Source organism: Sulfolobales archaeon (assembly GCA_038897115.1).
In the GTDB taxonomy this organism is placed as follows: domain Archaea; phylum Thermoproteota; class Thermoprotei_A; order Sulfolobales; family AG1; genus AG1.
Map to the genome: position 1 here is coordinate 1 of JAWAXC010000004.1, position 54722 is coordinate 54722.

Sequence of the window (54722 nt, forward strand, 5' to 3'; positions counted from 1 at the left end):
TATGGGATCCTCAGGCTGGATCTTCACAACAGCGATCCGACTCCTGCGAGAAGCAAGCTTAGCCACCAGGTTAAAGGGGTTATCAAACGGTAGCCACTCAATATACACACCTAAATATCTAAACCCTTTCATTTTAAACTCAACAAGAGCAGAGCTAGGGGTTATCAGCTTTAAAACCCCACCCTCCTCTAAACAAGATCTTACATAGCTCCTCATCACCCTCCTACCAACCCAAGATCCAAATGAGTACCACAGACCCAAGGTGATAGCTAATATAATGAAAACCTCAACCACATCCAACTAGAGTCCCGCCCATCCCTAGAAAATATTATGGCTGGGCACCAATATTACTTAGCCATAGACCCGAGGTTTAGAATAAACACCATATAGATCTACAAAAGTGTCTAGCTAAGCTGGTAATTCCTTTCCCTTTGTCTCTTGCAGGAATATTATAGCTATTATTGATATTATAGAATATGCGGCCATGATAGCTGATAGCCAGAACCAGTTCTCATAATACCTCCCCCCTATAAGGAGTGTGAGTATTATTGGTGATAGCCCACCAGCAAATATTGTTGTCATCTGGAATGCCGTGCCTATAGCTGTGGCTCTAACCCTCGTTGGGAATAGCTCTGAATAATACGCCGTCTGGGGTGCGAAGGATATGGCGTGTATGATTCCATAGATTCCAAGTGCTATAGAGGCTATTAATATGTCGTGGGGGCTTCTAAGGATTATTATTGGGAAGAGTAGCGAGTATATTAGTATAGCTATATTGCCTAGTAATAAAGTCGTTCTCCTCCCAATAATATCTGCTATGAGACCTCCCAGAGGCTCTGTAACCGCTTCGAATAAAGCTGCTATAGTCACTGCTATAGCTGCCTCCGCCTTCGAATACCCTATACCTGTGAGATATATGAGGCTATATGTTGCGTAGACGTAGAAGAGGGCATTCTGGGCTGCTTTCGCAGCCATTAAATGCAATATCTTCCTCCAATATCTCCTCACAGCCTCGGATATAGGGTTTCTCGAGATATCCCCCCTTCTCAGTATCTGTTGGAATAGCGGGGATTCAAGGACATAGTATCTGATCACACCACCTATAACGGCTACAGCAGCACCTATATAGAAAAGGATCTTCCAGCTCTGCTGAATAAATAATGCCTCACCATATAGATTGATCAGAAATGCGCTCAAGGCCGTTCCCATGAGAAGCCCTATGGGAACCCCGATCTGTATAAAGCTCCCCCAGAAAGCCCTATACCTAGAATCATGATATAACTCCGATATAAAGGCGCTCGCAGCACCCCACTCGCCTCCCAGAGCTATGCCCTGGAAGAATCTTAGAATAGATACAATGGCTATGCCAAGATATCCAATAGAATCATAGCCAGGGACCAATGCTATCCCAAGAGTAGCTACACCCATAATAATCAGATCTATTACTAGAGAAACCTTCCTCCCGAGCTTATCGCTTATATAGCCAATAACCATCGCCCCAGTAGCACGGGCTACAAAACCCAGCCAATATGTTATCAGAGATATAAGTGCTGCTAACTCCCTAGGAACGTCTCTTGGGAAAAAATAATATGGGAAGACCAAAGCTGCAACAGTTCCATATACAAAAAAGTCGTACCACTCAAGCGTAATACCTATATTAGCTATAACAAGAGCTCTGGATCTGCTTCTCTTTATCTCCAGCATAACTTGATCTATAGAAACATCTCTAACAGGGTTCCTCTTCCCACCATATTTGTTATTTCCAGATCTTCCAAATAAATTTCCGAACATATTTATCACTCATCTATATATAAGGTTACTAATATTTAAGTATTTCTACATAGAATCTTTAGCTTAAGCTACGAATACTAGAAAATATATCTATAGATCTACGTTAAATAATCCAAAAAGATAATAAGTTTTTACTTAACAATATTTAAGCATTCTATGTATATGTCATTTGGTGAGTATATGGGTCAGATAGTCAATGGGATCGATGTTGATAGGCTTAGGCAATTGCTTAAAGAGGCTGAGAAGAATAAGGATCTTATCGCAAGTATCTCTAAATATAGTGCTAGGGTTAGGTGGCTGGGATCTGGGTTCAATTTCAAGGCATATATAAGGGATCATTCCTTCGCTGTGTCAGAGCCTCAGGATGTTGGTGGGGTTGATGCTGGTCCAAGGGCTATAGAATATGTTCTAGGAGCTCTAGGTGCTTGTTATGCTACTGGTTTTGTTCTTAATGCTACTAAGAGGGGTGTTAGGATTAGAAACCTAGAGATAGCCCTAGAGGGTGAGATAGACAACATACTAGTATTCCTAGGACTATCAAACCAAGGACACCCAGGATATAGAAGAATAGTGGCAAAAGCCTATATAGACGCAGAAGCAGACGAAAAAACAATAAAAGAAATATGGGAAGAAACAGTAAAAACATCACCAGTAGGAAACACACTAACAAGACAAGTAGAAATAATACCTGAGGCGAAGGTGGTTAAGGGCTGAACAAGGCTAGAATCGATTTTTTATAAGATCCCCATATCATCTTCGCCTTGATAACAGGTATTTGAAATCAACAAATATTTTATATTTATATTTATATTTGTGTCTAAGGATCCCTGAAAAATAATAGTGTATATAGTAAGTATCTTCATAGGTGGCTCTATGAGACTTTCAGATGTGGGGGAGAAGGGGTTTATATCTAGATCTATGGGGATCCTTGCCGATATATGGATCTCTGGAGGGCTTGCTCCAGGTGATGATGCATCCTCATACTATCTAGCTGGTTTATGGCTTCTACTCAAGATCGATGGGTTTTCTGCCCACAGCTCTAAATATCCATGGAATCGATGGGGGGATCTTGGGTGGAAGGCTGCTACATCATGTGCAAGCGATATAGTTGCTAAAGGGGGTACCCCATATGCATATCTAATCTCGCTTGGGGCGCCAGCGAGCTTTTCCCTAGAAGATATGCTCGAGCTTGTAAACGGCTTTAAAGAGGCTTTAAAACTATATGGAGGGGTCTTCGCCGGGGGGGATACTAACTCCTCTAAGGAGGATATATGGGTTGATGTTGCATGTATAGGCTCTACAAATACAGATCCGATACCCAGGGGCGGGCAACCTGGAGACTGGATTCTGATTACAGGTAGATTTGGCTATTCAGGCCTAGCTAGGATCTATTATGAGAGGTTTTTGAAAGGGGAGATAGGGGTTGGGGATATCCCGGAGGAGGTTATAAGGGCTACATCAAGGCCTGTGGCGAGGGTTGGGGCTGAGCGTGTTTTGAGGAGATATAGGAGGTGTATAAGAGGGGCTGTAGATGTTTCTGATAGCCTTGCAGAGTCTCTATATCTGATCTCAGAGTTCTCTGGCTATGAAATCGAGCTCCACGAAATACCAGTAGATCCGAGGGCTACGGAGATTGCTAGGGATATAAGAGCAGATCTAATAGATATAGTTTTCAATGGTGGGGAGGAGTATGAGCTCGTATTATCTGTTGAGGAATCCTGTGTAGAACCTATTATCCAGGATATGAGGAGGGTGGGAATAGAGATCTCCTACTACGGGGTTATCACAGGGAATAGAGGGTTGGGGGTTCTATATAAGGGGCTCAAGATCTCTAGGGAGGGTTATCAGCATTTCATATCAATATAGCTATATAACTACCTTTGACAGCATTCTAGGCATATCAGGATCTAATAGCCTTGATATAGATATATAATATGAGAGGAGCTGGTAGAATGCTGCAGCGATAATAGATATGGATGCCGACCTTAACGGTGGGGTGGAAACTATCTCAAAGGATCTTCCCCTCACATCATCCCCAACATCTATCGATGCTACTATATATATAGGGGCTCCCGAGCCCTCTAGATCTTTTTGCAGCTTCGCAGCATGATCTAGATCCTCTTCAGAGAATACATTACAATATATAGGGGTCTTTTTACCCATAATAGCCTTAGGCCCATGTCTAGCCTCGCTAATCTGGATAGCCTCTGCATGAACACCAGCAGCCTCCTTCAGCTTCAGAGCAGCCTCCCTAGCAATTGCATATCCCACACCCCCTCCAAGGGCGAAGGCGCTTCCATATCTATAGACATCAGCAGCAATTCTTCTCGATATGGGTTCAAGCATTGATATAGATGATAGCAGGGTTCTCGGTACCACCCCAAGATCCTCTATCCCCTCTCCACCCCCCAGCTTTGAAACCTCAGAGGCGATCATAAGTAGAGCATATATCTGGGCGGTGAAAGTCTTGGTAGCTGTTATAGCCTCCTCCCTCCCCGCCATTATATATATAACATAATCTGAGATCCTTGCTAAAGGACTCTCAGGATTATTGGTGACACCCACTATAGATGCCCCAGCCTCCCTAGCTCTTCTAGCCGCTTCAAGGGTATCACTTGTATATCCACTCTGGCTAATAGCTATGACCACATCTCCTTTAGATACAGCTTTACTATAATATGGATATTCCCCAGAGCTAACGGGGATCGAGACCCTCTTAGCGTGATTAGCCAATGCATAGTGAAACACGAGGCCAGCATTATATGAGGATCCGCTTCCAACGATATAGATCTTATCAGAGGAGTAGATCCTCTGGGCTGTTTGGATAACCCTTTCCCCTAGATTCTCCCAGAGCCTCTTCAGAATAGATGGCTCCTCATGGATCTCTTTAATCATATAGTGGGGAGACCCTCCCACATCGATTAAGGGACCCCTTAAAAGCTCTAAGGGAATCACCATAGCTTATTCCCTTCCACCCTAATTTACAATTAAAAGACCCTTAAACTCCGAGACAGCGAGGAGATCAGCTATATAATGGTTGCCGACCTCCTCTCCACCCTAGAGGGCGAAGGCTTCCGGTTCTAATGATTTTCTATTTTAAATGAGATCTAATGGTATTGATGCTATGGGAATACTCTGTGATCCAGACCTTAGATGGCTCTATAGAGCATATGCCCTTAGAAAGGAGTTTCTCAAAGAATCTTCTAGTGGATGGTGTTAGATCCATTTCGAGCACCCTATCTAGAGGGACTAAGGCTGCTTCTAAAGCATCACTACTTGGGCTGAGCCTCTCCATGGAAATGGGTTCCACAAGCACATCTATTATTACATATCTCGTTGCGAGCTCACCGTTTTCATTCATAACAAATAGATCTGTTAGATCTATTATACCAAGGGGCTTTCCTATAACCCCTGTCTCCTCCTCAAGCTCCCTAACAGCCGCTTCTAAAATACCTTCCCCAGGCTCTACATGCCCTCCTGGGAGGCTCCACTTATTAGCTGATGGAGGGTTTCTACGCTTAACAAGCAGAACCTTTCCATCCTTTATAACAACCGCCCCAACCCCAACCCTTATCGATGCTACCAAACAACACACCAAAAGAATGTATGCAATAATCAGGATATATTACGTTGCCTTGCTATAAATCCACATAGCTATATATGGCCTGTAGAAGCAGCCCTCTTCTCCCTCAGCTTCTTAGCCAGCTCCTCAGCTATTTGATCAATAGTCTTACCCCTAACATCAATACCCTCCTTAATCGCTGCCGCAACAATAGCGTTGCTTGTGTCAACCTCTACAGCCGTTTGAGCCTGTATAGAGGGTTGCTGAACAGCCTGGGCTCTCGAGTGCTCCCCCTGGATCTCCTTCTTAATATTTTCCTTTATATTCTCCTCAGATATAGCAGAAGAAGCCTTTCTAAACTCCCTAACAGCCTCTCCAATAGCCCTAGCAAATTGAGGGAGCTTGGAGGGACCCAATACTAGGATAAGCACGATCAGCCCTAGCAGAAGCATTGTATCTATCGTTGGCATATCTCTACCCCCTATCCCAAGGAATTTTAGGCTAAAGAGGTATATATATGGATACTCAGCTCATCTCTAATCTAAAATAGCTATATATCTAACCATGAAGATCATAGTTAACTATGCTAAAAATCTCTATCAATTGGCTAAACAATATATTTATTTCCTCGAAAAACAAGCTAGGATCTCATAATATTTTATATTAGTTGGCTTATTATTGGGGACAGAAATATCTTTGATGGTCTTTGGGAGTTTTTATATGGGTTCGCTGTTAATATCCTTCAGGGCTATTAGGTAGGCTGATATATAGGCTCCGAAGACTGTAGGTTTATTGATGGGCTCGGGGTGCGCGAGGGTGGCTGAACCGCCGTAGCCCGCCCCGAGCTGTGCCGTGATGAGCCCGAGGGTGGTCATAAAAGACCGCTCTCGGATGGACGGCATCCATATCTCATATATATCGAAATCTTGATCCTATTAAATATATTGCTAATAGTTGTCATGAGAAATTCATCAGCGCCTCTATAGTCCTGCTGTGAGGCTATTCTCCCCACTACAGCCCTATCAACGCTATATCCATGCTCGCTTTCAATGAGATCCAGTATTTTGGATGCTGTAGCACTATCCCCCTCATAGATCTTTAGCTGGAGAGATGCTATTAGATATACAGCAGATAATATTTTCCCAGATATATCCTCTGAAACCCCGGAGATGATGTTTCTAAGTTTCTCGCTAAAACCACTATAAGTAGATCTCCATCCTTTCAAGAGATCCTCTGATATACATTCAAGAGGATCTTTTTGACAATTCTTTAGAGCATCTATGAAGGATAGCAACGTAGACCTAGGAGATCTCCTGAGCCTTGAGAGGATCTCTAGAACCTTTGATCTCTCACCCAAATAATTTGCCAAAGCCTTCTCCGCTTCCCCTATCACCCTCTCATAGGTTATTGAGAGGAGTTCTCCAACAAATCTACATGCATCATCATCAGAGTTAAATATAACTACTAGATCACCTAGAAGAACCTCTCTACCATCCCTCGACCTCAGATCCCATGGACTCTTCTCGATCATTGTTTGAGCTCCCCTACCGAATCTCCTTCTCTCCCTACATGAAATCTTAACCCTGCTGCCATCAGCTATCTCAACAACACAGCTAGTATACAGCCTTCCAGCTGATTTAACCGAGACCTCTCTATACATGCTAGACACCTAAGATCTTATCTATATCTATCTCAGGATTTCTACCCTTCAGAGTATCATATGCCTTTCTGAGCCACTCAAACTCAGGCTTATCCATGAAGCCCACTAGAGCTATTAGATCATATGTTCCTAGCCTCCCCTCTTTTTCAACTAGGCTTAGAGTGTGATTTAGAAGACCCCCGAAACCCCTTATAAACTCTTTATATGAGGATGATATATGGTCTAGCATCTCCTTTGGAGCAGCTGCGATAACATGTACAGATTGTATATTCCTTGTCACAAGGTCTATTGAAAGCCTGTATAGAAGAGATCTCATAGCTGATAAGGGGTTCTTAAACACTGTTGGGTGAGCCCCTATTATAGATGTGAGACCATAGTATCTAATCCCTAGATCTCTATCCTCAGACACAGCTCTGAAAACCTCTTTCGCCGAGGCTAGAAAGTATCTAGATATGTATGCGAGCGCATCCCTCTCCTCTATATAGCCGAGCTCTTCTGAGTATCCTGTGAGCTCTTTAACAAAGCCCTCTGTAACGATGACCGTTGGTATGCCCTTTCTATTAGCAGCTTTTATGGCTGAATAGCTGTTAACAGCCTCTGGTGCGGGAGCTTCCTCACCTGGAACTAATGAGATCAATAGAGAGTTCGATGGATCTATCTCACTTGTAAGTGTTATAAGCAGTGCTAGTGGGCTTGATAGATTAGCTATCACAAGTCTGTTGGAGGACCACCCAACACCGTGGATCTTTAAGAGAAGGCTTAGCCTATCCCTATACTCTCTAAAGTACTCTGGCCAAAGTCTGCTTCTAAGCCTTCTAAGCATAATCATTCCATCGGAAATTAACTCGCTATCTCCTAGGGTGATGTTTAGAACATAGATCCCTCTTGGAGAGATCTGCTGAAGCGGGAAGTCTACACTAAGATCAACCAATAGTATCGAGGCATCCTCTCTAGGCCTTTCAATAGCTGGGAGCTCTACAAGCTCCTCCATAGAGAGGGAATAGCTTATCCTAGAACCACATATATTACATCTAGCCTCAAAACCCATTGGATGTCCTTTCTCACATTTCGGCAACCCTTATCATCTCCTCCTCCTCATTATAAACAACATTTCTAGCGCTCCTACTATATATCCTAGCATATATCTCTGAAGCGCTCGGTGTGAACGGAAGATCCTCTATACTAACCCCTCCCCTCCCCCTAATCATATTATCTATAATAGCCCTTGCCAGCCTGTACTGGGATAAAACTAGGATCTTAGCCTCATCCTCCCTCACAGATACCATATAATTCCATAGAATATCTCTTGCCATAATAGATATTGAAACTATATTCGATATAGAGTTTCTCGAAACCTCAACCTCCCTCTTGATCCTCTGTAGCTCGCTAGCCAGCTTAGGCGATCTAAGCTCTATACCCTTAACAGCTGCTGTTTCGAGTCTCTCGAGAAGGCTCTCCACCTTCTTAACCCTCTCAAGATCCTTTATCGCCCACTCTAGTGCTGAGAGTAGAAGTTTTCTTAGCTCCTCAATGTTTTTCTCAAGCTCCACAGCCCCTCCAACGCCTCTGCAGGAATCGCTCAGCATGTTAGAGATCTCTTTGAGCCTAGCTAGATCCCCGCCTCTTAAGACCCCCTCAAGCCTAGATATAGCCTCTAGAAGATTTGGACAGGCAGATCCTAGCCTTGAACCTACATTCTCCTGCAGAGATCTCCAGAGACCCCCTAGAAGCTCTATAGCATCTATATAGCTACCGCTATTCATAAGAGACACTGGATTCATATGCTGTGGAGGTGGAGAAGCGATCTCCTCTCCTAAGAGTCTATTTATACTCCCAACACTTTTAACATATAGCTCATAGAGAGAAGTGATAGAGGATCTAAGCCTAGCTATATATTCGGAGTAGTAGTTTAGAAGATACTCAAGACCATCAGATCTCGGAAGCTCTGATACCTCAGGTAGAAGAGGCTCCCTAACACCAGCCCCTCTCAATATATAGTTGCATTTCTTGCAAGCAGAGTCTAGCTTTAGGATCTCCTCAGCTACCTTCCCCACAATCCTAGCCGGCATATCCCTGATCCTCGGTAGATATGTGGTTCTAATCCTCGATAGAGTCTCGTCTATCACAGGCTTCTTGGATATAGATAGCTTAGCACTAGCATCTCTAAGCACCACTCTGATCTCCTCCAGCTCTCTCGCCTCACCGCTAAAATCTATATTAGGGGCTCTGGAGGAAACCAGCTTTAGCATTGATGATAGATAGGAGTATCCCTTCTCACCCTCCGATATAGCCTCTCTAAGAGATTCTCTAGACATTTCAAAAGACTCAAGCCTTATAAGGACAGCCTCCTTAGCCGAGAAAAGGGCCCCCAGGACAACCGCCCCTAGGAATAGATATTCCAGGCTCTTGGGATCCTCCTGAAAGCCCGTTCTATACCCCCCTATATTGGTTGGTGAGAGAGATAGTAGGAGGATCGAGAACACACCTACAGAGGTTATAGATGCTATTAGAGGTCTCATAACCCTTCTAACAAACTCTCTACCCTCGATCTGTGGGAGGCGCTCATAGATCCTTAGAACCGCTCTAGTAGCTATTGCTGAGAACACAAACGATATTGATAGAGATAGAAGCGGGACTATGAGGGTTAGAACACCTCCCCCGCTGAGATATGTATAGACATCATACCATCTATTGCTAATAATATCTGGTGGGATACCTGATACAAAGATGTTGAGGCTGGGTATAGGCTTCCTAATATTCTCAGCAAGATATGCTAGTTTAGAGAATAGGATAGGAAGATCCCTGCTACCTCTGAGAGCATTCTCGAGAATCACTAGCGGGAGGGATGTGGCTATGAACGAATAGGCCGTGGGGATCATACCACTAGCACCCCTTATCAAGAACGGCATTACAAGGAGCACCGGGGCTAGGTAGAAATAGTCTGTCAGGAGCATCGCTGACGCCAAGGCTGCGGAGGAGACGGCAAGCGGCTCGAAGATCCCGCTTAACATGTTCAGAGCAAGGATAGCTAGTATTGTTGCCATAGAGAGCCATATAGCCTGCCAATTAATATTAGAGGCAGAGGGGCTTGGAGGAAGCACGAATCCTAGGAATTGCCATGCTATTGAGAAGAAGACTATGAGGGCTAAAAATGTATCTGAATAACCCGGCACCCTAAACGATATGATCCCAAGAATCAGCGATACTATAAGGGGGATAACAGGCGCGCCCGGTAGAAATGGGATAGTATTCATAAATATATAGGAAGCTATTATTATCAGGATCGATGATATAATAGAATCTGTTAGCCTCCTAACCCTCGGCACCCTCTCCCTAGAAATCCCCCACACCCAGAGATATTATGTAGGGGATAAGATATTCAAATAATATCCCATAACTAATCATAATATAGATCTTTGATCAACATACGCTGAACTATTTAATAATACATAGTTACACCCTAGAAGAAGCTATCCTCACCCTACCCGGCAACCTCCTAGCTATCTCATCAACATCTATAGCCTCGACAACCTCCCGCCTAACCCTGCCACTTTCAACCCATCTTCTATGAATATATTCAGCCGCCTCTCTCCTCCCAACATCGCCCGGTATCAATATGCTCCAGATAACAGCTCTTGAGGAGACAAGCTCGGGAGGCCCCACTATTATCCTGGGTATCGTCTCTTCGATAGGCTGGATTCCTATTGCAAGTTCTAGAGGCACCCCACGGATCCAGCCCCTCTCACCATAGATCATAAAGGATCCCTTCTCAAGATACTGCCCTGGGGGAGGCGATTTACTGACCTGCGAGCCCTTTACATAGAAAACATCTATAGATCCATAACCGGCTTGCCAGGCTCTGCTATAGCATGCAGCTATCCTAGCAGCCTCCTCTATAGATCTATTTGTATATTCCTTATCTGTGAAGAGGATCACAGCAGATCCTCCCTGGATATCTGCATGTAGGAAGATATAGTCATCCCTCAGATACTTCTTGACAATCCTCTCATTTTGATCAGCATCCATACCCCCTATAGCTAGCAGGCCCTCCGAGGTTATGATCCAGTGGTATCTCTCAAACCACTCCCTCCTCCTAAGGCTCCTAATAGCTTCAACAGCCCTTCTCCTCTCGATCTCAGCATATATCCTCCTAGCCTCCTCCTCAAGCCTAGCAACCTCCTCAGACCCCCTCGAGATCCTCTTCTCAAGCTCCGCAACTTTCTTCCTAATCTGTATATAGTTCTCCATAAAGGATAGCCTGGGATCAAATCTATATTTCAAACCCCCAACCTCGATCTCAAGTGTATCCCCTCTAACACGGATCACATCGTCTGGGGCTTCTGCACAGCTACCTAACCTCTTCCTAACACATTCGAATAGCTCTTCTAATTGCTGGTAGTTCTGATTCACATACTCTAGGATCTTCTCCATAGTCTTAAGCCTCTCGCTAGCCTCCGCTATCTGGGATCTCAGCTTCTCAATACCCTTCTCAATTCTCAAGAGCTCCGGGGGCTTTTCCTTCTTCATTAGAGCTTTGGCATGGGCGTAGAATAGATCTATAGCCTCGTTGAAGCTTGAGAGCCTCTTGAATGTATATCCAGCTGAGATCAGGTGCCTCGGCTCGAATGGATAGAAGCCGTATGGAGATCCACTATGATCTAAGATAATACCTGGGTTAGGCGATTTCTTAACATCCTCTATGAAGCCGATAACACCCTCTATAATCTCTCTAACAGAGGTAACACCAAGATCAGCTGGTCTAGCGTCCTTCCTAATCCCCAGCCTATAGATGATCTCTTCAGCCACATCCGGAGGTATGTTGGCACCAGTTATAATTCCTCTCACAATATCATAACCCCTCATCACCCCTTCAACCAACTTCGAAGGATCTTGCGTACATATGCTTGGCAGGCTGGGAGGATATTGATATCTACCCCCGATCCTCACCTCTCTATCCCTAGCAACAAGCCTTCTATTCAGAGCCTTAACTATTCCATCGCTATCAACCAGGGCGATCAACCCCCTAGGGATCAACTCGACAATCAGCCTATACTCCTCCCCACCCCTAGCAACAATAATCTCTACTATCCTCTCACAAGGCTTTTGGAATACCCCTTTTACAGCCATATCCCTCAGATATTTTCTAAATAACATAGCCACATGGCCTAGCTCTTCACCCCTCTTCTCAATAGATCTACTGGTTATGTAGATAGCCTCTTCGGGGGCTATAACGAGGTTTAGCGGTTCCCCCGAGGATCTTCTGATCCTGAGGATCATCTGATCCTCATCGCCATATACATTATCTATATACCCACGTGCAATGCCCCCAGCATTCTCTTGCATCCACACAGCTATGTCTACCCATGTCATCGACTTCTTCATTCCAACCCAACTAAATAGATCTCCAAAGAAATATAATATCCAGAGAAGAAGCTCCAATCTTAAGGCAATAGAGATCCCTTGATAAGGTGTGAAGCATATAGTAGCCAGGGTGGTCTTGAGGATAGAACCTCCTAGGGTGCTCCCTCCCTATATCTTGAATAGCCTGTTCCCAGCTATAGCTAGTTTTATAAAAACATCTACCTCGATTATAGATAGGAGCCTGGCCCTTCAACACCTTCTAAGCAGGGAGGTGAGCTATAGGAACACCATGGGATGGTGAATCTTCACATGAAGATCAAGATCTCTCTAAGGGGCTTCTACAGTCTATTTTTCCTAAGACTCCTCATAGGATTTGCAACAGGTATTTCATATTCGATATATAGGCTATACTATAGAGAGCCACATATGCTGAGCTTTGCAATAAGCACAGCCTTTATGCTAGTGGGGCTAGCGATCTTCCATCTCATATATATAGCATTTTCGAAGCCCCCAAGGGAGAGGGCAACACGCTATATATTAACCCAGATCGCTGCCCACTATATAGGCTCTATGATCCTTATAGTATAATTACTAAACCCATGCAACAAGACCTTAAGAATAAGATAAGGGATAGATATTTGTGATAAGGCACTATAGCTCAAACCCTACTCCAAGGAAACCCTGGCTCTTCAGGTGAGAGGAGCTTATCTATATCTTCTACTCCTCTGACTCCCTAGATCTGCTTCTGCTAGGATTGTTGCTAGCTTTGTCTTTATCTCCGGTAGCTTTGATTTCAAAGCATCCATATATTCCTGCTCCAGCTGGATCTGTGATAGAACCTCTTTACCCTGGCTAGTTACAGAGAGCTTTTTACCCTGGCTAGATTCTAGAAGACCTACATATAGCATCGAGATTATATCTTCTCTCAACTCTTTCGAAGTAGGTATACCAGCTATCTCTAGAAACCTATACCCTAGATCCACACCTGCCGAGCTCAGCTCCTTTATAACATAGGAGAGTCCCTTCTCACTAACACTTCCAAGCTCTGATATTAGGTAGAGAACCTTCATAGCCCTCTTATTATTCTTAACGCTCTCAAGCACTATCACAGGCTTCGTTACTATTTTAAGCTCCTTGCTCTTAGTCTGTTGCGACAAAACACAACACCAAATAATAAAATATCATTAGGGGTATATGAGCTTCTAACCATCACCAGCCGAAACAGCCTAGATCATAGGCTTCGAATTCATTATAACTGAGGGTCTCATTCTATGAAGTGGAGGAAATTTAGATCGCTGATATTAAATAATGAACCATATGGTTAAACATGGGTAAAACATACATGGGCAGAAACCTTGTTTATGGTGTTTTAGAGCTGGTTTTAGCCCTTTTAGGCTATTATGCTAATACGTCTCTATAAACCCCGGATCTAATAAGAATAACTATGGGCTCGGGGTGCTCGAGGGGAGCTCTGTTCCCATAGCCCATCCGAGGGAGAGTGTGAGGAACCCGAGGATGATTTAAACAACCACTCTCAGGTGAACGGCTGGTCAACCTCTAAGGAGCCTTGCTTCTTGCCGTAATCTTGCAACCTCCTCTCTCAGTCCTCTTAGTGATAGCTCTAGAAGTCTATTCTCTATCTTTCTACACATCTCGCTCTCCCTGGCCTCTATGTGTCTTTTGAGCATGGGCTCGACTCTCACTATATCCTCTAGAGATTCGGCTCCTCTGGATATGAGTTCGAACCACTCTATAATCTGCCTCTTAGCCCTCTCCAATATATCATGTCCTATCCTTACCCCCTCATGTGGAAAGGCCACCATCTCTGGCTTGATGGATATCAGCTTCTCTAGTGATGAGAGGTACTGCTGATATCTAAATGGCGGGGGTGTTGTTGGATATAGCAGATCCTCAGCAACTATATATATCCCTGCCGCGTCCCCTACAAAGAGCACACCTAGATCCTCTGAGTATATGGATAGATGATGGGAGGCATGACCAGGCGTGTGTATTATTTTCAGCTTTAGACTTCCAATAGAAATTTCTGATAAGTCCTGAAGCTCTCTAACATCTAGACCCGATGCTTCTTCGGGCTTGCCATAGATATCCCCAACATCCCCTAGAAGCTCTCTAGATGCCTGCCAAAGCCTGCTAGGATCAATAACATGTTTATAGCCAATAGGATGAACCATAATAGAGGCTCTACCCCCTAGCATCCTAGCAAGAGATGCAGCCCCTCCCCCATGGTCTAGATGCACATGTGTGAGGAGTATAGCCTCTACATCCCCTGGGGAGAAGCCAAGCTCTATAATGCTGTTGAAAAGCCTCTCAGCAGAGCTCCTAGGCCCAGGATCTATAACGGCGACCCTCCTCTCAGGATCCACTACAATATATGTTTGGATATGCTGCTCACATCCAGAAGGCCCAGTCTCTATCGAGTATATATCTCTGGCAATCCTATGCCACGCCAAGAAAAACTCCTAGAATAAAATCGCTGAGCAGAATAATAAAAACAAGAACAACCAGCCTAGCCCTTCTAATAGCATCTATATAGCACTTCCATAATCATCGAGGGCAGCTATTGTGCTCATCTCTAAATTCACTATAGAAGATCCATGTCTCCTCTATCTCTATGAGTGTCTACTCACCAGACATGCTAAACCAGCCTCAACAACGATCCTCCTTAGCATCCCCAGCATGTGATCCAATGCTCTCAACAACCAGAAGTGATCATGAATATTTAAATTCATCATTAATTCGGAGCTCTTCGATTATAAGCTAGAAATATAGCTTGCTATGTATAGCACACATCTATTAGAAGAATGCGTTTCTATAGCTAATGGGGGATCGTCTGCGGAACATCTTTTAACGTTATAAGGCTCTCTGAAAATCCCTCTTGGGAAAATCCTGTTGAGGGTTGTGGAGGCATTGATCTTAGTGCTGGCGTTGTTATATATTGTAGCCTCGATATACTATATATCTAATGATTATATAAGGAGGCTAGGTTCTGCTACAAGCGATAATATTCCAAATCTAAGTAATCTACCTAGAAATATAAGTGGCCAGGATCTATACCTCGTATATAGGGTAAAGGGGTATGTAAACATGAATGGCAGTATTATCAACGTAAATAATACACAGATGAGCCTCAACGCAAGATATATAGAGGCTCCTATACCAATCAACGCCACGGGTAACCAAACAGCTGTTAATTCCACAGCTGAGGAGAAATACTACTCAGTAACAGCTAACTCAGATCCTCTGATAATATGGGCTCTGAGGAACCTCATAATGCTCACATACAATATAACAGATACCAACTTCTCCATAGCCCAGGGCTGGAGGGCGAATAGCCCCAGCGATATCTTTGGAAACCTATCGCTCTTCAGAAAAACAGGTAGTGGGGAGCTGAGGGGAGGCTCCAACATATCTATTAAATATACCGAATATACATTTAATAGCGATAAGGGTATGGTTATAATATGGATCGACAGTGAGAGGGGTATCCCGCTACTATGTAGAATCAACACATCATGGGCAAATCTTGAGATAAGGCTTTCATACGCATCATAGATGAAACCGTTTCATTGAAATGTAATTTAGATTATTATTATATGGCTCCATATGGTTCATACTATATCGTAGATATAGTCGTGAATCTCTAGAGCTATCTCGGGGAGCTCTCCCCTTCTAATAGCCTCTATAATCTTCTCCCTCGATGGGTTGCCATTCTCATCCCTATATATAGGCTCTCCCTTTTCATCTACATAGTATATAGCACCTAGTATATCCCTAGCCGTTTTTGGATCTTTATCCGCTACTGAGAAGAGCACCCTAGCTGGATGCTGTATATATAGTGGGCAGAGTATATGTCTCCTCAGTATATCCATGATAAGGGGTGCTTTTGATCTATCGAATCTAGGGGCATATGCCTTGATCTTTCTGAGTATAGCGTTTCTATCATCTATACCAAGGATCTTTGAGATCCTCTCTGCAGCCTCTTCATAGCTAATCCTACTAATATAGTCTGGATACCTCCCATATGTATCGGATAGAACCTTCTTCACCTCTACAGCCCTTTTCAAAAGCTGCTCCACTTCCTTGGGATCGGCTCCCCTGATTATCTCGACAACCACATTAGCATCTAGCCTCGGAGGATATGCAAGCGCCTGGGCAACCCTATCCACAGCTTGCTCCCTCTCATCAGGGGGCAGATATCTATCTGCTAGAATCGATGCTATGAGCCTTATAGCTGCTATCCTATCGAAATCCTCGAAGAACTCTCTAGTCCATTCATTATGGGCCTCCCACACCTTCTCAAAAATCTCCCTAGAGAGCCTAGTGCCAGCCTTAACCTCGAACCAATCCCTAGCTGGGAGAACACCGTCTCTGGTTAGAGCTGGCATCTTTATCCACCCATCCTTGGTCACCCTAGCCCCTCTATTGAATAGTGTCCAGATCCATGTGATGAATATCCTATATGTAGCAACATCATTCATAAACCTCACACATCTCCCGGGGAATAGCTTATAGTCATCTATGGCAGCTGCTAGGTTCCCATTGAGTACTTGGAAGCCGTAGTTGGCTGCCATATAGAATGCATGCTGAACATTCTCAATAGTTATCTCGCCCTCCGGTATATCGTATAGAGCCTCCCAGAGATCTCTACCTAGCACCTTATAGAGCTTTTCAGGAGCATCTAGATCCTCCTTAGCTATTACCATAGGTGTTATCTCGCCATTCTCATCCATAAGCCCGAGCCTTGCGAAGAGTAGCTTCTCGTCCCTTGTAAGACCGCTAGTCACGGTAGGAGCTACGGGCTTTCCATCTATATATACCCACTCCTCCTTAGCGTTAACCGCATCTTGAAGCTTCTCAACAGGGATCTTGAGGGGCCATGTACCAGCCTCCACATACCTTTTATCGGGGCTGGCAACCCAGCTCTGTCTATAGAGGTCATAGAGTCTCCCCTCAAACCTACCCTCAAGGATCTCCCTCAGGGTTGGTCTCTTCATAGGCTTCTTATCCGTAACAAATATCAATCCTATGAGCCTCTCTCTAAGCTTATCAAGAACCATTGCCCTTAGAGTCACTGGGTTATGCCTAGCCCTTCCATATGGGTCTGAGTCTTGGTATAGCATGACAGCAGCCATACCACCTATAGCCCCGCTATTTGTGAGCTCACCCCTCTCGTTAAGCCCTGAGAGGAGCATCATAATAGCGTTATATCTCTGATAGGCCATCATATGAGGCGATACCATGCCCATTAAAGCGTTATTCTGAGGATCTGGTAGAACCCTCTCATCCTTCCACATCTCTATCAGAGATGCTGTATAGTCCCACCTACCCACGTTAAGCCCTATCAACCAGTATCTCCACATCCACAGCACTATAGGGAGATATCTCCCCAGCGAGGCTTCCTCATATAATGCCTTAAACTTAATTATAGCACCAGGTCTCTCGGCCCCCAAAGCCTGCTCGAGCCTCCAAAACAGCTTAGCAATTATAAAGGCCTCGAGGGGTGATTGTATCTTTGGCACGTAGAAATAGATCCTCCTACCCATTTTTCTAAGGGATTCATAGTTATTAACAACATGGATCACAGCATCTACGATGAAGGAATATGCCGGTGCTCCATTAACTCTAACATGCTGTGTAACCAGGTGGATCCCTGGGATTCTGTGGAAGCTCACAGGCCACCTCTCAATAGGCTTTTCAATCCTATATCTCCTCTCCACACCCCTTTTAATAGCGATTGCCTCGAAGATCTCACCAGATAGTATCCTCCTCTCATTATCCCTCGAAGCCCACAATCCTATTGGCTCGCTAGGGGGAACCCCGTAGGGTCTATAGTCAGGGGGTGCTGCATCCTCATTATCAGGGCCCATTATTGAGGGGACATCAGCATTGATCTGCTTTATAGCCATGTCCAGAGGATGCCACGGACCCGTTAGCTCTAGCCCAGGATTTCTAAGGGGGTGCACCTCGGGGGGTATCGGCTCGGGCTCGTTGAGCCTCCACGCCGGCTTCCTACCTAGGAAATTGTTTATAAGCCCCTCCACGATCTCTCTATAGGTTAGGATCCTCCCATCAACAGGATCCTCGAATTTATCCTCCCACCTAGGAAAGCTATATTTCTCCCTAACACTAGCCCTCGAATCCAGGATCCTCCTACGCTGTCTAAGAGCCTCCCTTACAAGGGGCCCGAGCTCCATATGCAGAGATCCTATGAGGGTCTTTACATCCACAAGCCTGCCATTTATAACCCTTGGCTCCAATAGATGCTGAAATCTCAGAGCCTCCTCACTAAATGTCACAAATACCTCGAATCCTATACTGCCACCCAAAGCGGATTAAGCATTAAGGCAATATATTCTTAAAATATACAGAGGATGTATAGAGGCTTATTAATAGCGTTTCCCCTCTAGAGTGTGAGAGTCATATTTAACGCTATTAAACCCATAGGATTTGGTGATTGCATGAGCGGCGAGCAGAGCATAGATAGATCTGTGTTTTTCAAGGATAGAGTGAGGGTTTTAGATCCAGAGGAGGTAGGGGGCTTCAGATCCCTCTTACATGTTATGAGCGAGACAGCATATCAGGGTAGGAAGCTGGGGGAGGTCTTCATGATTATAGAGAGGATGCTGAGGGATCCTGAGGTCACGATCTATATGGGCCTCGCCGGATCTATGGCTACTGCTGGGATGTGGGGTATAGTTAGGTGGATGATCGAGAGGAGATATATAGATGTACTTGTATCCACAGGGGCTAATGTCTCAGAAGACATCTATGCTGGTATGGGCTTCCCCTATGGCAGAGGTTCTCCCTGTGTTGATGATAGCCTTCTACTCAAATATAGGATCGATAGGTTCTACGATGTATATGCAGATGAGTATCTATATAGGGAGATGGAGAAGCTGATTAAGGAGTTTATAAGGGATCTGCCTAAGGACTATATATACTCATCAGCAGAATTCCTATATCTACTAGGTGCTAGGCTATCAAAGCTCGGAATAGCATCTATAGCAACATCAGCATATAAGAGCTCGGTGCCGATATTCGTTCCAGCTATAGTGGATTCAGGCTATGGAATAGCATCTCTACTAGCCCTCAGACAATATGGGAAGAGGATCATCATAGACCAGTTTAAGGACTTCGAACAGATGGTCGAGATAGCCCTTAGATCCAGGGCTACAGGGGTTATATATATAGGAGGGGGGGTTCCAACAGATATTACACAGCTAGTAGCAGTTGCAAAAGCCTTGATAGAGGAGATGGAGAGAGGAACTGAGGTTTCGAGACCTCATAAATATGCTGTCAAGATAACCACAGATCTTCCACAGTGGGGTGGGCTCAGCGGTGCAACACTTGAGGAGGCTGTGAGCTGGGGAAAGGTTGAGGCTAGGAACTCATCGATGGTGAATGTAGATGCTACAATAGCTCTTCCTCTAATAGCAGCTGGGATCAAAGAAGCTGGGATCTCTAGGAAGGGTGTGGATCTTAGATGGGTTTTCGAGGGAGTAGCTAGGTATGAGGATAAGATCTAGTGGGGAGCTTGAGACCTTCCTATCAAGCCATAATATATATAGATATAGATATATCGATGGACCCATGATTGCTAGGTATCATGTAGAGCAAATATTAGATGCTATGAAAAGGGGGGCTCGATATATAGAGACAACCCTGGATCTTGGGTTGAGCAGAGCGCAGATAGAGATCAGGGATGGGAAAATCGCCATAGGGGATCTAGAGGTCGATATAAGGGAGTTAGATGAGATAGTTGAAGAGGGTTTTCTCTACAAGCTAATAGGGGGATCTATTGTTAGGATGGATATGTTTAGAGATGGTAATTACTATAAGCTAAAGCCTGTTGCAATCGATAAGGCGCCGACGATTGAGATAAATGGTGTGCAGATGCATAGAACAATAGGAGCAGATCCTTGGAGCGATGCTAGAGAGAAAGTGAGAACCCTTGGAAGAGTTAGAGGGCTAAGGGTTCTCGAGATAGGCACTGGCCTCGGCTACACAGCATCTCGTCTAATCCTCTCAGGCGCCCTAGAGGTTATCTCGATAGAGAAGGATCTAAACGTTCTCCAGCTAGCATCGGCAAATCCCTGGTCAAAGATGCTGGAGATCCCTAGGATCAGAATAGTTGTTGGGGACGCATATACCCTTATAAAGGATCTCTGTAGCGAGTGCTTCGAAAGAATATTACATGATCCGCCGAGGATAAGCATAGCTGAGGAGCTATATAGCTCTGAATTCTATAGAGAACTCTATAGGGTTTTAAGAAGCGGTGGAAAACTATTCCACTACACAGGCGAACCTGGGAAACACTCTAATATAAGCTATTTAAAGGGTATCAAAAGAAGGTTAGAAGAAGCAGGCTTCTACAAGGTATTATGGGTTGATAATGCGAAGGGTTTCTTAGCATTGAAGCCTTAGCATTGCTTACTAAACAGCCAACACCCCCTCTATAGCCTCGATCCAGGCAATATTTATATGGCGCCGGGGGCGGGATTCGAACCCGCGCGGGGTTTCCCCCACCGGCTTTCTGGTGGGGGTCTCCAGGCCGGCCCCTTAGGCCGCTCGGGCACCCCGGCTCCTCTATAGATATTGCGATGGGATTTTTATCCTTGTTCCCTCTTCCTGATCTGGATTATATCTCCAAGCGTTAGATCTGTAGATACCTGCCTCTGAGTCTTACCCTCCTCTAGCTCCTGATCTACTGATGGAACCACTAGCTGTATCTTTAACACATTCTCAATCCTCCTGGCCAGATCTATTGGTGGGACTAGCCTCCCACTCTCTATTCTCTTAACAATATTCTCGCTCTCCCTTATCATATTAGCTAGATCCTTTGTCGACAGACCCATAGCCTCCCTAGCACTCCTTATCCTCTCGCTATAGTCCTTAACAATCTCATACCTCTCAATCCTCTCCCTCTTCTGCCTCAGCTGATGCGAAGAACCAGCACTTAGCTGTGGCTTCTGCACAGACATCTGTATTCTAGCCCTATCATCCTGCCTAGCCCTTGAAGCCCTGCCCATTGTATATCTAGCATAGCAGCTTGGACATAGCCTCATAATAGCACCCTCTATCTTAACCTCAACAGATGCCCTCAAAGGGATCTCCTTACCACACATCTCACATGTTACATTTCTCACACTCGTTCACAACCACCGAATAATATATTAGTTCATAGACATAAATTACCATGCTGATCCCCCTTGGATCTGATTATATAGCAGAAGAATAGGGATGCATAAGCTTACAAAAGCCTTACCCCTCTATGATGGGGAGGAGGTCAGAGTATCCCTAGTAATAGAGCTTAACAATATTCTTATAAGTTCCACTGCATTAATTAAGATAGAAGCTGATTGCCATGACAATAGAGATCCCTGTTGAGTGGAGGAAGTTCAGATATAGAGGTAAGACCCTCGAGGAACTCCTAGAGATGCCCATGGATGAGCTTATAAACCTACTCCCTGCAAGGGCTAGGAGAAGCCTTAGAAGAGGCTTTACCGAGCCTCAGAAGAAGCTTATAGAGAAGATTATGAAGGCTAGGAAGCTGGCTGAGTCTGGTAAGAAGGTTGTAATCAAAACCCATGTAAGAGATCTAATAATACTCCCATATATGGTGGGCCTCACATTCGCTGTATACAATGGGAAGGAGTATGTAACATTCACAGTTACACCAGAGATGATAGGTCACTACCTAGGAGAATATTCGATAACAACTAAGAAGGTTGAACATGGAGAACCAGGGCTGAAGGCTACTAGGAGCAGCCTCTTCGTAGCAATGAAGTAAACATAGATTGTAAAATTTACATATCCAGAAATCTAGAGCCTTTTACCTCTCCAGCCCTACGATTGCATAGGCTGGTGTATATTCGTTGAGGAAGCCCAATGTTGCTAGGCCATGCAGGGCTGTAGCTATAGTTAGCGGTGGCCCCGATAGCTTCTGCTATCTAGTTAGATGGCTCTCCATGGGGTGCGATGCCCATGTGCTCTCATTTAACTATGGCCAGAAAGGCTCTAAGGAGCTCAACGTGGCTAGAAGGCTTGTCGAAAACCTCATACCTATAGCTCGTGAGAAGGGGTGGGGTAAGGTTGTAGAGCATAGGGTAGTTGATATTACTTTTATGAGGGATCTGTGGAAGGGTAGCCAGCTAACCGATGAAGCTGTTGAGGTTGAAGAGAGCTATGCCCCAAGTGTTGTTGTACCTATAAGGAATGTGGTGATGCTCTCAATAGCAGTTGCATATGCATATACCGTGAAATCCCTATCTAATGAGAATGTATATGTGATATATGGAGCCCAGTACAACGATATAAGGCCTAGGGAAGACACATGGGAACCCCTATACCCAGACTGCTCACCCGAGTGTATAGAGGTTCTCCAAACAGCTTTTGGAATATGTCATTTCAGAGGTGAGAGGGGGGTCGAGATATGGAGCCCAAGTAGGGAGGGGCTTAGGAAACACGAGAATCTAAAGAGCTGTTACAACCTAGTAGGGGATCTCATATACGAAACCTGGAGCTGCTACCTAAGTGGGGAATATCACTGCGGTAAATGCGAGAGCTGTTTAAATAGGGCTAGAGCCTTTAAAGAGGCCGGGATCCCTGATAAAACGATCTATAGGGTTAAACCTGAGATATAATATAATAGGAAGGAGTATATGGCTGAAACAACAAATAGCTATAGGATCGACATCTATAGGCTGGATAGAAGCCTTCTCGAAAATATTCCAAGAGATCCTGGGCTATATATTATCATATTATCCCTTGAGAGAGATATATGCATAGAGATAGGAGCTCTAGGAATGGTATCTATAGAGCCAGGGATCTATGGGTACATAGGATCTGCCAGAGGCAGGGGAGGCCTTAGATCTAGAATAGCTCGCCACATAGCTAAAGATAAGAAGATACGATGGCATATAGACCATTTAACATCTCGAAGAGATGTTAGGATACTTTCCATAATATATATTAGATCTAAGGAGGATCTAGAGGATGCCATAGCCGATATTGTTAGATCTGCTATTTGTTGGATCCCGAGTATACAGGGCTTTGGATCTACTGATAAACGTAGCTACACACATCTCTTCAGATGCACCTGCTTCATTAACGAATGCATGTGGAGTCTTTTAAAAGCTCTAGCTGAGAATAAGTTGAAACCCAGCTTAATAGTAGTTGGTAATATCTCGCTTACAAGGTAGCATGATTCTTTATATTACCATGCTGCTCCATCTAATAAAGAGATCGGTGCTAGCCTAAGACGTGTGGTATCTCTTATAGCCTTAGATCATCTATCTTTCTATGCTTTAGATACCCTTTTTAATCAGCATCCTCCTAACTATTATCAAAGATAGCATTCCAATTGTATAGAGGATCGCTATACCAGTTATTGATATCATAAATGCCTCGCCAATCTCTACATCGATATATACACTACCTGTAGCACCTCTCCTAAGGATCTCAACTGGGTAGGAGAGTGGGTTTAGAGCTATCACCCCCCTTACCTCTGGCGGTGCATATCTCTGAGGTATTATACCTGAGATCAGTGGTAGTGTGAATTGGAAGAAGGAGGTTAATATCCATGGTCTCCTCAGCTTTATCACAGCCGGTGCGTATAGCAATGCTATTCCAGCAGCCACTATATCCGAGAGTATATAGCCTATAGCTGTGAGAGCTGGATCAAGAGGTGCTGGGTTTGCCCCTAGTATTGGGAAAACCGTTATAAGTATGATTCCAAGTGATGCTAGGGACCACAGCATAGAGACTATTATCGGTGAGAGCGTGTGGATAGCTAGGGGTATGTTGCTCATCAATATATTCTCTAGAACACCATTCCTCTTCTCCCTATCCAGCATATGCCCAACTATCCATAGCTTATCAGATATCATGGAGAATACCACTATACTCCAACATATATCTTTAACCATGATAGGGTCTCTAAGTATTGATGGGTTTTGAGAGGCTATCGCTAGCACTAACCCCAAAACCCATATTGGGCTTGATACCATCTCAACCCAAGGATCTACTCCTCTGAAGTTTATGAGAACCCCTCTCCAGAGATCTGCTGAGAAGCCCCTCAGAACTGTGCTACGCAGTGATACCACCTCTAACCCCCCTCGAGAATCTTCTATATAGAATAGATCCTATGGATCCATATGCAAGGGTTATTATAAGAAGCCCAGGCACCCCGCCCAAAGCTTGTGACTGGGATTCGCTTGATATCAATCCTCTGAGGGCCTCGGCTATGTGGTATGTTGGAAGCGATAGTGGTAGTAGCCTTAGCAACTCGGGGAGGACTATAAGTGGGTAGAGGGCTCCTGAGAATGTGAATATAAATGCCTGTGAGAGGTTCAGTATCACGGGCGATCCTAGCCTAGCAACTGCTATTGATAAGAGGAATCCGAGAATAAATAGCGGGATCATTCCAATAGATATAATAGCTATGCTCTCTATAGCAGCGATCACCCCATATCTAGAGAGAGCTATATATATTGCCGGGGCTGCTGTGGCCATAAAGATAGAGAGTCCGAAGATCATCATTGGAATAGCCGTTGCTACGAGGACAGAGGATAGGCTTATAGGTGCTGCTAGGAGGGCTTCGAGCCTCCCGCTGAGCATCGATGAATATGTATACTGCCCCATCGCTGACAAGATCATCATTGAGAGCACAACGATAGAGGATCCCACGGCTCTATAGGCAAGGAGATCTATATTGGATGTGGCTGGGAGAGATCCAGGCGATCCTCCAAATGCGGAGCCCACTATATATAGAAAGCCTGTGAAAACGTAGGTGAGGATGATTATAGCAGTTATAGACCATAGATCCCTTATTATGAACTCCTTAACCTCGGCCTCCAGCACTGCTAGAACAGGGCTTAATCTAGATCTTTGTGGAATTGCCTACCACCTCTACAAAGACGTCCTCAAGACTCGGCTCCCTAACCCTTATAGATGCTATTCTAAGGCCCAGAGATCTTGCTTCTGAGAGTGCTTTCTCGATTGAGGAGGCTATATCCTCTGAGGATCTTGTTCTAAGCACTGCTATCTCTCCATCGTTCCTCATAACCTCGAAACCCTCTATCCTAAGACTATCAGGTGGATCTAAAATCTCTATCTCGATATATCTCTGTCCACCATATCTCCTCCTAAGATCCTCTGGAGATCCTGAGGCTACTATCTTCCCACCCATTATCACAGCTATATCGTTGCATAGGATCTCGGCTTCCCACATATTATGGGTTGTGATCATTATGCTTCTACCCTCCCTAGCAAGTCTCCTAAGGATCTCCCTAATCCTCCTAGAAGACACTGGGTCAAGACCTATAGTAGGTTCATCAAGAATAACCACGCTGGGATCGTGGATCAGGGCTTTTGCTAGTGCGAGCCTAGCCCTCATACCAAGGCTATACTCCTCATAAAGCCTATGCCTCGAATCCCCCAGATCTACTAGGTCTAGAAGCTCCTCAGCCCTTCTCTTTGCATCAAACCTGCTGAGGCCATAGAGCATCCCATAGTATATTAGATTCTCCAACCCCGTGAGCCTAGCATAGAAGCCCCGATCAGCAGATAACACAACCCCGAGAACCTCCCTAACCCTTTTAGACTCTCTAGTAACGGAGAAACCCTCAACATAGGCATCACCACCATCTGGGAGCAAGATAGTTGCGAGGATCTTTACAGTAGTTGTCTTACCAGCACCATTAGGCCCGAGAAGACCAAAGATAGACCCTTTTGCAACAGAAAAGCTAACACCCCTAAGAGCATCTACAAAGATCTTCTCACCTCTAAAGACACCCCTCCTCCTCTTAGTAACATATCTCTTCACAAGACCCCTAGCATCAACCGCTAACATCTCTAAACAATACCTTCTAATCCTATTGCCCAAGCCCCTTATTAAAGGCTATATTTAAGGCATCTAGATCTCTCAGAACTACTAGTTACAACTGAAAGCCCCGCCCCCTTAGGACGGGGATAGCGATATGCTTTAAGCTTTGATGCTAGCACTATGGCTAGATGATGAGGTAATGATGTTCATGACAGCAAGGCCCCCAGATGATCATGGATGGGGGCTGGCATCAATAGCTCCGAGTCCCCGAGAGGGGATAGGGGTAATTGGCTGGAGACCTGGCCCAGAGCTAAACCAGGCGAGAGATCAGTGATCTACTATAGAATTGAAAGGCTACAACACATAATGCTAAGAGTCCATAAGGAACCGATAAATGGGTAAAAAGGTGAAGAGAATTTTAATTGCAAATATATGCAATCTACATAGCTATTGTTATATTTCCTGTCTTGCCTGTGGGTTTTCTGCTTATTTTTAGGTCATATAAATTCCTCACGTATATAACTTGGGCTCGTTCTCAGCTAGCTACAACCTACCCCACTTCCTGTAAGAACTTAATTTTAAGATTTTCTTAATTTCTGATAATACTCCATGATTATAGAGGAGATTTCAGCTACTTTTAATGAACCGTATATTTTCGTTGATAAATTTAATAGTTTTTTAGCTATTTCTAAAACTTCTTCAACATCCCTGTCTTTTATTGTGATATTTAACTCGTAATCGGCTTTTTTCCTCATCACAAATAATTTGCCATACATGTTTCCTAGATGTATATCTACTCTACTAATAACGCTTTTAATAAGTGAATGAGTGAGACCTGATGTGGAGACGCGTTCGAATTGATTTAGTAATGGTGTATTCACTAGCTTACTTCTGACTAGCTCCCTCATGGTTAAAAACGTGGCATAATATGTTCTACTTATTGCTGTTCTTAATACTGCTTCTTTAATGTGATAGTATCTCTGATCTGCATAGAGTTGCTCCGAAAGTTTTAAGAAGTCCTTAGGGTCGAGAGGCAATCATATTGCCCTCGTAAAGAATATATCCACGTATTTTAGAACGTCTTCCCCCAATGTGGATCTAAGGTGGTTCACCGTGCCCTCCCAGATCTTCAGCATCTCATCAATATCTTTAACGTTTATATATACTTCTATAAATGGTCTCGGCTCATAGTATCCCTCCTCGCCTAAATCGTAGACATCAAATAGGTATCTGGCTACAGCAACACCTATGATCCTCAAATAGAGGTCTATATATGCTGTGATACGGATACATAGAGGTATAAGATTCTCGGCAAGAGACTTGAAAGCGTTGGTTATGTGTATCATATTATTGCTTGTTAACGACATTAAAGAGGCTCTCAGTATATAAATTTGAAGAAGTTCTATACCTAGTTCCGGTTTATCCAATAGCAACCCCTGTTCTAGAAACACATATTTCGAGGTATTATCTGGGAGGTATTGAATACCTGTTATATATGGTAGGGAGGTGTAGTTGAAAGCTCTGTACGTCTCCATGCAATTCCCCCGCCAGCTCAATTCAAGCAAAGTACTTTCTTATGGACTCTAAGATCTTATCTATATCTTCTATAAACTTTAGTACTAAGTGAAAGTCTACCTCACGTTTAATTACTTGAACATATATTCTCTTCTGAGGAGCATTAACATCAGGATTTATAATTATGTGAAACCACCTATAGAAACTCTCTTTCGATATAGGCTCCTCTTCATTACTAAAAGAAATAGAGAAGGGTTTTAACACCTCATCACCTATTCTCAACCCTATACCAAGTTTTTCACGAAGCTTGGTAACGAAGTTGTCTATGTCTAGCGGCTGTGGTTCAAAGCTTACTTCATAATAATGACATATCTTATCTAGTGGATAGCCATGTCTACTAAACGATTGCCCTACAGCCTTCAGCGCCTCTACCACATCACCAACAACTCCCTCAAAGGCTAATAGAAACTTTACATCATCCCAGCTAATTCTAACGGATTTATATGAAGCAAGAGGTCTTCTTGGAGGCCCTAAAGCTATCTCAACTCCTGGGGCTATAGACACTTTTGGAGGGGGTGCCATTGCTTCAGCAAACCCTGCATCACGTAAAATCTTCCTCAATGTAGCTTCTGGGATATTAAGCCAGAAGAACATTGCTACAGAAGCATGATACTCAGTGGTTAGTGCTGACATTAAGCCCGCCTCCTCTATATAATCAAGTTGAACTAATTTAAAAGCTCTTATAAAAACTCATCACATTTCTATTCTTTGCAATCCCCATAAGACGGAAGAAAGATAACGCTGTATTTTTCATTTTCAACTTCTTTGTTATTTTATGTAAGAATTTTTGAGGTAGTTTCATGCAGCTTACGATATTGCTATTGTAACACTATAAGCAAGATCTTATCTATAGCGTGGCTTAGAAGTGATCAGATATTCTGGTTTCATCGGGTTTTAAGCCCTTCACCTCATCACCCCCTATCTAGCTTCCATACCCGTTCTTCGGGAGCTTATCTCACTTGGGCTAATATGAAGCCTTATCGAGTGCGTCTCTCTCACAACAGCTCATCGAGATCATAGTAGCACCCTCAATAATTATTCAATTCATAACAGATGAACCTATAGGTATTAGGTTATAATGTAGATGAATTAATAAATATATGGTATCCGCGTATCTAACAATCCTAGGAGGGCTAAGCAAAAATTGATATCAATAAGCCACAAATATACATAAGTATTAAAGTAGTAGTTGAGGGTAGCGATAATTCTATTGTTGCTTCGCTTAACTGTGATCTCGGATCTATTTTGGATCAATTTGTAGCTTTAGGATCATCACACATAGATCACTGAATTCTCTCTCCTCCTTAGCTAGATCTTCGAGCTTATATTCGTATACATGTTCATCTTTATATGTGAGGTTCTCATAGATCTTCACAGTCCCCTTGAGTCCCTTGGAAACTAGATATCTAGCTACTCTCTGAGGACCGTCTCGATATGGTTCTGGGAAAACCACTATCTCTCTACCAATAGATGTTGCCTTGATGATCTCCTCGTAATACCTCTCAGCACCTTCTGCATGGAGGGAGATGAAGATGATCTCTGCCATGTCGAGCCCTTCCCTTGATAGCGCTGTGTTAAGTGAAGAGACTCCTGGTATGATCTCACATTCTATTCCATAGGATCTGCATAGCTTTCTCAGCTTTTCCATGAGTTGCCAATCAGATACAGAAGGATCTCCATGGATCAGAAATGCTACACATCTACTCCTAGCTAGATCCGCTATATATTCTAGATCTCTTGCTTCTGTTAGATAGCTGATCTCGACGATCTCTTTACCAGCTATTAACTTTGAAAACCTCCTAATCACACTACTCCAGCCGGCTATGATATCGCAGTTACCTAGAATCCTATGCCCTTTCAAAGTCAATAGCTCAGGATCTCCTGGGCCAACCCCGATGATATATAGCAATACAAAACCCTAAACAATATCTCTCTTGGATGTTAAAGCCTATATTGTTCGAGGCCTTTTTAATAGATGCTCTAAGCTAAGGACATAGATCCCAGAGCTATATATTCGAGGAATTCTCTAACTAGGATCACACAACTATTCTTCCTCTCTCAACCCTATATTCTATTGGTTCTATGCAGTGTGCTGTGAACCTCATCTTCTTTATATATAGGTATCTCGATATCTTTTTCTTCATAACATCAGCCTCTATATTAGCCACCACTACGCCGTCTAACACGTTTTCAACAGTTTTTAGCCACTCGGCTATCTCCTCCGAGTCTGTGTGAACCACGACTAGAGTTGTTATCCCATATCCTTTGGAAACAACAGCCCTCACCCTTTTCAAAAGCTCTGTAGCACTGCTTATCTCTCCAGAGGATAGGATCTCGTTATATGAGTCTATAATCATAACCCCTCTACCCCCCTTTTCAGATACATATGAAGCCTCGATCCTCGATGCCGATAATATTTCCTCTGGTGATAGTGATTGGAGAGATCTCGAGATAATATCTTGGGAAGGTTTGAGGGGAGACATTCTATAGGAGAAGCCATCTATTATCCTCAGCCTACCACTAGCTATCGCCGATCTAACAGCCTCCTCCCCAACCAGGTTTGAGAGCGAGCTAACAATATGTGGGGGATCGTCATCCAATGCCATATATATAATATACTCTCCTTTCGAGAGATGATATGAAGCTATATTCCTTACAAGAAGACTCTTACCACCTCCTGAGGGGCCTACAATAGCGATCATAGATCTGGGATCCACATACTCCACACACCAGTCAAGAGCCTTGACACCGAATATGAAACCCTGCTGGCCAGCCTCCAAGATATCCCCATATCTATTGTTTTAGAAGTCATATATCTAGACCCAAACGCCTGGCTTGTTTAGAGAGATGCTTGAGCTAAGCTGTCTAAAAAAGGATCACCAAGGCTATCCTTCCTTAATCCTCTTGTTTATAGCTTCGTTGATCATTATGAGGGCAAGGCTGTATATCACTATGAAGATCGATGGATAAGCTATTGCCCACCACTTATCTCTATAGATAGCGCCGGTTGTGAATGCCCAGTATAGGGTCTCACCCCATGTTGGCTGCTTTATATCGCCGAGTCCTAGGAATATAAGCGTTGTTATAGCGTGAACCGAGTATATGAGGTCCTGTATGAAGGAGACCACGATCAGGGGGATCATATTTGGTATTATATGCCTCACAATGATTCTCAGAGGCCCGGCTCCAATTGCTATTGCAGCCTCAACATATGGAGAGCCCTTGATAACAACAACCTGTGACCTTATTATTCTAGCCGTTGATGGCCAGGAGAGGATCCCGAGAACCAGGGCTGCTAGGTAGTTGTTAGGAGGAACATAGGCTGAGAGTATGAGGAATACGAAGAACGATGGGATCAATAGAAAAATATCCGTCAGCCTCATAAAAACCTCGTCAACCCAGCCACCGATATAGCCGCTTATAGCACCCATTACAAGCCCTATAGATACTATCAGGGTGGAAGCTAGCGCAGAGATTACCATGGTATATACAGTTCCCCAGATAAGCCTTGAAAAGAGATCCCTCCCAAAATAATCTGCGCCCATTATCAGGGAGGGGCTTGGAGGATGATAGGATTCGGCAACAAGAGCGTTGGGATCGTTCCTCGCTATTTGGGGAGCAGCGATGGAGAGTGCTATAAATAGAGCTATTATTGAGAGCCCCACAACCCCTCTTAGATCGTATAGCACATATTTCCAGAGGATCTGTGGAATCCTCCTCATAGGCGATATAACGGGCCTCACCATATAGGGAGACACCTACTTAACCCTCACCCTAGGATCTAGAGCCATGTAGAGTAGATCTGCTGTGAGATTAGCTAGGGATACTGTTATAGATAAGAGGAGGAAGACACCCTGTATCAAGGGATAATCCTTATTCAGTATCGCATTTATAAAGACATACCCCATTCCAGGGTATGAGAATATGGCCTCGGCGATAACAGCTCCAACAACTATGTAGCCGATAGATATAGCTGTGGATGTGACAACGGGGAGTATGGCGTTCCTAGCAACATTCCACATGATCCTAGACTCCTTCAAACCCTTTGCCCTCATAACCAGTACAAAGTCCTCCTTCAGAATAGCGATCATGTTATTCTTCATAACATAATATGTATGGGGCAGCCCGATTAACACAAGTGTTATTATAGGCAGCGCTGAGTGGGTGAGAACATCCATTACAAGCCCTATAGAAAACCCTTTTGAGATATATTCATATGAATATGCATGGGATATAGGGAACACACCTAGCTTGACACCGAATATGTAGAGGAAAACCAATGCCAGAAGAAAATAGGGCATAGATAGTATGAAGGACATGATGCTAGATAGAACCGTGTCGAGCTTCCCACCCTGCCTAGCAGCGGATATCATACCCAGTGTAATCCCTATGATAACCCTCAAAGAGATCACTATGCTAAGCAGAAGAACACTCCATGGCAGGGCAGACGCTATTACATCTACAACAGGCCTCATGTTATATGTGAAGGAATATCCGAGATCGAGCCTCGCCAGGCTTGCTATATAGGCTATAAACTGATCCCATAGGCTCCCCCTCAACCCGAGCCTCGCCCTTATAGCCTCCGCCTCCTCATTAGACAATCCATATGTCTGTTGAAGCAGATCCACAGGGTCTCCTGGAGCCAACCTAGGGATTATGAAGGAGATTAGAGTTGCAGCGGCTATAACCAAAAAAGTATTTACAATTCTCCTCACGATATATTTTGTTGAAACCATTACCTCCCGATCCTCCTCCTATATATTAGGACACCCCCTAGGATAGCTATGATAAGAGCCAAGGCGAGAGGCACTACAAGCCAGTCTAGAGAACCCCTCTGCACCCCCTGTGTCTGAGGGGAGACGCCGGTGGTTTGGGTCTCCACTGGGGTTGTTCTAGCCATGGTTGGTGAAGGGGTAACTGTGATTACTGATGTGAGTATTTGGGTGAGCTGTTGGATCGATTGGGTTGCAGCAGCTTGCCTCTTTTTAATGCTTAGCAATGTATCCAGCGTTTGGAGACCCGTCTGTATGCCTTCAACCCTATCTGATCTATATACCTTGATATCATATATGCTATATAGAGGTATGATGGGCATATATCTGTGGAGGATCTCCTGGATCTTCATTATCTGATCCCTATATGCCGTTGGATTGTCTGTGCTTAGCGCAGAGTCTATAGCGGAGTCTAGCTCTGGTATCCTCACCCTAGCCCAGTTTGTGCCAGGCGTGTTCTGCCCTATCTCCGCTGTTGCGTTGCTGTGAAACACTGGTTGGAAGAGATATGCTGCAGGATCATAGAGCATGAGAAGACTATATATCCTGGATCCAAAGAATATTGTGAAGGCCCCCCTATTCCTTATATCCACATATGTAGGTAGAGCCACTAATCTTATATTTACCTCGATACCAACCTTCTGGAGATCAGATGCTATAAGCTGGGCAGCGGTTAGCCAGTCGCTTATAGATGGGACATCAAGCTCGAAGCTAAGTCTCTTCCCATCAGGCGATATCCTCACCCCATCGGCCCCCTTCTTAAAGCCTAGTCTATCGAGGATCTGGCTAGCCCTATCAGGATCATATGCCATGTTTGTCCCATTCACCTCTCTGTTTAGCCACTGATCCTCAGCTACTGGTGGTATGAAGTTATACCTAGGTATCCCATAGCCTGCCCCGGCTCTCTCAGCAAGGATCTTCCTGTTTATCGCCAGGGAAAGGGCAATTCTAAAATCAGTTATATTTGTTGGGTAAACCTGGTTGTTTGTCCATAGATAGAATATATTATTTGACCAGGGCATAGGCTCGACAGATATCCCCGGAGATCCTAGGACGGTGGGGACATCTGTGGGGGAGAAATAGCATGAATCGATCTCACCTCTCAGGATAGCCGGTATTAGGGATTGCGTCGATTGATACAGCTTAATCCTGAACCTCTCTACATGTGGAGACCCCATGAAGAAACCCTTAGAGGCCTTCATAACTATCTCGCTCTGAGGATCATAGTATTCAAGGGTAAACGGGCCTAGAGTAACACTGAGCCCCGGATCCCCTGGCTTGATCACAAGTCTCGAGAAATCGGCCTCTGAAATGTTTGAAACAATATTTCTCCACACGTGTTGTGGAACAGCTATCCTACTGGCCACCGAAACGAACACAAGCGTTGTATTCCTGCTAACAGTGAACCTGAGAATCTTTTCCCCGGTTTTATCTACATTCACCACATACTTCAATATACCCTGTGGATCTAGGGTTTTGTTGAATGGGAGGTAGATGTATTTCCATGTGAAGATATAGTCATCAGCTGTTAGGGGTTTCCCATCGCTCCAATAAACGTTATCCCTTATATAGAAATAGACCTCCGTTAAATTGCCGGATCTCCTGAACTCCCATGAGGAGGCCGCCCATGGAACGAAGGATCCATTGGGAGAGATATAGATCAAACCAGTAGAGAATAGGATCCCAGATACAACGCTGTCAACACCGATAGCTGTGAAGGGGTTGAGGTTGCCCCTCGCAGTCCCCGGATATCCCCATATATAGTCGCCTCCCTGGGCCTCAACAGCTACATATGTATTGAGAAGAGGGGCAATAACTATCATAGCCAGAATTATTGTAACAAACATACGCCTTTCCATATGGATACCCAACTATAATATGCAGCAGGATCGTAATAAGGTACTTGTTACGTAATCTTTAGAGTGGGGACCTTGTTTATAAACCCTGTGATCGCTCATCCTTTAGAGGTTCTAAATATATCAAGGGTAGCTCCCATGATGGTCGGGATCGTTGAGGGTTTCTACGGACAGCCTTGGGATCTTCTTGACAGGATATCCATGGTATCCTATATGGGGAGGGTCAGGCTTAACCTATATATCTATGCCCCCAAGGATGATCCCTATCACAGGGTTTCGTGGAGAAGCCCTTATCCGCAACACCAGATGGAGGGCTTCTCAATGCTCATAGATGCCTGTGCTAGAAATGGTGTTGCGTTTGGCTATGCAATATCCCCTGGTCTTGACATTGATTATTCCTCTAAGAGCGATATAGATATCCTTATAAGGAAGCTCAGCATGTTCATGGATCTTGGTACGAGGGTGCTTGGAATCTTTCTAGATGATATACCCCCTGAGCTGAGGGGAAGAGGTTTTAAGAGCCTGGCAGAGGCACAGGCATCTATCGCGAATAGGGTATATAGAGAGCTATCCCCAGACAGGCTGTTCCTCGTGCCAACCTATTACTGGGGCTATGAGGAGGGCTATTTGAGAGAGCTCGGCTCTCTTCTAGATAGTGGCGTTGAGATCGTCTGGACCGGCAGGTATGTTGTCTCGCCAACAATAGATCTCGATGATATTGAGAGGTTTAGAGAGATAGCAGGTAGATATCCTGCTATCTGGGATAACTACCCCGTCAATGACTTCTTCATGGTGAGGGGTGTTATAAGGCTGCATATGGGTCCTATAAAGGGGAGAGATCCAAGGATATTCGCTGTATCACCTGCATATATGTCTAACCCTATGAACCAGGCCGAGGCCTCTAAAATACCGATCTACAGTATCTCGAGAATAGCACGTGGATATGAGCTCGGAGATATGGTTCTAGAAAAAGCTGTGGAGCTAATAGCCGGTGAAGAGGTGTGGGACGCTCTAAAACTCTTCGTAAGGCTTAACAGCTCAAGCCCGCTAGACCCTGAAGCAGATTTCGAGCCAAGTGGTGGGGAAGCTAAATCGCTAATAGATATGGTAGATACTCTCAGAAGAAGCCTGGGCAATAAAAAGCTCCTCCGGGAGATAAGCCCCATATTATCATTCATAGAAAGCCTTGCAAAAACCCTTGCAAGGGGTGAGAAAATGCCTAGTAAAGCCTATAGAATCCAGACAGCCGGGCTATATGATCCGCCCATTAGCGATGAGACCATGGTAAGGGTCTTCGGAAGGGTTACTAGGAGGAGGCCTATGTGGATCTCGTGAGGAGGCTGTTCTATTTGACCTCTCTAGGAGTTGATGTTTTCCTAGGCGAGGGTATTTGGAGAGCATATAATGGGAAGAGAATCTCGATCATGTGTAACTCTGCTAGCATAACATCTAACTACACATATACACTAGATGAGATATCTTCTAGAGGATTAAGGATCCAAGGTATCCTCGTCCCAGAGCACGGCTACTGGGGATTTCTCCAGGCTGGAGAGGAGGTTCAACATTACTATGATAGATATCTAGGATCCTGGGTATATAGCCTCTATAAGGCTTCTAGGGAAGAGGTGAGGAGGATTCTCGAGGAAAGCGATGTTCTATTAATAGATATCCAGGATCTCGGCCTCAGATTCTACACATATCTATCCGCAGTCCTCGACCTATTATCTCTGGCTTCAAGGCTGGGGGAAAAGGAGGTTCTGATCCTCGACAGGCCTAATCCCCTCGGAGGGGTATTGGTGGAGGGGCCTATCGCAAGGGAAAATATGATCTCAATTCTCTCCCCATATAAGATACCGATAAGATATGGAGCAACCATAGGCGAGATTGCAAGGCTCTATGAGAATGAAGAGAGCCTCGGTATAGATCTCCGTGTAATACCTATGAAAGGATGGTCAAGAAAGCAAGATATATTGGATATAGCCATGCCATGGGCCCCAACATCTCCAGCAATACCTACACCCGACACTGTATATCCATATGCCCTAACAGTATATCTCGAGGCGACAAATATAAGTGAGGGTAGAGGGACATATACCCCTTTTAAGGTGATTGGAGCACCCTTCATAGATCCTATAAAGCTTTCGCAAGCCCTTGGAGACGCAATTAGCAGAGATACAGCTGTTTTCAGACCTACCATGTTTAGACCCCTATTCTCCAAATATAGTGGTGAGATGTGTGGTGGCGTATATATACATATTATAGATAGAAAGAGAGTTAGGGTCTTCGAAACAAGTCTCAAGATCCTTAGCACCCTATATACATTATATGGAGATCACATTGAACTGATAAAACGAGGCGATAGGTTCTTAATTGACATACTATATGGAGATCCAAGGGTTAGATCTGTTATCACAGGCCAGCTCGATCTATATAGCTATATCTCATCTATAGATGAGGAGATTCTAGGCTACAGAGAGAGGCTGGAGCCAGTTAAGATATATAGTTAATCCTCCGAGGATCTCTGTTTAAATAAACACTCAGGAGGAAGATCCTTTCTATCTCCTGACAACAATCCTCTCCTCGAGAGAGCCAGGAGCAGGGATGAGCATTCCTGGCTAAGAACGGGATCGCGGATCTCCACCTCGCGGCCAACATAGCTGACGATGGCCCTCCTGATCATGGGACCCCAGATATCTTTGTTCGCGTGGTACGTAGAACCCACAATGGCCAGTGGTAGAACCCCTATTTTATCTGCAATAGCTCTATAGGCTATCGCTATCTCTTCAGCCTCCTCCTTAAGGATCCTGATCGCCACTCTATCGCCCTCCCTAGCAGCTTGAAAAATGTCTATCGCGAAAGATGCTATGAGGCTCTTGATGTTTCCACCAGAATATATGATCTTCAGGAGATCCTGAGGATCGCGCGCGCCAAATCTTCTTAAAGCCCTCTCAACCAAGGAGGTTGGTTCTAGCCTACCATCTAAGGATCTATAGACTGCTCTGAGACCAATAATACCTATTCTCCACGAGCCCCCTTCATCGCCTATGAGATGACCCCAGCCCCCCACTCTTATCCGCCTCCCTCTAGAAATGCCTAAAAAGCTGCTCCCAGTACCCAGGATAGCTATTATACCATCACCTCCTAGAAAGGCTGAGTAGTGTGCAGCCTCGAGATCCTCTATAATTTCTATGGAACCCCTATCGATACCAAGCATACTAGATATACAGTCTGAAAGATTGCTGTCCCATGCACCTCCAAGCCAACCTGCTAGCCCTGCGCCAATGAAAACAGGTTTAAGCTCTCTCTCATATTTGATAGCCGATGATATAGCTCTGTAGATGTTCCTGCAGGAATCTATAACTCCTATTGACGCCGGGTTTCCCGGGCCTGAGAAACCGTGACCCACATATAGCCACTCGGTGGTTATAGCTATAGCAACAGTCTTTGTCGCTCCAGCGTCAACACCGATGAAAACGTCCTTATCCCCCATGATAAAAGCCTCCGAGGCTTTTTGCATTTATAGCTTAGAGATGCTTTACATACTTTTTGTACTTTTCAAGCAACATTCTATTTAGATCCTTGCTATGCGGGATATTTACACTAACCCATATCTCAGGCTCATACCCCCTTTTAATCAGCTTCTCGATGGCTAGTATCTCGAGTGTGTGGGCTATGAAGGAGTTCACTATAGTCGATACAGGGGCGATTCTCCTGCCACCCAGTTCCTTGATCTCTACAGCGGCATCTCCTTCAGGCACCTTATTGTCTACAACGATATCTGCAACCTCATATAGCTTCTTACCATATCTATTCTCGGGCTCGAGCTTCTTAGAATATTCAACAGATGTTATAGCTATAACCCTTACACCCCTCTCCCTAGCAAGTACAGAGGCTTCTACAGGCACTGCATTTTTTCCAGAGTTCGAGATCACTATAAGCACATCTCCCTCGCTAGGCGAGTAATACTCTATAAGGGCATCTGCATATCCGCTGAGCCTCTCGATCATAGAGCTTTTAGCAGCCCCCGAGAACGGGCTTAGAGCTGTATCAAGCATCGGATATATCCTTGCAAGGCCCCCAGCCCTGTGGAACATCTCCACAGCTACTAACATCGAGTGGCCGGTTCCAAGCACATATATCAACCTATCATTCATAATCCCCATAGCCATCTCCTCAGACGCTCTCTCCATGTTAGCCATCTCCTCAGATAAGATCCTCTCAAATATGCTGTGTATCACATCCCTATACATATATACATAACCCAACCCCATACCCATCACCCCAGATCAAGCTTGCAAGGCCTAGCCACCTCTCCTCTTACGCATTATAAACTCAGACTCATCCTCTATAATTGCATCTCTTATCTCCCCTACAATCTCATAGCCAAGGGATCTATAGAACTTCACAGCTCTATAGTTAAAACCCGAGACAAGTAAAAAGCTGTTCCCCCTATACCTAAATATATCTCTCTCAGCAGCATCCATGAGCAGCCTGCCTATCCCCCTACCCCTATATCTCTCATCAACCGCTATAGCCCTTATATATCCCCCCAGAGGGAATCCATCAAATACTCTGAAAAGCACGAAACCTACTACAGATCCCTCTAACTCGGCCACATATGCCCATCCCTCCTCAATAGAGGAGATAGATATGTCTATGCACATATCCCTACTATATCCGAGTGTTATATACGGGTCTGTTGAAACCATGATCCTGCAGATCTCATCTACATCTAGGATCGACGGCCTTCTTACCTGCACCAAGAGATCAGACCCTCGCCAGTCTAGACCCATACCACATTTTATCTAGAATCCTGGAAAACATATAAAACAATTGATCAAGCTCTTTTTACGTAACACCTTCCTTAAGAATATATACCGCTAATATTATTAGTAGAGGCTAGCAGTATGTCGAGTTCTAGTAGGGGTATAGAAGTACTATCGATAATGATAGTGGTGATGATCCTAGGATCTATATTTCTAAGCATATGGCCCCCAATATATATGATCAATGTATATGCACAGGAAAGCACGGCAATATTGAAGCTCTGCATACCATCACCTGGAAAGGTTCTGGATCTGAATCCCTATTTCTACATCGCATCACCACCCCTGACACACTGTATGATACTTAAGCTAGTGTATGAAACACTTGCTGAGGAGAAGAGCGATGGATCCCTAGAACCCCTGCTAGCTACTCAATGGAGCACTTCGCAAGATGGAAAGACAATCACTATAAAGCTAAGATCGAATGTCTATTGGCACGATGGCACGCCATTCACCTCAAGAGATGTGGCATTTGTTCTAACAACAATCAAGAGATATCCAGGTGGCGATGTGTATTCGATAGGAAGATACATCGAGTCTTTAGAGACACCTGATAATCTAACCATCATCATCAAGCTCACGCAGCCTTTCAGCAGGTTCCTATATTATCTACTCACAGGCTACAGGATCTTCCCTCAACATATTTTCTCGGATAAAAATATGGCTGAGTTTCCAGCAAGGGATCCGCGATATGCTATAGGAACTGGCCCATATAGATTGGTTGAGGCGAACTTCGATACCCAGATATTTAGGTTCGCTGCCTTCGAAAGATACTGGGGAGGATCTCCCAAGGTTAGTGAGATAGTTGTTCAGGTGGTTGATGAATCAGCACCTATCCCGGTTATGATGAAGACAGGGCAGTGCTCTATAGCATCGATAACTAATCCAGCTCTTGTTCCGCCTATAGTCTCTGATCCCTCCTTGGGGGTTGCCGTCTCTAGGGGATGGCCTTATCAGGGTTCATACTACACACCGGCAGGTCTTCTAGTTATAAACACGGCTGTGTATCCACTCAATATAACGGAGTTCAGACGCGCATTAGCATATGCAATAAATAAAGATAGGATAGTCCAGCTAGCGCTCCAGGGATATGGCGAGGTTGCATCGTCAGGTCAGCTACCTATGTCTTCGAAGTGGAGGCCCCCCGATCTAGAGGAGATAAGCTATAATGCCTCAAAAGCGAGAGAGATCTTAAGATCTATAGGCTTTGTCGAAGGGCCAGATCATATGTTCCGATACCCCAACGGAACACCTGTAAGCATAAAGATCATACATACGGGAGGTATAGCAAGCAACGTGGTGGCATTAATAATCCAGGACTGGAGAAATGCTGGCATTGAGGCATCCGAGGAGGTTCTCACAAGACTCACTTACGTCAATAACCTCGCATATGGCTACTACCAGGTTGCAATGCTGCTGACAAATAGACCGACGGATGTTGACTTTGTTCTAACTGTCTTCATGGACAGGAATACAACGCCAACTCCTATAGGGCAGCCAACTCAGTATTGGGGTTGGACTAGGTATGTTAATCCGCAATTCAATGCATATATCGAGAGGGCTAGATCCTCTCTAACAGATGGGGAGGCCTTTAAATACTATGCAGAGGCTCAGAGAATAGCTGCAAGGGATCAGTGGGTAATACCCCTCTACTATTCAAAAGCTATATGGGCCTTCAACAAGAGGGACTTCGTTAGTTGGGAAAAGCTTCAAGAAGGGGAGGGATATCCTACCCATGTGACCATGCTCAGCATAGCACCATATGCTCCTCAGACGCAACCTGCTGCAACAACTATTATATATCGAGAGCAGCAGACATATACAACTGTGAGGGAGTATGTGACATACACGCAGCAATACACACAAGCGGCGGAAGCATCGTCACCTATAGGTGTGGTGGCGATAGCTATCTTGATAGCAGCCGTTGCTGCCATATCTGTATACATTGTTCTGAGGAGGAGATGACATATCCATAGGTGGATCTTTTTTGGGCTATACGAATATAGCTATGAACATATCTAAGAGGATTTCCCAGGCACTCATCACTTATATAGTTGTGAATCTATTTATATTCTTTATACCAAGGATGATGCCTGGAAGCTATGTAGATTATCTGGCATCCTCCAGATTCCTACCTAGAGAGGCTGTTGAAGAGCTATATATAAAGCTGGGCCTAGATAAACCAGTATATATACAGCTTATCAATTACGTGAGGAATGTTATGTTTTCGCCGACGCCTGACTTTGGCTATTCATACTCTTTTTACCCGCTAAAAGCCTGGGACGTCATATCTATATATCTCCCCTGGACGCTCATACTCCTAACCATAGCCACACTAACAACATTCATCTATGGTGTTATGCTCGGCTTTGCAGCTGCTGTTTGGAAAGATAGATTTTTGGGCAGGCTGATCACAAGCTTCTCGATCTTCACTATGTCAAATCCATACTTTGTTCTTGCACTCATATTCCTTATGATCTTCTCTCAATATCTAAGGCTGTTTCCACCAGGAGGGGCTTATTCAACCACGCTACATCCCTCCTCCCCTAATTTCTTAGCTGATGTTATTTGGCATATGGCGCTGCCTCTTATAGCACTGACTATAGGGACATCGGGGCAGTATATCATATTGACAAGGACGATAATCACCAGCAATATGGGAGAGGACTTCTTCAGAGCAGCTGTTGCTATGGGGCTTAAGAGGTATAAAGTGATCATTGAATATGCGTTGAGACCAGGTATCCTTCCCCTTATAACTGTTTTTGGAATTAGATTTGGAACCATGCTTAGTGGAGCCCTTCTAACTGAGATCATATTTAGCTATCCTGGTCTAGGCTATATACTCTACCAAGCCATATTATCTAAGGACTTCCCCCTGATCCAGGCTTTATTCTATATGATGAGCCTAATGGTGATAGTTGCAAGCCTAGCTCTTGATATTCTATATGCTATACTTGATCCTAGGATTAGAAAGGGGTGAATCATGGGTATGCGCGTCATCATAATAGTGATTTCCCTGCTAGGCCTTCTAGCCCTTTTAGGACCTCTCATCGCCCCATACGACCCCTTTCAACCTTCTAGCACACCATATCAGGGTATTTCCTGGCACCATCCTTTGGGAACCGATGGGCTTGGTAGGGACATTCTTTCACAGCTATTAATAGGATCTAGAATAACCCTTGCAATATCCCTAGCATCATCTGCTTTATCCCTCGTAATAGGGCTTATAGTCGGACTCGCCTCTTCCTTCAGATCCATAGTCTCGCAAGCTATTTCAGCTGTAATAGATTCATTCATAGTTATACCTCCCCTCCTCATAATGATCTTTATAGCCTCTATATCAGGCCCCTCCATATATTCTGAGATCCTTGCGATCTCACTCTCATACTGGCCACAAACTGCTAAAACATATAGAGCTGAAGCCTTATCGATCTTTGAGAGGCCTTATGTCCAGGCTTCGATTGCCGTTGGAGGGAACATGCTTTGGATTATTAGAAGACATGTTATACCAAACATGAGCCATATAACCATAGCGAGTCTAACATATCTGCTGGGTATTTCTATTGTTAGCGAGTCTATAATGAGTTTTCTGGGCCTTGGCGATCAAAGATTCTTTAGCTGGGGTATGATCTTCTACTATGCTTTTATCCAGGGTGCTATCTACTACGGCTTATGGCAATGGATATTGGCACCAGCCCTTATAATAACCCTCGTGGTATATGTGTTGTTCAAAAGCACAGAGGATCTGTTGGCTAGATAGCTATGTAGAACTACTAGAATATTAAGGCTGCGAGCCAATACCTCTGGGGCGCTATTTATGAGGGTAGTTATAAGGCATGTCATAACCGTTGGAAGGAGATCCCTGGCCATTGTTATTCCAAAAAGATGGGCAGTAGCCCTAGGGCTCAGGAAGGGTGATAAGGTTGCTGTTAAGTTGAATAGAAATAGATCTATAGTTATCCGCCCTGTAGCCAATGCTGAGGATAGAGAAGAGGTCGATGTTAAATGCCCTGACATAGAGGGAGCCTCTATCGATGAAAAAATAACTGTGAAGGAGATGCTATCTGCATATATTCTAGGGCTATCATCTAAATGCATTGGAGCGGGGCTAGGCCTTAAAATCCAAGGGCTTATATCTAGCCCCTCAAAAAAGGACGAGGTAGATATAGATAGCTTCATTGAAAAGGCCCTGGATCATGCCGAGGATGCTGTAGAAACTCTTAATAGATTTGTAAGGGATTTCGACGAGAAATACGCAGAGAAGATCCACGAGATCGAGGATAAAATGGATCTCCTGTTCTATTCATTCATAAGGATCTCCGCACAGAACGTAATTGAGAGCCTCAGCAGGGGTATCGGGGCGAGAGATATTGCGTGGCATATGCTCAACGCAATCCTGATAAAAACCCTCGAGGATCTCATAGATTCCATAGATAGGCTTATATGGAGAATCCATGATTCTAGAGCCTCCTCCAGAGAGCTAGTCGAAATCATATCCAACATAGAGCGTCTAACAAGAGATATAGTAAGCTGTATAAGATATCCATGCGATAGCAATGAGGTGAAGGATTATTATGATAAGATGCTGATAATTAAGAGGATATTGAGAGAAAAAATGATCTTCTCCCCCCAACCTATACAGCCCGCCTTAGCCGAGGTTGTATCTATAGTTAATTCAATAGAAGATCTGATAGAGATCACTCTCGCAGCATCTATTAAAAAGATCGTGGATATCAGCGCTGAGAACCGGTTGAATCACGGGAAATATGGGGAGGGATAGGATGTCACACAATAGCCATAGATCCTGCCCAGGGAATGATGCATACCTCAGGCGACTAAAGTTATTAGAATACCGTAGATCTTTTTGAACAGCGTATCAAAGGGCTATCTCCCCCATGACAACCCTTTTCATAGCACCCGTTGCGCGGGGCACGTTATTTGGGATCCCGCTGAGGGTCTCATGTGCTAGTACCGCCATTCCAAGCGCTTCCTTGTACTTAGAGTCTATCCCAAGATCCTCGTGCCCCAGCATTTTCAGGTTAAGCATTCTAAACTCTCTCTCAAGCCACTTCATCATGGTCTTGTTCCTCGTCCCGCCTCCTCCAACTATTACCTCCTCTATATTGATGTAGGGTAGGATATAGCGTTTATAATTATATACTATGCTCTTCACCGTAAACATTGTAAGTGTCGCAACTATGTCCTCTCTAGAGAGACCCTTGGAAATGCCCTTCTCAATTATCTTCATAGTCATTTCCCTGCCGAAAACCTCCCTACCAGTTGTCTTCGGAGGAGGGGCCGAGATATATGGGTGGCCCATAAGCTCTTCCAAGAGCTCATCGTCTGGAGTCCCCCTTGAAGCTATCTCCCCGTTAGGATCGTAGCTAAGGTCTCTATACAACATTGACACAGCATAGTCTATCAAGGTATTTCCAGGCCCTGTGTCAAAGGCGTATACATCCTCTAGCGAAGCATTTGGAGGCAGGACAGTAACATTGGCTATCCCTCCTATATTCTGGATAGCCCTACCTATTGATGGGTGTGTAAAGAGGACATAGTCAACATAGGCTATTATAGGCGCACCATGACCTCCAACCGCTATATCTCTAGCCCTGAAATTACCCACAGTTATAACACCTGTGTGCTCAGCAATAACCTGTAAGGAACCCACTTGGAGGGAGCATCTAGTCTCGAAACCACCGCATCTCACCAGCTCTGGATAGTGGTATATAGTCTGCCCGTGAGAGCCTATGAGATCCACATCATCACGGCTAAGATTGGAGGTGCTTATCACATCCTTAAAAGCCTTAGAGAAGAACCTTGCCACTAGGAAGTTAAGGACACATATATCCCTAACACTCCCAGATGTGATAGAGCTTAGCACAAACCCCCTGAGATCTTCTGGATACGGAACAACACCTGAGACTAACATTCTATGCTTAATATTCCTTCCATGCCCCTCCAGCTCCACTATAGCTACATCAACACCATCAGCACTGGTGCCTGAAATAAGCCCTGCAACAATTCTCCTCTCAAGCCCGATCTTCCTAACCAACCTATCAACAAGGTTCATAGTAGCCCTCAATATGTAAGGCGCAGGGACATAAGTAGAATTAGATATATGATCTTAGATATTTTAAAGATTAAGATATATCTTCCTCGAGAATCTGCGGTGGAGGCGCTGATAGATGCCTCATCTCGAAGAAGCAGATCCCGAGGAGCTGGGTTTCTCTGGAGATAGGCTTAGAAGGGCTATTGAGTATATATGTGGATATGCACATAGAAGGCTTATCCCAGGAATAGAGGTTCTTGTAGTAAGAAGGGGTAAGGTAGCTATTCACGAGGCATGTGGATATGCCCAGATAGAGCCTATTGAAAGGCCTCTAAGACGTGGAATGCTATTTGACCTAGCATCTCTTACAAAACCGATAGCAGGTTCACTAGTAGCTGGGCAGCTCGTTGCAGAGGGTATTATACATCTTAAACAGAGAGTCTCGGAGATCCTTCCAGAATTCTCTAAAACCCCTGCTGGCTATAATGAGATTAAGGATAGAGTGAGGATATGGATGCTCCTAGCACACTCGTCAGGTCTCCCACCATGGCTTCCCCTATATAGATCTACAAGCGATAGGGAGGAGATCCTAATGGAGGCTGTAAGGAGTTTCCCAATCTATGAGCCCGGGACAAAGGCGATCTACAGCGATATAGGATATATGGTTTTCACAAAACTTGTTGAGGAGCTCACCAGCGAGAAATTTGATCATCTATTCTACAGCTTAGTTGCGAAGAGACTAGGTCTAAAGCTAACGCTCTATAACCCCTTAGAAGCAGACATAGATCAAAATAACATAGTATCAACCGAGGCAACCGAACATGGAGGCGTCCTCACAGGGATTGTACATGATGAAAATGCCAGAGCTATGGGGGGTGTATCTGCCCATGCCGGGCTGTTCTCGACTGCTGAGGAGGTGGGGCTTCTGGGATATGAGATCCTTAGGGCATATCGCGGTGAATCAGATCTCCTCCTCCCCCCAGCATATGCTAGATCCATGCTTAGAAAATGGATCTGTGGGGATCGGTGTTACGGGCTTGGATGGTGGATCTACGATAGAAGATCTATTGAAGCCGGAGGAGATCTTCTGGTTAAGGGATTCGGGCATACGGGATTCACAGGAACATCCCTATGGATCGATCCTATACTCGATATCGTGATCGTGATCCTAACTAACAGGGTTCACCCAAAGAGAGATAACCATTATATCAACCTGCTACGGCCTATCGCACATAATATGATAATCTCATCCGTCAAAGCCAATAGATCCTCCAACATAGCTGAAAAACCATAGCAGGGAAATAGCCTGGTAGAACAAAGTTTCACAGGATACTGGCTATAGAGCTCATGGTGATGCCCTTGAAATATCAACAAAAATGATAAGCCCCTATCCAGAGCTGAGAGGGTTAAAGCCATATCTAGAACCTTCTGGTAACGACATAAGGTGCCCTGCTATATATCACAATTGTTTCCTCGAACTGGGCTACCTGACCCCCTGCTATCTCTGTTAGCACTGGGTATGGGTGTAATGCGCCCTTTGCCCTTAACCTATCCAGGATCTTTTCTATATCCCTTCCTAGATCTGAGAGCCATCTTCCACAGAAGGGTAGTCCTTTAAACCTTGTTGATGCTTCTCTAAGAACTCTCTCCTCGCTCTCCGATGCTTTGATCTTTGTCTTTTTAACTGAGTATATCGTGACTAGATTCTCCTCAGCAACCATACCGGCTCCATTTGTTATGAATGGCTCCAGAGCATATACTCCTCCATCTCTGAATTTCCATGGCATGAAGCTTTCTGGATAGTTTGGTATGGATTCCCCTGCATGTATTCTATATCTATCGATTCTATGCCCGCTGAGATTTCTAATGGGTTTTAAGGAGTATCTCCTCGCCGTTTCCTCAACAACCCTTCCAACCTCTCTGAAAGATGTTCCAGGGGCTATCTTTTGGAGAGCTTTCTCGAGGGCTTCTCTCGCAGCATTTAGTATCACAGCATAGTCACCCCCAAGGTCTATTGTAATAGCTGTATCAACTATATATCCGTCGACATGGACGCCGAAATCCACCTTAACAAGCCCCTTCTCAGGGAAAACACTTGGATCCCCTACAATTGGGGTGTAATGGGCTGCAACAGATCCTATGGATATATTCACAGGAAATGCTGGCTCCCCACCATAATATCTTATCAAACCCTCTATCCTCTCAGCAACCTCCACCAGCCTAGCCCCCGGAGCAACGATCCTTGGGATCTCCTCTTTCACCTTAACAGCTATCCTACCAGCCTCTAGGTATTTCTTGAACTCCTCCTCAGTCAGCCCAACCACCTGGCCTAACTATATTATTTTTTCAACTCTATATAGCTATAATAGATCAGATTTTTGATCTGTCACCTTAATAACCTCAGATCGCCACTCTTAGAACTCTTCAAACTAATCCGGATAAGTCATATAAGCACTTGGCCTTTGGCTGCTGTTTTGGTTTTATGTTGGTTTATGTTTGTTGATAGCGTTCTTGGGTGGTGCTTATGATCTTTTCTGCTATAAATAGGTATTGAGGCTGACACTATGAACTCGATGAGCAATGCGAGAGGGAGGAGGGCACCCAATGAAGCCCCATGACCCCGAGGGGAGGCTAGCTCCTGTAGGCGGCATAGGGAGCAGACAGAGGGTAAGGGGGGCGAGCGGCGATACCAAACAACATGAACCGCAATGAAGACATGACCCCTAGCTAGATTAGAGACATTGATAGGGCGATATCTAGTTAAACCAAAAGTATAGCGATGAGGAAGAGGTCAGGTTGTATATAATAGCTGTTACGAGCTTATCACGTGTTTAAGTTTCCCTTAACGACTCCCCTATTGGTGTAGATAGTGTATAATATGCAAGTAACAGGCACCCCAACAGGGGATTCTACGGTTTTCCTTATATTCTGGATCATAATAAATATACTTTGGTTCATGCTTCTATTCACAGATCTCCCTGATAGGATTAGGATCTATAGGTGGGATAGGATCATAAGGTTTAGGCTATCACAGATCGAGGGGATGGCTCTGGAGACTCGAAAAGCTTCCGAGGAATATTTGAGAGAGATAGGTGTGAAAGATCCCAGTGGGTTGATAGATGGCTTCATAAACAATAACTTCCTCATAGAACCGGTTTCTATAGAGCCGACGGATATTATAAAGAGGCTGGGGCATCTGATAAGAGTGAGGGATGATAAGATAAAGAGCTATACATCCTCGATCTCGCAGGGCTTGGACAAGGCTAAAAGAGATAATATAGCAGTTATCCTCGAGATAAACTGGGTCTTCAACCTAGTCTACAGGGTTATTAGACATTACTATCTACTGGGTAAGAAGACGCAGAACTGGATCTTGCTAACACAGCTTGTAATCCTCCTCCCAGGGCTCATCAAGGAGCTAGAGGCATATAAGAAAGCTGTAGAACCCTTCAAGCTAGGGATACCTGTGGGGGATTCTGCAGGCCCTATGGTGGTATCTCTTCTAGCCCCCAACGCCGAGAGGATCGCAATAGCTGAGGAGACGGTATATAGCGTGACAGATATAGAAGGTAGAAAAGTATATCTCGTGAAAGCAGAGGGGCCGGGAGGCACTGTTGGTAGGCCTGGCGAGGCTGTTGCAAAGCTAGTTGATCAGCTTGGATGCAACATCTCTCGAATAATAACTGTGGACGCAGCCCTCAAGCTAGAGGGTGAGAAGAGCGGGGAGGTTGCAGAGGGTACTGGAGCTGCGATAGGCGATCCAGGTCCTGAGAAGATAGCTATTGAGAGGGCCGCGATCAAATGCAACATACCCCTAGACGCTGTTATTGTGAAGATGAGCTCCGAAGAAGCTATAACGCATATGACAAAGGAGATCTACGAGGGGGTGGTTAAAGCTGCAGAGGTTGTTAAAAAGATTATTAGGGAGAAGACAAAAGAAGGAGATATAGTTTTGGTAGCTGGCATAGGGAATACGGTTGGGGTTCTATAGCTTTCGAAAACATTTCCATATACAATATACAATCCGAAACCCAAATTCGTGTGAGGAGGGTTGCCCCCATTATCTTCTAATAAATTCTGTATAGTGGCATTTACCACAGTACCACCTCTCACCGCCGGGTTTGTAATAGCCCATCATAGATCCGCATCTTGGGCATTGCTTGTTTTTAGGCTTGATAGTCCCCTTCGACGGATCTATTGTGTAGAGAGAGGATCTAAATCTCTTACCCTTCTCCTTACTCATTAACCCCCACCCTTCTCCTCCTTCTTCTCAGATCTCTGCAGGAGATATTTCGGTTCAAATCTTTCGAGAGTAGCTCGATCTCTATATATATGTACCCATGCCTTTGATGAGTCCTTCCCATATTCTGTCTCTATCCTTCTAACAACAACAAGGCTTTTATCAACACCGAGGAGCTTCGAAACAGCCTCAATCACATCGAGTCTCGATGGGGTTCCCTTATTCCTATGCTCTATCCTTAGCACAGCCTCCTTCCTCTGGATAACCTTGTTCTCCTTCTGCGAAACCAACACATAGATCCCGCTGTCGAGTTTCGCCACAGGGCCCTGCTGACTCTCCACAGCCATTTCAACCGCCTATGGATAGTATAACTGCTGGCTTATTAGCAATAAAGATATAAGCACTCATAAGGATACCAATTGGTGAGAATATGGTTAACGTGGGGGAAAAGGCTCCTGACTTCGAGCTACTAGACACAGATCTTAAGAAGAGAAGACTCTCAGAGTTCCTTGCAAAGGGTAGATATGTGGTTCTAGCATTCTTCCCCGGAGCATTTACATCAGTATGCACAAAGGAGATGTGCACATTCAGAGATAGAATGGCCAGGCTAAATAACCTAGATGCCGAGGTAATAGGTATAAGCGTTGACAGCCCATTCGCACAGAAAGCCTTTAAAGAGGCTAACATGCTTAACTTCACATTGCTAAGTGACTTCAACAGAGAGGTTATAGAGAAATACAATGTAGTCCTACCAGACCTCCTAGGCCTCGGCCTAAAGAAGCTAGCAAAAAGAGCAGTATTTATAATAGACCCCAAAGGCATAGTTGTATATAAATGGGTCTCAGAAGACCCAAGAGTAGAGCCAGACTATGATGAAATAGAAAGAGTTCTGGAGAGACTAAAGAAAGGAGGATCAGTTAAATAAAATGAATTCGATATATAGTTTTTTATCTTCTAGACGTCAACAAAATTCTCTACTAGAGCATTCGATCTCTATTAGCTCTATTATAGCCGAGATCCCAGAGAGACACACAGCTAAATATAACACAATTATATGATCTCTTATCCTCACTCTAGATACTGGGTTTACACCTAGGGAAGCCCCGCCTCCCAGGGCGGGGAGGAGGCCGGATCTAGTCCTTATTTTAAAAGAGGTTAGGCCTTCACATGTAATAGGTTTGGATAAAATACCTCTAGATCTACAGCTGTCTAGGATTATAATAGATCTTTATAGTATATATAGGATCTCCAGATCCACCTAGCTATTGGAGAGATCCTCCTTAAAAGATCCTCAGAGTCATTTGACCATATTAATACCTCATAGAATCCCTCTTCATATCCTAGGTGAGAGATACATGATAAAACGCTCTGGAGAGGCGTTTCAGAATCTGTGCTAAGTAGTATGGCACCTAGGGTAGATCTGCATCTATCCTCTAAAACCCATGAGCACCCTGTATAAGCTATAGCTAATAACGTGGTATGGATTCTGCAGATATAGGCCCTATCATATATAGAGTTGATTATATATCTTGTAGGTGCCCATACGAGGCGTTTCCCCTCTCACGGTATTTCTAATTACTTTTAATCATTTTTAGTTCCGTGAGTGGGGTTAGCCCTCGGTGTGGGATCACCAGCTTCACCCGCACCTCATGGGGCTCTGTCGAGCCCAACGCCATGGGGCTCCCATCTGGGGATAGATATCTCAAACCAATATTGATAGCACCAATTACGTCTCTATCCATGGTTAGTCCATTGCTCAGCCTTGCTAGCCTCATCTGTATCTTTATAACCCTCACCCTTCTACCCCCTCTCAACGCAACGCGAATCACAGAGGGGGTATAGTTTTTGATAGGCTTCCTACTAAATGGTTCCCTCGATGATGAGTATGCCTCAGACTCCTCAACAACATATAATAGCTTGCTATTCAACACTTCTACTAATTTTGAGACACACCACTGATGAATCCTATGCCTCAGACTCTTTTTATTAGCATTGCCAGCCATTCTATTCTTACCCCTACGAACATTCCCAACAACTACAGCTGCATCATATCTCCTAGCGATCTCCTCGATTATCCTGGCTGTCTTGTATATGATATCCTCTTTCCTCTCCCCCTCTCTGAGCCTTCTAAGGGCTTTCCTAGCAACCCTATCCCTAGTAGATCTGTCCTTAGCTATTCTTCCACGTCTCTCAGAATATGCTATAACAATCCTACCAATGCCAGTCTCAACCCTATAGATCTCATGTAGCTTTCTATTAATGAAGATAGCTAGGGTAACATTGTTCTCATTTATATCCACTGCAACAGCATTGCCAGGTCTATATGATATCTCGAATTCTTTTACAAGGGTTAGATATATGAGGATCTTCCCATCAATTAGCTTTAGCTTCAACTCGCTAGATAGTTTCCAACCGCTGTAGAGATATCTATGTAGTTGCTTATTATTCCTATAGGCTATTCTGATCCATCCCCTATGTGTTCTAACCTCTATAGCTCCATCTCCTAATCTCCAATCCTGAGAATCAGAGTAGATCAGCGTTATACTCCTTATCTCAGGCTTATCCTTTCTAGCCTGTCCCTTCTTTCTCAGCTTTTTGAATGATTTCGTCCTTCTAGAAGCGTCTCTATAGCATCCCTTGATAACCCTCGTAGGAATCCATGGATACTTCTCCCTAAACCTATTGTAGAAGATCCTATGCAGTGTCTCTTGAGAAGCACTATGTTTTAGAGCGTAGTCTAGCATTTCCTGGAGCATGGTTCTATAAGCTTCATTAATCTCTCTAAGTGCTTCCCTACCAAACCTATTAGTCCAACCCTCAAGAACAACAGTTCTCCTAAGCGTCTTTAAGAGCTTCTCCAACACCAACCAAGTAATCAGAAGTGTTTAAAAGTATTTAAATTTATCGCTAAACCTGCAACAGCCCCCAGGTGTTAGTGGTAGAAGTGGGTACCCCCTTTCCAGGATATCTATTATCTTCTCTAGATCCTCTTGATGAAGAGCATCTAACCTAGGGACCTCTGTAGGGCCTGTTGAGGGTAACGGTGGTATAGATGCGGAGAAAAGCTCTAGAATCCTCTTCATACCGAGGGAGGAGCATATTCTGTGAACCGGTATATTATTTCTAGATGTGAGAAGAGCAGCACCAGCAAGACCTATCTTCCTAGCCTCCTCTAAGAGCTTTTCAGTCATATATTTCCCCACACCCTTCCCCCTAACACCTTCTCTAACTCTAGCACCCATTAGCCATGCGATTTTATCAACTGGATATAGGATTGAGATACCCTCGATCCTACCATCTACCTCAACCCCGTAGAGGATACCACGTGAGAGAGCACTCTCTAGAACCCCTTCTCTGAGGTAATCGTTACTATCGAGCCATGAATATATATAGGGGAGATCCTTCTCCTCTACTTTTCTAAATAGCATGGATATCCGAATAATATGTTACTATAGCAGGTTATTTGGTATCAGCTGGGCTCCAAAGATGTTGAGGATCTGCTAAAGAGATAACAATAGATCTCGGTTATCTGATTATCGCTAAGGCGTTCTTTTCTTGGCAAAGAGCTTGATAGGGTTAACCCTATGGAAAACCCTTCCCGCCCCGTGGAGCAGGATGTTCGTCTTATCAAATATTATTCCCCACTCATCCACAAGCCCCTCGAGGATCCTTGTTAAGAGTACTTCAAAGATATATAGCTTCACCTCGCCAACATCGTACTTAGCATATACCCTTCCCTCGAGAATAGCTATAGATCCTTGGAGCCCCGGAGGTTTGATCTTGATGCTCGGAACTAGCTCAACCGAGAACTTCCTAACCTTATCAACAGATCTTCCAGAAACAGATCCTAGGTCATATACCAGTTGTAGCTGAGCATCGCTAGGCACATTTATAGTGGCCTCACCATGATACTCCAGACACTCATAGGTATATGTAGTTCTATCAACAGCCACAGCCACAGTTGGTGGCTCCTCACTAACAGGAGTATTCCAGCTAGCAGGCATCAGATTTACCCTCCCATCCCTACAGATCACACCTAGAACCACAGTTGGCCTTGGATGTAGCGGTCTATAAAACTTACCTCTATACTCGATATACATAGCATATAACCTCCATAGCTACTCTTGAAACAAGTAGCATATAAGCTGAAGGGGTGTTACAATTAAAAGCCCCCATTTAGGATGGTAGTAAGATACCTTGTCTTCCTAGAGAAAGCTTCTTCAAAAAAACTAAACCTATAGAAATAAATATATCGACATTGCTAGCTATCTGATTAGAGCCGGAGATAAAGATAGCCTTAAGAGGTTTATAATAAATATCGCTAGCGAGGCAATGAATATGATCGTTATTATAGCTAGAGAACCTTTTTTGTTCAAAGGCCTATTAACACTATCATCTAGATCCTCTAGTAGTCCTTCTTCTATATTAAATGTGCTTCTTCCTAGAATAGTTAAGAGGATATTTACGAAATATAGTACTCCGGATGTTATAAATATTATAGCTCCTATACCCAAAGCTATGGATGGGTAGATCCACTGCTGGAGCATTATATCGGGGGGTAGATAGGTTCTTCTTGGAGCTCCTTCCCATCCTAGGATAAGCATTGAGGAGCCCTGGATTGAGATGCCTATGAAGGATAGATAGATCTGGGCTATAGCTAGTTTAACGCTATATAATCTTTTATTGAATAGAGCTGGCACGATATAGTATGATAATGCCATAAAGGCTAGAGAGGTTCCTCCAGCTACTATGAAGTGGAAATGCCCTGGAACCCACATTGTGTTATGGAGATTCACATTTGTAGGCATCGAGGTCATGTTGATCGATGATACACCACCAACAGCGAATAGGATCATTGAGAATATGGCTCCCGCAAAACCCGGGTTTCTCCATGGAATAGCTCTGATCCACCCAAATAATGTTTCAACCCTTCTTGTAGATCTAATCATAGTCTCTAGAGCACTTAGTATTGAGAACGCCGACACCATAGATCCTGTTGCTAAGAAGTGCGATCCTATATTCCCACTAGCATTTTTGAATATAATGGAGTACATGGGATCTACGAGTATATGATGCCCTATCCCAGGTGTTACGAAGATCATAAGCAGTATAAGCCCTAGCTTAGCTAGAGGGGAGCTTACAAATTTGAGAAGGGCTAGGCCAGAGCCCAGCGCTAGGAGG

55 protein-coding genes and 1 tRNA gene are annotated in these 54722 nt (G+C 44.3%); 19 read left to right on the forward strand and 37 right to left on the reverse strand.

Annotated elements, in window-relative coordinates; genetic code table 11:
• Both QXE01_01160 and QXE01_01165 read right to left on the reverse strand, forming a co-directional pair.
• A partial coding sequence (locus tag QXE01_01160; protein ID MEM4969841.1) for a hypothetical protein occupies positions 1 to 300 on the reverse strand: 300 nt, incomplete at its 3' end.
• Between the two features lie 108 nt (positions 301 to 408).
• Positions 409 to 1791 carry an MFS transporter gene (locus QXE01_01165; GenBank protein ID MEM4969842.1) on the reverse strand — a complete coding sequence of 461 codons (1383 nt, stop codon included), beginning with the start codon at positions 1789 to 1791 and terminating at the stop codon, positions 409 to 411.
• Between the two features lie 180 nt (positions 1792 to 1971).
• On the opposite strand from QXE01_01165, the gene QXE01_01170 reads away from it, so the two are divergent.
• The gene (locus QXE01_01170; protein ID MEM4969843.1) at positions 1972 to 2505 is read left to right on the forward strand and encodes an OsmC family protein; all 534 of its coding nucleotides are present in this window, start codon (positions 1972 to 1974) and stop codon (positions 2503 to 2505) included.
• A 159-nt stretch (positions 2506 to 2664) separates the two neighbouring features.
• The gene (locus QXE01_01175; GenBank protein ID MEM4969844.1) at positions 2665 to 3657 is read left to right on the forward strand and encodes a thiamine-phosphate kinase; all 993 of its coding nucleotides are present in this window, start codon (positions 2665 to 2667) and stop codon (positions 3655 to 3657) included.
• Here QXE01_01175 and QXE01_01180 read toward each other — a convergent pair whose 3' ends face one another.
• The 8 genes from QXE01_01180 to rqcH form a co-directional block, all read right to left on the reverse strand.
• Positions 3658 to 4749: an SIS domain-containing protein gene (locus QXE01_01180; protein ID MEM4969845.1), complete on the reverse strand. Its 1092-nt coding sequence runs from the start codon at positions 4747 to 4749 to the stop codon at positions 3658 to 3660.
• Positions 4750 to 4882: 133 nt separating this feature from the next.
• Positions 4883 to 5377, reverse strand: a complete 495-nt coding sequence (locus QXE01_01185; protein ID MEM4969846.1) for an NUDIX hydrolase — start codon at positions 5375 to 5377, stop codon at positions 4883 to 4885.
• A 68-nt stretch (positions 5378 to 5445) separates the two neighbouring features.
• Positions 5446 to 5823: a twin-arginine translocase TatA/TatE family subunit gene (locus tag QXE01_01190; protein ID MEM4969847.1), complete on the reverse strand. Its 378-nt coding sequence runs from the start codon at positions 5821 to 5823 to the stop codon at positions 5446 to 5448.
• A gap of 246 nt (positions 5824 to 6069) precedes the next feature.
• Positions 6070 to 6228 carry a hypothetical protein gene (locus QXE01_01195; protein ID MEM4969848.1) on the reverse strand — a complete coding sequence of 53 codons (159 nt, stop codon included), beginning with the start codon at positions 6226 to 6228 and terminating at the stop codon, positions 6070 to 6072.
• The gene (locus tag QXE01_01200; protein MEM4969849.1) at positions 6225 to 7013 is read right to left on the reverse strand and encodes a hypothetical protein; all 789 of its coding nucleotides are present in this window, start codon (positions 7011 to 7013) and stop codon (positions 6225 to 6227) included. Before QXE01_01200 ends, QXE01_01195 begins: the two co-directional genes overlap by 4 nt.
• A 1-nt stretch (position 7014) precedes the next feature.
• Positions 7015 to 8088: a hypothetical protein gene (locus QXE01_01205; GenBank protein ID MEM4969850.1), complete on the reverse strand. Its 1074-nt coding sequence runs from the start codon at positions 8086 to 8088 to the stop codon at positions 7015 to 7017.
• Positions 8075 to 10339 (reverse strand): hypothetical protein, encoded by a 2265-nt coding sequence (locus QXE01_01210; GenBank protein MEM4969851.1) that lies wholly within the window; start codon positions 10337 to 10339, stop codon positions 8075 to 8077. Before QXE01_01210 ends, QXE01_01205 begins: the two co-directional genes overlap by 14 nt.
• A 127-nt stretch (positions 10340 to 10466) precedes the next feature.
• Complete coding sequence (rqcH, locus tag QXE01_01215; GenBank protein MEM4969852.1) at positions 10467 to 12395, reverse strand: ribosome rescue protein RqcH; 1929 nt, start codon at positions 12393 to 12395, stop codon at positions 10467 to 10469.
• A 288-nt stretch (positions 12396 to 12683) separates the two neighbouring features.
• Here rqcH and QXE01_01220 point away from each other — a divergent pair, with 288 nt between their 5' ends.
• Positions 12684 to 12962: a hypothetical protein gene (locus QXE01_01220; protein ID MEM4969853.1), complete on the forward strand. Its 279-nt coding sequence runs from the start codon at positions 12684 to 12686 to the stop codon at positions 12960 to 12962.
• Between the two features lie 116 nt (positions 12963 to 13078).
• Here the strand turns inward: QXE01_01220 and QXE01_01225 are convergent, their stop codons facing one another.
• Complete coding sequence (locus QXE01_01225; protein MEM4969854.1) at positions 13079 to 13531, reverse strand: hypothetical protein; 453 nt, start codon at positions 13529 to 13531, stop codon at positions 13079 to 13081.
• A 393-nt stretch (positions 13532 to 13924) separates the two neighbouring features.
• The gene (locus QXE01_01230; GenBank protein MEM4969855.1) at positions 13925 to 14845 is read right to left on the reverse strand and encodes an MBL fold metallo-hydrolase; all 921 of its coding nucleotides are present in this window, start codon (positions 14843 to 14845) and stop codon (positions 13925 to 13927) included.
• 439 nt (positions 14846 to 15284) lie between these two features.
• Between QXE01_01230 and QXE01_01235 the strand changes: the two genes are divergently transcribed.
• A complete protein-coding gene (locus QXE01_01235) occupies positions 15285 to 15947 on the forward strand; it encodes a hypothetical protein (GenBank protein MEM4969856.1) in 663 nt (220 codons plus the stop codon).
• Positions 15948 to 16003: 56 nt separating this feature from the next.
• On the opposite strand, the gene QXE01_01240 is transcribed toward QXE01_01235, so the two are convergent.
• Positions 16004 to 18721, reverse strand: a complete 2718-nt coding sequence (locus QXE01_01240; protein MEM4969857.1) for a malate synthase — start codon at positions 18719 to 18721, stop codon at positions 16004 to 16006.
• A 132-nt stretch (positions 18722 to 18853) separates the two neighbouring features.
• On the opposite strand from QXE01_01240, the gene QXE01_01245 reads away from it, so the two are divergent.
• Positions 18854 to 19921, forward strand: coding sequence for a deoxyhypusine synthase family protein (locus tag QXE01_01245; protein ID MEM4969858.1), 1068 nt, complete (start codon positions 18854 to 18856; stop codon positions 19919 to 19921).
• On the forward strand, positions 19905 to 20819 hold the full coding sequence (locus QXE01_01250; protein MEM4969859.1) for a hypothetical protein: 915 nt from the start codon (positions 19905 to 19907) through the stop codon (positions 20817 to 20819). Before QXE01_01245 ends, QXE01_01250 begins: the two co-directional genes overlap by 17 nt.
• 58 nt (positions 20820 to 20877) lie before the next feature.
• Here the strand turns inward: QXE01_01250 and QXE01_01255 are convergent.
• Positions 20878 to 20977: transfer RNA gene (locus QXE01_01255), tRNA-Ser, on the reverse strand.
• A 27-nt stretch (positions 20978 to 21004) separates the two neighbouring features.
• The gene (locus tag QXE01_01260; protein ID MEM4969860.1) at positions 21005 to 21520 is read right to left on the reverse strand and encodes a multiprotein bridging factor aMBF1; all 516 of its coding nucleotides are present in this window, start codon (positions 21518 to 21520) and stop codon (positions 21005 to 21007) included.
• A 239-nt stretch (positions 21521 to 21759) separates the two neighbouring features.
• Here QXE01_01260 and QXE01_01265 point away from each other — a divergent pair, with 239 nt between their 5' ends.
• The 3 genes from QXE01_01265 to QXE01_01275 all read left to right on the forward strand — a co-directional run bounded on the left by QXE01_01265 (position 21760) and on the right by QXE01_01275 (position 23596).
• Positions 21760 to 22185: a 30S ribosomal protein S19 gene (locus tag QXE01_01265; GenBank protein ID MEM4969861.1), complete on the forward strand. Its 426-nt coding sequence runs from the start codon at positions 21760 to 21762 to the stop codon at positions 22183 to 22185.
• Positions 22186 to 22270: 85 nt separating this feature from the next.
• A complete protein-coding gene (locus QXE01_01270) occupies positions 22271 to 23038 on the forward strand; it encodes a 7-cyano-7-deazaguanine synthase (GenBank protein MEM4969862.1) in 768 nt (255 codons plus the stop codon).
• An 18-nt stretch (positions 23039 to 23056) separates the two neighbouring features.
• Entirely contained in the window at positions 23057 to 23596 is a 540-nt protein-coding gene (locus QXE01_01275) for a GIY-YIG nuclease family protein (GenBank protein MEM4969863.1), read from the forward strand.
• Between the two features lie 105 nt (positions 23597 to 23701).
• On the opposite strand, the gene QXE01_01280 is transcribed toward QXE01_01275, so the two are convergent.
• Genes QXE01_01280 through QXE01_01290 form a run of 3 tightly spaced genes read right to left on the reverse strand, consistent with a single transcriptional unit; the run spans position 23702 to position 26247 of the window.
• On the reverse strand, positions 23702 to 24499 hold the full coding sequence (locus QXE01_01280) for an ABC transporter permease (protein MEM4969864.1): 798 nt from the start codon (positions 24497 to 24499) through the stop codon (positions 23702 to 23704).
• Positions 24483 to 25256, reverse strand: a complete 774-nt coding sequence (locus QXE01_01285) for a hypothetical protein (protein ID MEM4969865.1) — start codon at positions 25254 to 25256, stop codon at positions 24483 to 24485. Before QXE01_01285 ends, QXE01_01280 begins: the two co-directional genes overlap by 17 nt.
• A 19-nt stretch (positions 25257 to 25275) precedes the next feature.
• Entirely contained in the window at positions 25276 to 26247 is a 972-nt protein-coding gene (locus QXE01_01290) for an ABC transporter ATP-binding protein (GenBank protein ID MEM4969866.1), read from the reverse strand.
• A gap of 172 nt (positions 26248 to 26419) precedes the next feature.
• Here QXE01_01290 and QXE01_01295 point away from each other — a divergent pair, with 172 nt between their 5' ends.
• The gene (locus QXE01_01295; protein ID MEM4969867.1) at positions 26420 to 26554 is read left to right on the forward strand and encodes a hypothetical protein; all 135 of its coding nucleotides are present in this window, start codon (positions 26420 to 26422) and stop codon (positions 26552 to 26554) included.
• Between the two features lie 244 nt (positions 26555 to 26798).
• On the opposite strand, the gene QXE01_01300 is transcribed toward QXE01_01295, so the two are convergent.
• From QXE01_01300 to QXE01_01335, 8 genes are all read right to left on the reverse strand, one after another.
• Positions 26799 to 27257, reverse strand: a complete 459-nt coding sequence (locus QXE01_01300; GenBank protein ID MEM4969868.1) for a hypothetical protein — start codon at positions 27255 to 27257, stop codon at positions 26799 to 26801.
• The gene (locus QXE01_01305) at positions 27258 to 27755 is read right to left on the reverse strand and encodes a hypothetical protein (protein MEM4969869.1); all 498 of its coding nucleotides are present in this window, start codon (positions 27753 to 27755) and stop codon (positions 27258 to 27260) included.
• Between the two features lie 22 nt (positions 27756 to 27777).
• Complete coding sequence (locus QXE01_01310; protein MEM4969870.1) at positions 27778 to 28428, reverse strand: hypothetical protein; 651 nt, start codon at positions 28426 to 28428, stop codon at positions 27778 to 27780.
• Positions 28429 to 29035: 607 nt separating this feature from the next.
• Complete coding sequence (locus QXE01_01315; GenBank protein ID MEM4969871.1) at positions 29036 to 29704, reverse strand: cobalt-precorrin-7 (C(5))-methyltransferase; 669 nt, start codon at positions 29702 to 29704, stop codon at positions 29036 to 29038.
• A gap of 127 nt (positions 29705 to 29831) precedes the next feature.
• On the reverse strand, positions 29832 to 30575 hold the full coding sequence (locus QXE01_01320; protein MEM4969872.1) for an ATPase domain-containing protein: 744 nt from the start codon (positions 30573 to 30575) through the stop codon (positions 29832 to 29834).
• Between the two features lie 105 nt (positions 30576 to 30680).
• The gene (locus tag QXE01_01325; GenBank protein ID MEM4969873.1) at positions 30681 to 31541 is read right to left on the reverse strand and encodes an ABC transporter permease; all 861 of its coding nucleotides are present in this window, start codon (positions 31539 to 31541) and stop codon (positions 30681 to 30683) included.
• Between the two features lie 12 nt (positions 31542 to 31553).
• Positions 31554 to 32531, reverse strand: coding sequence for an ABC transporter permease (locus QXE01_01330; GenBank protein MEM4969874.1), 978 nt, complete (start codon positions 32529 to 32531; stop codon positions 31554 to 31556).
• The gene (locus tag QXE01_01335) at positions 32531 to 34426 is read right to left on the reverse strand and encodes an ABC transporter substrate-binding protein (protein MEM4969875.1); all 1896 of its coding nucleotides are present in this window, start codon (positions 34424 to 34426) and stop codon (positions 32531 to 32533) included. The genes QXE01_01330 and QXE01_01335 overlap by 1 nt, the downstream gene beginning before the upstream one ends.
• 135 nt (positions 34427 to 34561) lie before the next feature.
• Between QXE01_01335 and QXE01_01340 the strand changes: the two genes are divergently transcribed.
• Both QXE01_01340 and QXE01_01345 read left to right on the forward strand, forming a co-directional pair.
• Positions 34562 to 35758: a protein O-GlcNAcase gene (locus tag QXE01_01340; GenBank protein ID MEM4969876.1), complete on the forward strand. Its 1197-nt coding sequence runs from the start codon at positions 34562 to 34564 to the stop codon at positions 35756 to 35758.
• Positions 35746 to 36930: a DUF1343 domain-containing protein gene (locus QXE01_01345; protein MEM4969877.1), complete on the forward strand. Its 1185-nt coding sequence runs from the start codon at positions 35746 to 35748 to the stop codon at positions 36928 to 36930. The genes QXE01_01340 and QXE01_01345 overlap by 13 nt, the downstream gene beginning before the upstream one ends.
• Here QXE01_01345 and QXE01_01350 read toward each other — a convergent pair.
• From QXE01_01350 to QXE01_01360, 3 genes are read right to left on the reverse strand one after another with little or no spacing between them, the layout of a single operon-like run.
• Positions 36927 to 37913, reverse strand: a complete 987-nt coding sequence (locus tag QXE01_01350; protein MEM4969878.1) for a BadF/BadG/BcrA/BcrD ATPase family protein — start codon at positions 37911 to 37913, stop codon at positions 36927 to 36929. The genes QXE01_01345 and QXE01_01350 overlap by 4 nt on opposite strands.
• A gap of 34 nt (positions 37914 to 37947) precedes the next feature.
• The gene (locus tag QXE01_01355) at positions 37948 to 38694 is read right to left on the reverse strand and encodes an SIS domain-containing protein (GenBank protein ID MEM4969879.1); all 747 of its coding nucleotides are present in this window, start codon (positions 38692 to 38694) and stop codon (positions 37948 to 37950) included.
• Positions 38695 to 38724: 30 nt separating this feature from the next.
• Entirely contained in the window at positions 38725 to 39183 is a 459-nt protein-coding gene (locus QXE01_01360) for a GNAT family N-acetyltransferase (GenBank protein MEM4969880.1), read from the reverse strand.
• Positions 39184 to 39330: 147 nt separating this feature from the next.
• On the opposite strand from QXE01_01360, the gene QXE01_01365 reads away from it, so the two are divergent.
• From QXE01_01365 to QXE01_01380, 4 genes are read left to right on the forward strand one after another with little or no spacing between them, the layout of a single operon-like run.
• Complete coding sequence (locus tag QXE01_01365) at positions 39331 to 41214, forward strand: ABC transporter substrate-binding protein (protein MEM4969881.1); 1884 nt, start codon at positions 39331 to 39333, stop codon at positions 41212 to 41214.
• Between the two features lie 22 nt (positions 41215 to 41236).
• Positions 41237 to 42229: an ABC transporter permease gene (locus QXE01_01370; GenBank protein ID MEM4969882.1), complete on the forward strand. Its 993-nt coding sequence runs from the start codon at positions 41237 to 41239 to the stop codon at positions 42227 to 42229.
• 3 nt (positions 42230 to 42232) lie between these two features.
• Positions 42233 to 43009 (forward strand): ABC transporter permease, encoded by a 777-nt coding sequence (locus QXE01_01375; GenBank protein MEM4969883.1) that lies wholly within the window; start codon positions 42233 to 42235, stop codon positions 43007 to 43009.
• 57 nt (positions 43010 to 43066) lie between these two features.
• Entirely contained in the window at positions 43067 to 44029 is a 963-nt protein-coding gene (locus tag QXE01_01380; protein MEM4969884.1) for an AbrB/MazE/SpoVT family DNA-binding domain-containing protein, read from the forward strand.
• Positions 44030 to 44125: 96 nt separating this feature from the next.
• Here QXE01_01380 and QXE01_01385 read toward each other — a convergent pair whose 3' ends face one another.
• Positions 44126 to 45322, reverse strand: a complete 1197-nt coding sequence (locus QXE01_01385; protein MEM4969885.1) for an anhydro-N-acetylmuramic acid kinase — start codon at positions 45320 to 45322, stop codon at positions 44126 to 44128.
• Positions 45323 to 45437: 115 nt separating this feature from the next.
• Here QXE01_01385 and QXE01_01390 point away from each other — a divergent pair, with 115 nt between their 5' ends.
• Positions 45438 to 46595, forward strand: a complete 1158-nt coding sequence (locus QXE01_01390) for a serine hydrolase (GenBank protein ID MEM4969886.1) — start codon at positions 45438 to 45440, stop codon at positions 46593 to 46595.
• A 124-nt stretch (positions 46596 to 46719) separates the two neighbouring features.
• On the opposite strand, the gene map is transcribed toward QXE01_01390, so the two are convergent.
• Entirely contained in the window at positions 46720 to 47625 is a 906-nt protein-coding gene (map, locus tag QXE01_01395) for a type II methionyl aminopeptidase (GenBank protein MEM4969887.1), read from the reverse strand.
• Positions 47626 to 48179: 554 nt separating this feature from the next.
• On the opposite strand from map, the gene QXE01_01400 reads away from it, so the two are divergent.
• A complete protein-coding gene (locus QXE01_01400; protein MEM4969888.1) occupies positions 48180 to 49292 on the forward strand; it encodes a DUF1512 domain-containing protein in 1113 nt (370 codons plus the stop codon).
• A 69-nt stretch (positions 49293 to 49361) separates the two neighbouring features.
• Here QXE01_01400 and QXE01_01405 read toward each other — a convergent pair whose 3' ends face one another.
• Positions 49362 to 49544, reverse strand: a complete 183-nt coding sequence (locus tag QXE01_01405; protein ID MEM4969889.1) for a 30S ribosomal protein S27ae — start codon at positions 49542 to 49544, stop codon at positions 49362 to 49364.
• Positions 49544 to 49888, reverse strand: a complete 345-nt coding sequence (locus QXE01_01410) for a 30S ribosomal protein S24e (protein MEM4969890.1) — start codon at positions 49886 to 49888, stop codon at positions 49544 to 49546. Before QXE01_01410 ends, QXE01_01405 begins: the two co-directional genes overlap by 1 nt.
• Before the next feature lie 83 nt (positions 49889 to 49971).
• Between QXE01_01410 and QXE01_01415 the strand changes: the two genes are divergently transcribed.
• A complete protein-coding gene (locus tag QXE01_01415) occupies positions 49972 to 50466 on the forward strand; it encodes a peroxiredoxin (protein ID MEM4969891.1) in 495 nt (164 codons plus the stop codon).
• A gap of 646 nt (positions 50467 to 51112) precedes the next feature.
• On the opposite strand, the gene QXE01_01420 is transcribed toward QXE01_01415, so the two are convergent.
• The 4 genes from QXE01_01420 to QXE01_01435 all read right to left on the reverse strand — a co-directional run.
• Complete coding sequence (locus QXE01_01420; protein ID MEM4969892.1) at positions 51113 to 52402, reverse strand: IS200/IS605 family accessory protein TnpB-related protein; 1290 nt, start codon at positions 52400 to 52402, stop codon at positions 51113 to 51115.
• A 24-nt stretch (positions 52403 to 52426) separates the two neighbouring features.
• Positions 52427 to 52969, reverse strand: coding sequence for a GNAT family N-acetyltransferase (locus QXE01_01425; protein ID MEM4969893.1), 543 nt, complete (start codon positions 52967 to 52969; stop codon positions 52427 to 52429).
• A 111-nt stretch (positions 52970 to 53080) separates the two neighbouring features.
• On the reverse strand, positions 53081 to 53641 hold the full coding sequence (locus QXE01_01430) for a flavin reductase family protein (GenBank protein ID MEM4969894.1): 561 nt from the start codon (positions 53639 to 53641) through the stop codon (positions 53081 to 53083).
• Between the two features lie 165 nt (positions 53642 to 53806).
• The coding region (locus tag QXE01_01435) for a cbb3-type cytochrome c oxidase subunit I (protein ID MEM4969895.1) at positions 53807 to 54722 on the reverse strand (916 nt) is incomplete at its 5' end.

Bases quoted from the DNA above. Each gene is read 5' to 3' on its own strand.
- QXE01_01390 (MEM4969886.1), top strand. From the start codon at position 45,438: ATGCCTCATCTCGAAGAAGCAGATCCCGAGGAGCTGGGTTTCTCTGGA.
- QXE01_01405 (MEM4969889.1), bottom strand. From the start codon at position 49,544: ATGAGTAAGGAGAAGGGTAAGAGATTTAGATCCTCTCTCTACACAATA.
- QXE01_01170 (MEM4969843.1), top strand. From the start codon at position 1,972: ATGGGTCAGATAGTCAATGGGATCGATGTTGATAGGCTTAGGCAATTG.
- QXE01_01195 (MEM4969848.1), bottom strand. From the start codon at position 6,228: ATGACCACCCTCGGGCTCATCACGGCACAGCTCGGGGCGGGCTACGGC.
- QXE01_01290 (MEM4969866.1), bottom strand. From the start codon at position 26,247: ATGTTAGCGGTTGATGCTAGGGGTCTTGTGAAGAGATATGTTACTAAG.
- QXE01_01335 (MEM4969875.1), bottom strand. From the start codon at position 34,426: ATGGAAAGGCGTATGTTTGTTACAATAATTCTGGCTATGATAGTTATT.
- QXE01_01200 (MEM4969849.1), bottom strand. From the start codon at position 7,013: ATGTATAGAGAGGTCTCGGTTAAATCAGCTGGAAGGCTGTATACTAGC.
- QXE01_01375 (MEM4969883.1), top strand. From the start codon at position 42,233: ATGGGTATGCGCGTCATCATAATAGTGATTTCCCTGCTAGGCCTTCTA.
- QXE01_01260 (MEM4969860.1), bottom strand. From the start codon at position 21,520: ATGTGTGGTAAGGAGATCCCTTTGAGGGCATCTGTTGAGGTTAAGATA.
- rqcH (MEM4969852.1), bottom strand. From the start codon at position 12,395: ATGAAGAAGTCGATGACATGGGTAGACATAGCTGTGTGGATGCAAGAG.
- QXE01_01245 (MEM4969858.1), top strand. From the start codon at position 18,854: ATGAGCGGCGAGCAGAGCATAGATAGATCTGTGTTTTTCAAGGATAGA.
- QXE01_01305 (MEM4969869.1), bottom strand. From the start codon at position 27,755: ATGGAGACGTACAGAGCTTTCAACTACACCTCCCTACCATATATAACA.
- QXE01_01430 (MEM4969894.1), bottom strand. From the start codon at position 53,641: ATGTATATCGAGTATAGAGGTAAGTTTTATAGACCGCTACATCCAAGG.
- QXE01_01415 (MEM4969891.1), top strand. From the start codon at position 49,972: ATGGTTAACGTGGGGGAAAAGGCTCCTGACTTCGAGCTACTAGACACA.
- QXE01_01400 (MEM4969888.1), top strand. From the start codon at position 48,180: ATGCAAGTAACAGGCACCCCAACAGGGGATTCTACGGTTTTCCTTATA.
- QXE01_01265 (MEM4969861.1), top strand. From the start codon at position 21,760: ATGACAATAGAGATCCCTGTTGAGTGGAGGAAGTTCAGATATAGAGGT.
- QXE01_01275 (MEM4969863.1), top strand. From the start codon at position 23,057: ATGGCTGAAACAACAAATAGCTATAGGATCGACATCTATAGGCTGGAT.
- QXE01_01385 (MEM4969885.1), bottom strand. From the start codon at position 45,322: ATGAACCTTGTTGATAGGTTGGTTAGGAAGATCGGGCTTGAGAGGAGA.
- QXE01_01180 (MEM4969845.1), bottom strand. From the start codon at position 4,749: ATGGTGATTCCCTTAGAGCTTTTAAGGGGTCCCTTAATCGATGTGGGA.
- QXE01_01355 (MEM4969879.1), bottom strand. From the start codon at position 38,694: ATGGGGTTGGGTTATGTATATATGTATAGGGATGTGATACACAGCATA.
- QXE01_01310 (MEM4969870.1), bottom strand. From the start codon at position 28,428: ATGTCAGCACTAACCACTGAGTATCATGCTTCTGTAGCAATGTTCTTC.
- QXE01_01325 (MEM4969873.1), bottom strand. From the start codon at position 31,541: ATGGTGAGGCCCGTTATATCGCCTATGAGGAGGATTCCACAGATCCTC.
- QXE01_01365 (MEM4969881.1), top strand. From the start codon at position 39,331: ATGTCGAGTTCTAGTAGGGGTATAGAAGTACTATCGATAATGATAGTG.
- QXE01_01380 (MEM4969884.1), top strand. From the start codon at position 43,067: ATGAGGGTAGTTATAAGGCATGTCATAACCGTTGGAAGGAGATCCCTG.
- QXE01_01330 (MEM4969874.1), bottom strand. From the start codon at position 32,531: ATGGTTTCAACAAAATATATCGTGAGGAGAATTGTAAATACTTTTTTG.
- QXE01_01350 (MEM4969878.1), bottom strand. From the start codon at position 37,913: ATGGGGGATAAGGACGTTTTCATCGGTGTTGACGCTGGAGCGACAAAG.
- QXE01_01340 (MEM4969876.1), top strand. From the start codon at position 34,562: ATGATGGTCGGGATCGTTGAGGGTTTCTACGGACAGCCTTGGGATCTT.
- QXE01_01190 (MEM4969847.1), bottom strand. From the start codon at position 5,823: ATGCCAACGATAGATACAATGCTTCTGCTAGGGCTGATCGTGCTTATC.
- QXE01_01165 (MEM4969842.1), bottom strand. From the start codon at position 1,791: ATGTTCGGAAATTTATTTGGAAGATCTGGAAATAACAAATATGGTGGG.
- QXE01_01175 (MEM4969844.1), top strand. From the start codon at position 2,665: ATGAGACTTTCAGATGTGGGGGAGAAGGGGTTTATATCTAGATCTATG.
- QXE01_01220 (MEM4969853.1), top strand. From the start codon at position 12,684: ATGAAGATCAAGATCTCTCTAAGGGGCTTCTACAGTCTATTTTTCCTA.
- QXE01_01250 (MEM4969859.1), top strand. From the start codon at position 19,905: ATGAGGATAAGATCTAGTGGGGAGCTTGAGACCTTCCTATCAAGCCAT.
- QXE01_01425 (MEM4969893.1), bottom strand. From the start codon at position 52,969: ATGCTATTTAGAAAAGTAGAGGAGAAGGATCTCCCCTATATATATTCA.
- QXE01_01410 (MEM4969890.1), bottom strand. From the start codon at position 49,888: ATGGCTGTGGAGAGTCAGCAGGGCCCTGTGGCGAAACTCGACAGCGGG.
- QXE01_01295 (MEM4969867.1), top strand. From the start codon at position 26,420: ATGATGTTCATGACAGCAAGGCCCCCAGATGATCATGGATGGGGGCTG.